At 66.1% G+C, this 56,476-nt stretch carries 46 protein-coding genes, 3 tRNA genes and 1 pseudogene (2 of these 50 running past the window's edge); 25 read left to right on the forward strand and 25 right to left on the reverse strand.

The features are described from left to right. The 4 genes in view from HSX14_RS10140 to HSX14_RS10155 are tightly spaced (at most 33 nt apart) and all read left to right on the forward strand, a layout consistent with a single transcriptional unit that may run on beyond the window. Positions 1–6, forward strand: partial view of a carbohydrate ABC transporter permease gene (locus HSX14_RS10140; protein ID WP_111261315.1) — the 3' portion only. The gene continues 864 nt to the left of window position 1, outside the view; 6 of the gene's 870 nt are visible here — the last part of the coding sequence; its start codon lies beyond the left edge, outside the window; the stop codon is at positions 4–6. An 8-nt stretch (positions 7–14) separates the two neighbouring features. Further along, positions 15–815 (forward strand): carbohydrate ABC transporter permease, encoded by an 801-nt coding sequence (locus HSX14_RS10145; RefSeq protein ID WP_173178818.1) that lies wholly within the window; start codon positions 15–17, stop codon positions 813–815. An 8-nt stretch (positions 816–823) separates the two neighbouring features. Then, positions 824–1,096 (forward strand): DUF2160 domain-containing protein, encoded by a 273-nt coding sequence (locus HSX14_RS10150; protein ID WP_111261317.1) that lies wholly within the window; start codon positions 824–826, stop codon positions 1,094–1,096. 33 nt (positions 1,097–1,129) lie between these two features. Continuing rightward, the gene (locus tag HSX14_RS10155) at positions 1,130–2,866 is read left to right on the forward strand and encodes an ABC transporter substrate-binding protein (protein WP_173178817.1); all 1,737 of its coding nucleotides are present in this window, start codon (positions 1,130–1,132) and stop codon (positions 2,864–2,866) included. Between the two features lie 91 nt (positions 2,867–2,957). On the opposite strand, the gene folD is transcribed toward HSX14_RS10155, so the two are convergent. Further along, positions 2,958–3,812, reverse strand: a complete 855-nt coding sequence (folD, locus tag HSX14_RS10160; RefSeq protein ID WP_111261319.1) for a bifunctional methylenetetrahydrofolate dehydrogenase/methenyltetrahydrofolate cyclohydrolase FolD — start codon at positions 3,810–3,812, stop codon at positions 2,958–2,960. 270 nt (positions 3,813–4,082) lie between these two features. Here folD and HSX14_RS10165 point away from each other — a divergent pair. The 3 genes from HSX14_RS10165 (at position 4,083) to HSX14_RS10175 (ending at position 4,409) form a co-directional block, all read left to right on the forward strand. Further along, positions 4,083–4,159 (forward strand) — tRNA-Arg (locus tag HSX14_RS10165). 35 nt (positions 4,160–4,194) lie between these two features. After that, a tRNA-His gene (locus HSX14_RS10170) sits at positions 4,195–4,270 on the forward strand. 54 nt (positions 4,271–4,324) lie between these two features. After that, positions 4,325–4,409: transfer RNA gene (locus HSX14_RS10175), tRNA-Leu, on the forward strand. A 308-nt stretch (positions 4,410–4,717) separates the two neighbouring features. Here the strand turns inward: HSX14_RS10175 and HSX14_RS10180 are convergent. The 3 genes and pseudogenes from HSX14_RS10180 to HSX14_RS10190 form a co-directional block, all read right to left on the reverse strand. Then, positions 4,718–6,518, reverse strand: a pseudogene (locus HSX14_RS10180) (serine hydrolase domain-containing protein). Between the two features lie 102 nt (positions 6,519–6,620). Beyond that, positions 6,621–7,907: an ATP-binding protein gene (locus HSX14_RS10185; protein WP_173178816.1), complete on the reverse strand. Its 1,287-nt coding sequence runs from the start codon at positions 7,905–7,907 to the stop codon at positions 6,621–6,623. 3 nt (positions 7,908–7,910) lie between these two features. Further along, positions 7,911–8,618, reverse strand: coding sequence for a winged helix-turn-helix domain-containing protein (locus tag HSX14_RS10190; protein WP_173178815.1), 708 nt, complete (start codon positions 8,616–8,618; stop codon positions 7,911–7,913). Positions 8,619–8,878: 260 nt separating this feature from the next. Here HSX14_RS10190 and tig point away from each other — a divergent pair, with 260 nt between their 5' ends. The 6 genes from tig (at position 8,879) to HSX14_RS10220 (ending at position 17,346) form a co-directional block, all read left to right on the forward strand. Continuing rightward, the gene (gene tig, locus HSX14_RS10195) at positions 8,879–10,189 is read left to right on the forward strand and encodes a trigger factor (RefSeq protein ID WP_173178814.1); all 1,311 of its coding nucleotides are present in this window, start codon (positions 8,879–8,881) and stop codon (positions 10,187–10,189) included. Positions 10,190–10,283: 94 nt separating this feature from the next. Continuing rightward, entirely contained in the window at positions 10,284–10,928 is a 645-nt protein-coding gene (gene clpP, locus HSX14_RS10200) for an ATP-dependent Clp endopeptidase proteolytic subunit ClpP (protein ID WP_111261324.1), read from the forward strand. Between the two features lie 110 nt (positions 10,929–11,038). After that, entirely contained in the window at positions 11,039–12,319 is a 1,281-nt protein-coding gene (gene clpX / locus HSX14_RS10205) for an ATP-dependent Clp protease ATP-binding subunit ClpX (protein ID WP_111261325.1), read from the forward strand. 132 nt (positions 12,320–12,451) lie between these two features. Continuing rightward, a complete protein-coding gene (lon, locus tag HSX14_RS10210; protein WP_173178813.1) occupies positions 12,452–14,848 on the forward strand; it encodes an endopeptidase La in 2,397 nt (798 codons plus the stop codon). A 136-nt stretch (positions 14,849–14,984) separates the two neighbouring features. Then, positions 14,985–15,257: a nucleoid-associated protein HU-beta gene (gene hupB, locus HSX14_RS10215; RefSeq protein WP_003087931.1), complete on the forward strand. Its 273-nt coding sequence runs from the start codon at positions 14,985–14,987 to the stop codon at positions 15,255–15,257. A 214-nt stretch (positions 15,258–15,471) separates the two neighbouring features. Further along, positions 15,472–17,346, forward strand: a complete 1,875-nt coding sequence (locus HSX14_RS10220; RefSeq protein ID WP_173178812.1) for a SurA N-terminal domain-containing protein — start codon at positions 15,472–15,474, stop codon at positions 17,344–17,346. A gap of 185 nt (positions 17,347–17,531) precedes the next feature. On the opposite strand, the gene fabI is transcribed toward HSX14_RS10220, so the two are convergent. The 6 genes from fabI to HSX14_RS10250 are packed head-to-tail and all read right to left on the reverse strand — an operon-like array spanning position 17,532 to position 25,756. Next, on the reverse strand, positions 17,532–18,326 hold the full coding sequence (fabI, locus tag HSX14_RS10225) for an enoyl-ACP reductase FabI (protein WP_173178811.1): 795 nt from the start codon (positions 18,324–18,326) through the stop codon (positions 17,532–17,534). 20 nt (positions 18,327–18,346) lie between these two features. Then, positions 18,347–19,954 (reverse strand): ABC transporter ATP-binding protein, encoded by a 1,608-nt coding sequence (locus HSX14_RS10230; protein WP_173178810.1) that lies wholly within the window; start codon positions 19,952–19,954, stop codon positions 18,347–18,349. A gap of 1 nt (position 19,955) precedes the next feature. Continuing rightward, positions 19,956–20,975, reverse strand: coding sequence for an ABC transporter permease (locus HSX14_RS10235; protein WP_173178809.1), 1,020 nt, complete (start codon positions 20,973–20,975; stop codon positions 19,956–19,958). A 1-nt stretch (position 20,976) separates the two neighbouring features. After that, positions 20,977–22,062 carry a microcin C ABC transporter permease YejB gene (locus tag HSX14_RS10240; RefSeq protein ID WP_111261331.1) on the reverse strand — a complete coding sequence of 362 codons (1,086 nt, stop codon included), beginning with the start codon at positions 22,060–22,062 and terminating at the stop codon, positions 20,977–20,979. Next, entirely contained in the window at positions 22,062–23,933 is a 1,872-nt protein-coding gene (locus HSX14_RS10245; RefSeq protein WP_173178808.1) for an extracellular solute-binding protein, read from the reverse strand. The genes HSX14_RS10240 and HSX14_RS10245 overlap by 1 nt, the downstream gene beginning before the upstream one ends. Next, positions 23,930–25,756, reverse strand: coding sequence for an extracellular solute-binding protein (locus tag HSX14_RS10250; protein ID WP_173178807.1), 1,827 nt, complete (start codon positions 25,754–25,756; stop codon positions 23,930–23,932). The genes HSX14_RS10245 and HSX14_RS10250 overlap by 4 nt, the downstream gene beginning before the upstream one ends. Before the next feature lie 257 nt (positions 25,757–26,013). Here HSX14_RS10250 and HSX14_RS10255 point away from each other — a divergent pair, with 257 nt between their 5' ends. After that, positions 26,014–27,438 carry an HDOD domain-containing protein gene (locus HSX14_RS10255; RefSeq protein WP_173178806.1) on the forward strand — a complete coding sequence of 475 codons (1,425 nt, stop codon included), beginning with the start codon at positions 26,014–26,016 and terminating at the stop codon, positions 27,436–27,438. Here HSX14_RS10255 and HSX14_RS10260 read toward each other — a convergent pair. Continuing rightward, positions 27,426–29,024, reverse strand: coding sequence for a LysM peptidoglycan-binding domain-containing protein (locus HSX14_RS10260; protein ID WP_173178805.1), 1,599 nt, complete (start codon positions 29,022–29,024; stop codon positions 27,426–27,428). The genes HSX14_RS10255 and HSX14_RS10260 overlap by 13 nt on opposite strands. Positions 29,025–29,124: 100 nt before the next feature. Continuing rightward, positions 29,125–29,904 (reverse strand): hydroxyacylglutathione hydrolase, encoded by a 780-nt coding sequence (gene gloB / locus HSX14_RS10265; RefSeq protein ID WP_173178804.1) that lies wholly within the window; start codon positions 29,902–29,904, stop codon positions 29,125–29,127. Between the two features lie 60 nt (positions 29,905–29,964). Between gloB and HSX14_RS10270 the strand changes: the two genes are divergently transcribed. From HSX14_RS10270 to nudC, 8 genes are all read left to right on the forward strand, one after another. Next, entirely contained in the window at positions 29,965–30,729 is a 765-nt protein-coding gene (locus HSX14_RS10270; protein ID WP_111261361.1) for a methyltransferase domain-containing protein, read from the forward strand. An 18-nt stretch (positions 30,730–30,747) separates the two neighbouring features. Continuing rightward, on the forward strand, positions 30,748–31,173 hold the full coding sequence (gene rnhA, locus HSX14_RS10275) for a ribonuclease HI (protein ID WP_111261362.1): 426 nt from the start codon (positions 30,748–30,750) through the stop codon (positions 31,171–31,173). A 58-nt stretch (positions 31,174–31,231) separates the two neighbouring features. After that, positions 31,232–31,972: a DNA polymerase III subunit epsilon gene (gene dnaQ, locus HSX14_RS10280; RefSeq protein WP_111261336.1), complete on the forward strand. Its 741-nt coding sequence runs from the start codon at positions 31,232–31,234 to the stop codon at positions 31,970–31,972. A 126-nt stretch (positions 31,973–32,098) separates the two neighbouring features. Further along, complete coding sequence (locus tag HSX14_RS10285) at positions 32,099–34,354, forward strand: Orn/Lys/Arg family decarboxylase (protein WP_173178802.1); 2,256 nt, start codon at positions 32,099–32,101, stop codon at positions 34,352–34,354. A gap of 52 nt (positions 34,355–34,406) precedes the next feature. Beyond that, on the forward strand, positions 34,407–35,732 hold the full coding sequence (locus HSX14_RS10290) for an amino acid permease (protein WP_173178801.1): 1,326 nt from the start codon (positions 34,407–34,409) through the stop codon (positions 35,730–35,732). A gap of 150 nt (positions 35,733–35,882) precedes the next feature. After that, a complete protein-coding gene (locus tag HSX14_RS10295) occupies positions 35,883–36,695 on the forward strand; it encodes a crotonase/enoyl-CoA hydratase family protein (protein ID WP_111261339.1) in 813 nt (270 codons plus the stop codon). Between the two features lie 39 nt (positions 36,696–36,734). Next, positions 36,735–38,414 (forward strand): FimL-related protein, encoded by a 1,680-nt coding sequence (locus HSX14_RS10300; protein ID WP_173178800.1) that lies wholly within the window; start codon positions 36,735–36,737, stop codon positions 38,412–38,414. After that, positions 38,414–39,247: an NAD(+) diphosphatase gene (gene nudC, locus HSX14_RS10305; protein ID WP_173178799.1), complete on the forward strand. Its 834-nt coding sequence runs from the start codon at positions 38,414–38,416 to the stop codon at positions 39,245–39,247. The genes HSX14_RS10300 and nudC overlap by 1 nt, the downstream gene beginning before the upstream one ends. On the opposite strand, the gene HSX14_RS10310 is transcribed toward nudC, so the two are convergent. Beyond that, positions 39,224–40,000 (reverse strand): TSUP family transporter, encoded by a 777-nt coding sequence (locus HSX14_RS10310; RefSeq protein ID WP_173178798.1) that lies wholly within the window; start codon positions 39,998–40,000, stop codon positions 39,224–39,226. The two genes, nudC and HSX14_RS10310, sit on opposite strands and share 24 nt — an antisense overlap. Positions 40,001–40,099: 99 nt before the next feature. Between HSX14_RS10310 and HSX14_RS10315 the strand changes: the two genes are divergently transcribed. Beyond that, complete coding sequence (locus HSX14_RS10315) at positions 40,100–40,750, forward strand: hypothetical protein (protein WP_173178797.1); 651 nt, start codon at positions 40,100–40,102, stop codon at positions 40,748–40,750. 76 nt (positions 40,751–40,826) lie between these two features. On the opposite strand, the gene HSX14_RS10320 is transcribed toward HSX14_RS10315, so the two are convergent. The 4 genes from HSX14_RS10320 to HSX14_RS10335 form a co-directional block, all read right to left on the reverse strand. Beyond that, positions 40,827–41,594 (reverse strand): SDR family oxidoreductase, encoded by a 768-nt coding sequence (locus HSX14_RS10320; RefSeq protein WP_173178796.1) that lies wholly within the window; start codon positions 41,592–41,594, stop codon positions 40,827–40,829. 25 nt (positions 41,595–41,619) lie between these two features. Further along, positions 41,620–42,690: a phosphotransferase family protein gene (locus HSX14_RS10325; protein WP_173178795.1), complete on the reverse strand. Its 1,071-nt coding sequence runs from the start codon at positions 42,688–42,690 to the stop codon at positions 41,620–41,622. A gap of 208 nt (positions 42,691–42,898) precedes the next feature. Beyond that, positions 42,899–43,213, reverse strand: coding sequence for an SCP2 sterol-binding domain-containing protein (locus tag HSX14_RS10330; protein ID WP_021221784.1), 315 nt, complete (start codon positions 43,211–43,213; stop codon positions 42,899–42,901). Positions 43,214–43,272: 59 nt separating this feature from the next. Beyond that, positions 43,273–43,983 (reverse strand): histidine phosphatase family protein, encoded by a 711-nt coding sequence (locus tag HSX14_RS10335; RefSeq protein WP_173178794.1) that lies wholly within the window; start codon positions 43,981–43,983, stop codon positions 43,273–43,275. 209 nt (positions 43,984–44,192) lie between these two features. On the opposite strand from HSX14_RS10335, the gene sohB reads away from it, so the two are divergent. Further along, positions 44,193–45,218 carry a protease SohB gene (gene sohB / locus HSX14_RS10340; protein WP_173178793.1) on the forward strand — a complete coding sequence of 342 codons (1,026 nt, stop codon included), beginning with the start codon at positions 44,193–44,195 and terminating at the stop codon, positions 45,216–45,218. A 37-nt stretch (positions 45,219–45,255) separates the two neighbouring features. Here sohB and HSX14_RS10345 read toward each other — a convergent pair whose 3' ends face one another. Beyond that, on the reverse strand, positions 45,256–45,693 hold the full coding sequence (locus HSX14_RS10345) for a hotdog fold domain-containing protein (protein ID WP_173178792.1): 438 nt from the start codon (positions 45,691–45,693) through the stop codon (positions 45,256–45,258). A gap of 110 nt (positions 45,694–45,803) precedes the next feature. Here HSX14_RS10345 and HSX14_RS10350 point away from each other — a divergent pair, with 110 nt between their 5' ends. After that, positions 45,804–46,382 (forward strand): TetR/AcrR family transcriptional regulator, encoded by a 579-nt coding sequence (locus tag HSX14_RS10350; RefSeq protein ID WP_173178791.1) that lies wholly within the window; start codon positions 45,804–45,806, stop codon positions 46,380–46,382. A 299-nt stretch (positions 46,383–46,681) separates the two neighbouring features. Here HSX14_RS10350 and HSX14_RS10355 read toward each other — a convergent pair whose 3' ends face one another. The 7 genes from HSX14_RS10355 to HSX14_RS10385 form a co-directional block, all read right to left on the reverse strand. Continuing rightward, positions 46,682–47,182, reverse strand: coding sequence for a DUF934 domain-containing protein (locus HSX14_RS10355; RefSeq protein WP_111261350.1), 501 nt, complete (start codon positions 47,180–47,182; stop codon positions 46,682–46,684). Beyond that, a complete protein-coding gene (locus HSX14_RS10360) occupies positions 47,166–48,824 on the reverse strand; it encodes a nitrite/sulfite reductase (RefSeq protein ID WP_173178790.1) in 1,659 nt (552 codons plus the stop codon). Before HSX14_RS10360 ends, HSX14_RS10355 begins: the two co-directional genes overlap by 17 nt. Before the next feature lie 226 nt (positions 48,825–49,050). Further along, positions 49,051–51,066, reverse strand: coding sequence for an SWIM zinc finger family protein (locus HSX14_RS10365; RefSeq protein WP_173178789.1), 2,016 nt, complete (start codon positions 51,064–51,066; stop codon positions 49,051–49,053). Then, positions 51,063–52,187 carry a VWA domain-containing protein gene (locus tag HSX14_RS10370; RefSeq protein ID WP_173178788.1) on the reverse strand — a complete coding sequence of 375 codons (1,125 nt, stop codon included), beginning with the start codon at positions 52,185–52,187 and terminating at the stop codon, positions 51,063–51,065. Before HSX14_RS10370 ends, HSX14_RS10365 begins: the two co-directional genes overlap by 4 nt. Beyond that, positions 52,180–54,648, reverse strand: a complete 2,469-nt coding sequence (locus tag HSX14_RS10375) for a DUF5682 family protein (protein ID WP_197970216.1) — start codon at positions 54,646–54,648, stop codon at positions 52,180–52,182. Before HSX14_RS10375 ends, HSX14_RS10370 begins: the two co-directional genes overlap by 8 nt. Positions 54,649–54,651: 3 nt before the next feature. Next, positions 54,652–55,749 carry an AAA family ATPase gene (locus tag HSX14_RS10380; RefSeq protein ID WP_111261354.1) on the reverse strand — a complete coding sequence of 366 codons (1,098 nt, stop codon included), beginning with the start codon at positions 55,747–55,749 and terminating at the stop codon, positions 54,652–54,654. Next, on the reverse strand, positions 55,743–56,476 hold the final stretch of the coding sequence (locus tag HSX14_RS10385) for a DUF4132 domain-containing protein (protein WP_173178787.1). The gene runs 2,983 nt beyond the window's last position; 734 of the gene's 3,717 nt are visible here — the last part of the coding sequence; its start codon lies beyond the right edge, outside the window; its stop codon occupies positions 55,743–55,745. Before HSX14_RS10385 ends, HSX14_RS10380 begins: the two co-directional genes overlap by 7 nt.

Raw genomic sequence — 56,476 nt, forward strand, 5'->3', positions numbered from 1 at the left:
AGCTGAGGCCGCCCATGACGCCACGCAAAGCCCTGGTGCTGCTCGCCTACATCCTGTTCCTGCTGGTGCCGATCTACTGGCTGCTGAACATGTCGTTCAAGAGCAATACCGAGATACTCGGCGGCCTGACGCTCTGGCCCCACGAGTTCACCCTGCGCAACTACCAGGTGATCTTCACCGACCCGAGCTGGTACGAGGGCTACCTCAACTCGCTCTACTACGTGTGCCTGAACACGGTGATCTCCCTGGCGGTGGCGCTGCCGGCGGCCTACGCCTTCTCGCGCTACCGCTTCCTGGGGGACAAGCACCTGTTCTTCTGGCTGCTGACCAACCGCATGGCGCCGCCGGCGGTGTTCCTGCTGCCGTTCTTCCAGCTGTATTCGTCCATCGGCCTGTTCGACACCCACATCGCCGTGGCCCTGGCCCACTGCCTGTTCAACGTGCCGCTGGCGGTGTGGATCCTCGAGGGCTTCATGTCGGGGGTGCCGAAGGAGATCGACGAGACGGCCTACATCGACGGCTACAGCTTCCCGCGCTTCTTCGCCAAGATCTTCATCCCGCTGATCGGCTCGGGCATCGGCGTGACGGCGTTCTTCTGCTTCATGTTCTCCTGGGTCGAGCTGCTGCTGGCGCGCACCCTGACGTCGGTGAACGCCAAGCCGATCGTGGCGGTGATGACCCGCACCGTGTCCGCCTCGGGGATCGACTGGGGTGTGCTGGCGGCGGCGGGGGTGCTGACCATCCTGCCGGGCGTGCTGGTGATCTGGTTCGTGCGCAACCACGTGGCCAAGGGCTTCGCCCTCGGCCGGGTATGAGGTGATTTATGGAATGGATGGCCTGGACCCTGCCCACCGCGACCTTCTTCGGCAGCATCGCGCTGGTGCTGTTGCTGATGGGTATCTGGGAGCTGCGTTCGCCCTGCGTCGAGCGCAAGGGCTTCCTGCCGATCGTCACGACCCGTGGCGACCGGCTGTTCATCGGGCTGCTCGGGAGCGCCTACCTGCACCTGTTGGTGATAGGCGCGACCAGCTGGAACCTGTGGGTAGCGTCTGCGCTATCCGTCGTGTGGTTGTTGGTCGTGATGCGCTTCGGCTAGTTGCGACCGTTCTGAATCCCAAAGGAGGTGTCTATGTTCGAAAACAATTACAAGACCCGACATAGCATGGCGATGGCGGCCCTGCTGGCGTTGTCCGGACTGAGTGGCGCGGCCTGGGCCGATGCCTACGAGGATGCGGCGAAGAAGTGGATCGACTCGGAGTTCCAGCCCTCGACCCTGAGCAAGGAACAGCAGCTGGCGGAGCTGAAGTGGTTCATCAAGGCCGCCGAGCCGTTCCGCGGCATGGAGATCAACGTCGCCTCGGAGACCATCGCCACCCATGAGTACGAGTCCAAGGTGCTGGCCAAGGCCTTCAGCGAGATCACCGGCATCAAGCTCAAGCACGACCTGATGCAGGAAGGCGACGTGGTGGAGAAGCTGCAGACGCAGATGCAGTCGGGCAAGAACATCTATGACGGCTGGGTCAACGACTCGGACCTGATCGGCACCCACTTCCGCTACGGCAAGGCGGTCTCGATCACCGACATGATGGCCAACGAAGGCAAGGACGTGACCTCGCCGACCCTGGACCTCAACGACTTCATCGGCATCTCCTTCACCACCGGGCCGGACAAGAAGATCTACCAGCTGCCCGACCAGCAGTTCGCCAACCTCTACTGGTTCCGCGCCGACTGGTTCGAGAAGCCGGAACTGAAGGCCAAGTTCAAGGAAATCTACGGCTACGAGCTGGGCGTGCCGGTGAACTGGTCCGCCTACGAGGACATCGCCGAGTTCTTCAGCAAGCACGTGAAGGAGATCGACGGCAAGCGTGTCTACGGCCACATGGACTACGGCAAGAAGGACCCGTCCCTCGGCTGGCGCTTCACCGATGCCTGGTTCTCCATGGCCGGCGGTGGCGACAAGGGCCTGCCCAACGGCCTGCCGGTGGACGAGTGGGGCATCCGCGTCGAGGGCTGCCGCCCGGTGGGTTCCAGCGTCACCCGGGGCGGCGATACCAACGGCCCGGCGGCGGTCTACGCGACCCAGAAGTACGTCGACTGGCTGCACCAGTACGCGCCGCCGGAAGCCCAGGGCATGACCTTCTCCGAGGCCGGCCCGGTGCCTGCGCAGGGCAACATCGCCCAGCAGATCTTCTGGTACACCGCCTTCACCGCCGACATGACCAAGCCCGGCCTGCCGGTGGTCAACGCCGACGGCACGCCGAAGTGGCGCATGGCGCCGTCGCCTAAGGGCCCGTACTGGGAGGAGGGCATGAAGCTGGGCTACCAGGACACCGGTTCCTGGACCTTCCTCAAGTCCACTCCCGAGAAGCAGCGCCTGGCGGCCTGGCTCTATGCGCAGTTCGTCACCGCCAAGACCGTTTCGCTGAAGAAGACCCTGGTGGGGCTGACGCCGATCCGCGAATCGGACATCAACTCCCAGGCGATGACCGACGCGGCACCGAAGCTCGGCGGGCTGGTGGAGTTCTACCGCAGCCCGGCGCGCCTGCAGTGGTCGCCCACCGGCACCAACGTCCCGGACTACCCGCGCCTGGCGCAGCTGTGGTGGCAGTTCATCGCCGAGGCTGCCAGCGGCGACAAGACCCCGCAGGAAGCCCTGGATGGCCTGGCAGCCGCACAGGACACCATGATGGCGCGCATCGAGCGCTCCGGGGTGCAGGGCGAGTGCGGGCCGAAGCTCAACGAGGAGCGTGATGCCCAGTACTGGTTCGACCAGCCCGGCGCGCCGAAGCCGAAGCTGGCCAACGAGAAGCCGAAGGGCGAGACCGTGAGCTACGACGAGCTGGTCAAATCCTGGCAGAAGAAATAAGGCTGGAAGGCAGGCCCCGGATGCCCGGGGCCTCTTCGCTGAAACGAAAAACGGCACCCTCGGGTGCCGTTTTTCATGGTGCTGCCGCTGCTCAGTCGTGCAGGGTTTCCGCCGCGTGGAGGGTGTTCTCCAGCAGGCAGGCGCGAGTCATGGGGCCGACGCCGCCCGGGACCGGGGTGATCCAGCTGGCGCGTTGCAGGGCCGGCTCGTATTCCACATCGCCCACCAGCTTGCCGTCTTCCTGGCGGTTGATGCCGACGTCGATGACGATGGCACCTTCCTTGATCCACTCGCCCTTGACCAAGCCCGGCTTGCCGGCGGCGACCACCACCAGGTCGGCGCGGCCCACGTGGCCGGCCAGGTCCTTGGTGAAGCGGTGGGTGACGGTGACGGTGCAGCCGGCCAGCAGCAGCTCGAGGGCCATGGGGCGGCCGACGATGTTGGAGGCGCCGACGACGACCGCGTCCATGCCGTAGAGATCGGCCCCGGTGCTTTCCAGCAGGGTCATGATCCCCTTCGGCGTGCAGGGGCGCAGCAGCGGCATGCGCTGGGCCAGGCGGCCGATGTTGTAGGGGTGGAAGCCGTCCACGTCCTTGTCCGGGCTGATGCGTTCGAGCAGCAGGGACGCGTCCAGGTGCGCCGGCAGCGGCAGTTGCACGAGGATGCCGTCGATGGTCGGGTCGACGTTGAGGCGGTCGATCAGCGCCAGCAGGTCTTCCTGGCTGGTGCTGGCCGGGAGGTCGTGGGCCTCGGAGATGAAGCCGACTTCCTCGCAGTCCTTGCGCTTGTGCGCGACATAGACCTGAGAGGCCGGATCGCTGCCAACCAGGATGACGGCCAGGCCGGGAATGCGCAGGCCTTGCTGGCGGCGCTCGTCGACGCGCTGTGCTATCTGTTGGCGGAGGCGGGCGGCGATCGTTTTGCCGTCGATCAGTTGTGCGGTCATGTCGCGTGATTAACCATCGGAAGGGGCTAAAAAGGGCGCATATTCTCGCATGGCGTGGCTTTTGGGCAAAGGCGGCTGGTCAGCATTTTCCCGTAACCCCTTTATCTTTCTAAATTTTTTTAAATTTCCTGTTGACGAGGTAGGGGGCCCTCTATAACATGCGCCCCGCTTGTCGAGCACAGCAACTAGCTGGGTAAGACGGCAAACGTAGAAGTCTACAGGCTTCTGCTGAAGCCGAAGCTTTTAGTAATCTGTTCCGCAGATGAATAAGCGCCCGTAGCTCAGCTGGATAGAGCATCCGCCTTCTAAGCGGATGGTCGCAGGTTCGAGTCCTGCCGGGCGTGCCAATTTGGCAAGTTTGGCTCAAGCAAGACGTAATATGGTGGGCGTAGCTCAGTTGGTAGAGCACAGGATTGTGGCTCCTGGTGTCGTGGGTTCGATTCCCATCGTCCACCCCATATTCGAGAAAGCGCCAGGCCTAGTGCCTGGCGTTTTCGTTTCAAGCGTTGCAAGCGGACGTGGTGAAATTGGTAGACACACCAGATTTAGGTTCTGGCGCCGCAAGGTGTGAGAGTTCGAGTCTCTCCGTCCGCACCATGTAAGCAGTCGTAGTCCGGGCTGCGCGAGGCGAGCCTCCAGAGATCCCGGATACGCAATCAGAGAAAGGCAGCTCCCTCGGGGCTGCCTTTTTTCGTTTTCGGGCACGGCTCGTGCGCCAACCGGCCGCAGTGCCGTTCCCTGGGGGCTGTGCTCTACTCGAATCTCGCCGCCCGCCCGGCCGCAAGGCATCGGGCAGGGATGCTGGTCGGGTGGGGCGGTCTGTTCATTCCGCGTTCTCATGGAGCCGTTCCTGGGTGCATCCGCCTGGGCTGTTTTCTCGTGTGCGTAATTTGCAGGCTGGCTGGTCAGGGGTTGGCGTCACTGCGCACGAAGCGGTAGCCCAGGGCTTCGAAGCCGTCCGGGCGCAGGGTGAGGGTGTCGCCGAGGCTGCGGCCGCTCCCGGCGAGGATGGCGTGGGCATTGTCCTGTGGCTGCAGGATGTAGTCGCCGATGGGGTCGCCGTCGGAGCGGCCGCTGGCCAGGAGCAGGCCGTCTTCCAGGCGCAGCCTGAGGCTCAGGGCGCTGTCCTCGCTCGCGTCACCGGCAATGCGATAGTCGCCGGCCAGCTCTGCCCATTCGGGAGGGATGGGGTTGGCGTCTACGCGTTCACCGATGAAGAGCGTCTGCCCGTGTCGACGGCCGACCAGCACCTGGCGCCCTTGCAGTTCCACCACATCCAGCTGCAGTTGGCCCAGCTCGCCCAGGTCCAGTGGCCAGAGGCCGAGGCGTTTCTTGCGGGCCCTCAGCCAGCCGGCTGCGTCCCATAGCAGTTCGACGCGAAGGCCGGGGAGCTCCGCGTACAGGCGTTCGCCCCTGGGGTGGATATGGATCAGGCCGGCGCCTGTGGCGTAGCGTCCGCTCAGGCGTCGGCGATCCTGTGGGCTCGGGCGTTGCAGGACGGCAACGCCGGAAGGCTTCGTCGGGGTGCTTTCGGGGTGGGCTGCCTTGCCATCGCGCGCCTGCAGCATCAGTCGCATCGACAGGCTGGCGAGCTGCGTGGTGACGGCTGCTGCGCTGTCCGAGTTGGCAAGGACGACGACGCCGAGGCGCTGTTCCGGCAGCAGGATCATCTGGGCATTGAAGTCGCCGGTCGAGCCGCTGTGTTCGACGATGCGCAAGCCATGGATGGCCAATTCGCCGCCGCAATCACCGAGGAACCAGCCGAGGCCTACCGAGCAGTCCAGGTCCAGTGCGTTGCCGGCGTTCTGCGGATGCAGCATCTCGCGGATCGAGGCTGGCTGTAGTACTTGTCGGCCTTGGTAGCGGCCATCGGCGAAGATCATCTGCATGAAGTGGCTGAGGTCGACCGGGCTGGCCCAGAGGCTGCCGGCGGAGAGGTCCCTTATGTTGAGGTCCGCCGAGGGCTTGCCTCCTTTATAGCCGCGTGCGCGATAGGGCTGCTGGTCGCTGTTGCCGAGGAAGCCCGCGTGGCGCATGCCCAGCGGTTGCAACAGCGCTGCCTGGGCGCACTGCTCGAAGTCGCAGCCACTGGCGCGTTCGATCGCGGCGCCGGCCAGGGCGTAGCCAGACCGTCTGCGTACCGGGCATATGGCTCAGCCAGGTGCCGCTGGCGAGGGCGGGCAGTTCGCCGAGGGGTAGCGGGTACTCGGCGACCTGGCCTTCGAGGCGGTCGGTCGGCAGGCCCGACTGGTGGCTGAGCAGGCGGCGCAGGGTGATGGCGCGGTCGGCCGCCGCCTGGTCTGTATGGAAGCGCGAGCGCACGTAGAACTCGCGCAGGCTGGATTGCAATGGGGCGTCCAGGTCCAGGGCTCCCCGTTCGCGCAGTTGCATGGCGAGGCTGGCGGTGATCGGCTTTGACAGCGAGCCGACGCGGAAGGCGGTGTACTCGTCGGCGGAGAGGCGTCGCTCGCGGTCCGCGTAACCGAAGCCCCGGGCCCAGATCACCCGCTGGTCGTCCACCAGCGCCAGGGCCAGGCCGGGTATTTCGTGGGCCTGCATCTGCTGGCGGATGTGCTCCTGCAGGAAGACGATCAGTTCGCTGTAGTCGCCCTGGCGGATATCCGGCGTCGGTGTGCTCGGCAGGCCCTGGCAGCCGGCGCTGCCCAGCAGGCAGCCGAGCAATGGCAGGCGCAACGCGTGGAACATGGGGTTCTCCCTGGGTGATCAGGGAGCCGATGCTAGGGGCGGTGGGGCGGGGCTGTCCGCCTGGCTTTGTCTGCAGTCTGTGAAAGATTGTGAAGCGGCGCCTCAGCCCTGGCGGGCCCAGCTGAGGCGGAAGGAGGCGCCGCCCTGCGGTGCGTCCAGCACTTCGGCGTGGCCACCGTGCCATTGCGCGACACAGTGGACGATGGCCAGTCCCAGGCCGAAGCCGCCGGTGCGACGGTCGCGGCTCTCGTCGAGGCGGGAGAAGGGTTCGAAGACCCGCTGGCGGGACTCCTCGGGGATGCCGGGGCCGTCGTCGTTGACCTGGATCTGGTAGCTGTCACCGTCCTGGAGGAGGGCGACGTCCACCCGGCGGTCGGCATGGCGGATGGCATTGCGCAGCAGGTTGATCACTGCGCGGGCCATGAAGCGTGGCTCGATGCGCAGGCTTTCCACCGCGCAGGTGCTGATCTCGCAGCGAACGCCGGCCGCTTCGGCTTCCAGGGCCACATCGGCGACCACGCTTTCCAGCCAGCTGGCGGCGTCGATGTTCTCGCGGTGCGAGCCTACGGCGCTGTGCTCCAGGCGCGCGTAGGTGAGCAGTTCGGAGACCATCCCTTCCAGCTCGCCCAGGTCGGCGCGCATGTCGTCCACCAGGGCCTGGTGGTCGGGGTGGTCGGAGCGGCGGGCCATCTGTTCCAGTTCGAAGCTGAGGCGGGCAATGGGGGTGCGCAGTTCGTGGGAGACGGCGTTGGTCAGTTCGCGCTGGTTGCTGATCAGGCTTTCGATGCGATCGGCCATCTGGTTGAAGTGCTCCGCCAGCTTGCGGCAGTCAGAGCCGCGGAATACCGGCGTGCGGGTGCCGAGGTCGCCGTCGCCGAAGCGCTGGGCAGCCAGGCGCAGGGTCTCCAGGTTGCGCCAGTGCGGGCGGACCCAGAGGAACAGCACCAGGCCCACCAGGAAGCCCAGCAGCAGGTAGGCGCCGATGGTGTAGAGCAGGGTGCCGGCCGGCTCCGCGGGCAGGTCGATCACCAGCAACTGCGGGCCGTCGTCGATGCGGCTTATATAGCGGGTGTAGTTCTCGCGGGTGACCAGCAGGTCGTTGAGGATCAGCTTGCGCTCGCGCTCGTCCAGGGCGAGGTCACTGGCGTCCTTCAGCTCCAGGCGCAGGCCGTAGTGGGGGCGCCAGTCATCCATCTGGCGCGCGCGGCCGGCGGCGTCCAGCTGGCGCAGGCGCTCGGTGAGGGCATAGGCCTGGCCGCGCACCGCTTCGCGGTTGTATTCCTCGAGGCTGGGGGCGAAGAGGGTGGAGATGACGTGGTCGACCACGAAGATGGCGCCGCCGAAGCCCACCGCGAGCAATAGATAGAGGCGCAGGAACAGGCGCAGCATGGTTCAGCTCTCCCAGCCCAGGGGGTTGAACAGGTAGCCCTTGCCCCAGACGGTCTTGATCCGTACCGGTTCGCGAGGGTTGTCCTGCAGCTTGGCGCGCAGCTTGCTGATGCAGACGTCGACGCTGCGGTTGAGGCCGTCGAAGCCGATGCCGCGGGTGCGGTTGAGGATCTCGTCGCGGGAAAGGATCTCGCCAGCCTGGCCGGCCAGCAGCCAGAGCAGTTCGAACTCCATGGTGGTGAGTTCGATGTCCTGGCCGCCCAGTTTAGCACCTCGGCGGCGGCGATCGATGTTCAGGCGGCCGAATTCGAGGCTGTCGCGCTCGCCGCCGGCGGGGGCATGGCGCCGTAGCAGCGCGCGCAGGCGAGCGAGGAGGACGGGCGGCTCGATGGGCTTGATCACGTAGTCGTCGGCGCCGGATTCGAGGCCGAGGATGTGGTCGAGGTCGCTCTCCTTGGCGGTGAGCATCAGGATCGGCGTGTCGGCGATGCGGCGGATCTCGCGGCAGACGTGCAGGCCGCTCTGGCCGGGGAGCATCAGGTCGAGCATCACCGCCTGGGGGCGGAAGTCGACGAAGTTGTCGAGCGCGGTGTCGCCACGGTGCACCTGGCGAACCTCGAAGCCGTGTTCGGAGAGGTACTGGGACATCAGGCGGGCGAGCTTCTGATCGTCCTCGACCAGCATTACCTTGCTGAGGGCGTGGCTTTCCATGGTTGTTTCGTCGGTCGGCGGGAGGCGTCGCGCATTATAAGCACCCACCGCGGTCCTCGCTCCAGTGGTGCGCCAGGCGGCGTGATCCCTGGTCCCGAGGCCTTCGCGGGGAGGCGTGCCGGGGTCAGGGGAATGGCGGGAAAAGCGCTGTTGCATCTGCCGTCGCCGCTGGGGTGACTTCTGCATTTCGCTCCTCTAGAATGCATGCCCTTGATTATGGGGCCGGTCCGGCCGGCTAACGTCTGCAACGAGGAATATCCATGCAAGTTTCTGTTGAAAGCACCTCCGCTCTCGAGCGCCGTATGACTGTTGGCGTTCCGGCTGAGCGGATCGAGACTGAGGTCACCAAGCGTCTTCAGCAGACTGCTCGTCGCGCGAAAGTCGCTGGCTTCCGTCCGGGCAAGGTGCCCATGAGCGTGATCCGTCAGCGTTATGAAGATTCCGCTCGTCAGGAAGTTCTGGGCGATCTGATCCAGTCCTCCTTCTATGAAGCCGTCGTCGAGCAGAAGCTCAACCCGGCTGGCCAGCCTTCCGTCGAGCCGAAAGTGTTCGAGAAGGGCAAGGACCTCGAGTTCATCGCCACCTTCGAAGTGTTCCCCGAGTTCCAGGTTGCCGGTTTCGATTCCATCGCCATCGAGCGCCTGCAGGCCGATGTGGCTGACGCCGATGTCGACAACATGCTGGAAATCCTGCGCAAGCAGAACACCCGCTTCGAAGCCGTCGAGCGCGCCGCCGAGAATGGCGACCAGCTGAACATCGACTTCGTCGGCAAGATCGACGGCGAAGCCTTCGCCGGCGGTTCGGCCAAGGGCACTGCCCTGGTTCTGGGTTCCGGCCGCATGATCCCGGGCTTCGAAGAGGCACTGGTCGGCGTCAAGGCCGGCGAAGAGCGCGTCATCAACCCGACCTTCCCCGAGGACTATCAGAACCTCGATCTGGCCGGCAAGACCGCTGAGTTCACCGTCACCGTGAACAGCGTCTCCGCTCCCCAGCTGCCGGAGCTGAACGACGAGTTCTTCACCCTGTTCGGTATCAAGGAAGGCGGCCTGGAAGGTTTCCGTGCCGAAGTCCGCAAGAACATGGAGCGCGAGCTGCGCCAGGCCATCAAGTCCAAGGTCAAGAACCAGGTGATGGACGGCCTGCTGGCTGCCAACCCGATCGAAGTGCCGAAGGCCCTGATCGGCAACGAAGTGAACCGTCTGCGCGTGCAGGCCGTCCAGCAGTTCGGTGGCAACATCAAGCCCGACCAACTGCCGGTCGAACTGTTCGAAGAGCAAGCCAAGCGCCGCGTCGTGCTGGGCCTGATCGTCGCCGAAGTGGTCAAGCAGTTCGAGCTCAAGCCCGATGACGCCCGCGTTCGCGAGCTGATCGAGGAAATGGCTTCCGCTTACCAGGAGCCCGAGCAAGTCGTGGCCTGGTACTACAAGAACGACCAGCAACTGAACGAAGTGCGTTCTGTTGTGCTGGAAGAACAAGTTGTAGATACTGTCCTGCAGAAGGCCAACGTGACCGACAAAGCGGTCTCCTACGAAGATGCAGTCAAGCCGGTAGAAGCTCCGCAAGCCGCCTGATCGTTTCGCCTCGTTCGAGCACACCATAAGCCAGCCTCCGCGCTGGCTTATGCGTCTTTGAGACATGACATTAGTTAGGGAGTGATCGCTGGACATGTCCCGCAATTCTTATATGCAGCAACAGGTCCCTGATATCCAGGCCGCCGGTGGCCTCGTGCCCATGGTGATCGAGCAGTCCGCCCGTGGCGAACGTGCCTATGACATCTACTCGCGCCTCCTCAAGGAGCGGGTGATCTTCCTGGTTGGCCCGGTCGAGGACTACATGGCCAACCTGGTCGTGGCGCAGCTCCTCTTTCTCGAGGCGGAGAACCCCGACAAGGATATCCACCTCTACATCAACTCCCCGGGCGGTTCGGTGACGGCTGGCATGTCGATCTACGACACCATGCAGTTCATCAAGCCCAACGTTTCCACCACCTGCATCGGCCAGGCCTGCAGCATGGGCGCGCTCCTGCTCGCCGGTGGCGCTGCCGGCAAGCGCTACTGCCTGCCGCATTCGCGGATGATGATCCACCAGCCGCTGGGCGGTTTCCAGGGCCAGGCTTCGGACATCGAGATCCATGCCCGCGAGATCCTGACCATCCGTGAGCGCCTGAACAAGATCCTCGCCGACCACACCGGTCAGCCGATCGACGTCATCGCCCGCGATACCGACCGCGACAACTTCATGAGCGGTGAAGAGGCGGTCAAGTACGGCCTCATCGATCAGGTCCACAGCAAGCGCCAACTGGCGAGCTAAGCGGTTCCGCAATACCGCGGCCGGAACATCTCCGGCCGCTTCGCGGGCTTGAAAATGCCCGCATTTGCCTTCATCTTGTGTTTCATGCCTATCCCGATTGGATTGATCGAATGACTGACACCCGCAATGGCGAGGACAACGGCAAGCTGCTCTATTGCTCCTTCTGCGGCAAAAGCCAGCACGAAGTGCGCAAATTGATTGCCGGCCCCTCGGTCTTTATCTGCGACGAGTGCGTGGACCTGTGCAACGACATCATCCGCGAGGAGGTGCAGGAAGCCCAGGCCGAGAACAGCGCGCACAAGCTGCCCGCGCCCAAGGAAATCCGCACCATCCTCGATCAGTACGTCATTGGTCAGGAACGTGCCAAGAAGGTGCTGGCCGTAGCGGTCTACAACCACTACAAGCGCCTCAACCAGCGTGACAAGAAAGACGATATCGAACTCGGCAAGAGCAACATCCTGCTGATCGGCCCGACCGGCTCGGGCAAGACGCTGCTGGCCGAGACGCTGGCCCGTCTGCTCAATGTTCCCTTCACCATCGCCGATGCCACTACCCTCACCGAGGCGGGCTACGTGGGTGAGGACGTCGAGAACATCATCCAGAAGCTGCTGCAGAAGTGCGATTACGATGTCGAGAAGGCCCAGATGGGCATCGTCTATATCGACGAGATCGACAAGATTTCGCGCAAGTCCGACAACCCGTCCATCACCCGTGACGTGTCGGGCGAGGGCGTGCAGCAGGCGCTGCTGAAGCTCATCGAGGGTACTGTCGCTTCGGTTCCGCCCCAGGGTGGTCGCAAGCATCCGCAGCAGGAGTTCCTGCAGGTCGATACGCGCAATATCCTGTTCATCTGCGGTGGTGCGTTCGCAGGTCTGGAAAAAGTCATCCAGAACCGTTCCGCTCGTGGCGGCATCGGCTTCAATGCCGAGGTCCGCAGTGTCGAGCTGGGCAAGAAGGTCGGCGAAGCCCTGCGTGACGCAGAGCCTGAAGATCTGGTGAAGTTCGGACTTATTCCGGAGTTCGTCGGTCGCCTGCCGGTCATCGCCACGCTGGACGAGCTCGACGAGGCCGCACTGATGCAGATCCTCACCGAGCCTAAGAATGCGCTGACCAAGCAGTACGCCAAGCTCTTCGAGATGGAAGGGGTCGATCTCGAATTCCGTCCCGATGCGCTGAAGGCAGTCGCCCACCGCGCTCTGGAGCGCAAGACCGGTGCCCGCGGCCTCCGCTCCATCCTCGAAGGCATCCTGCTCGATACCATGTACGAAATCCCCTCGCAGACCGAGGTGAGCAAAGTGGTGATCGACGAGAGTGTCATCGAAGGCACTTCCAAGCCCTTGCTGATCTATGAGAACAGCGAGCAGCCGGCCAAGGCCGCGCCTGACGCTTGATGAAACAAAGGGGCCTCCGGGCCCCTTTGCATTTCCTACTACAGCGCTTGTTTTTTCCCGGACCTGCCCCCATCTTAGGTCCCAGGGTTATCCCATCTGTTACCGGCCATTGGCCGCTGTAGAGCTGAAATCATGAAGACAACCGTTGAATTGCCTCTCCTGCCATTGCGTGATGTCGTGGTCTATCCGCACATGGTCATCCCACTCTTCGTGGGCCGTGAAAAATCCATCGAGGCCCTCGAAGCCGCGATGACCGGGGACAAGCAAATTCTTCTGTTGGCGCAGAGGAATCCGGCCGATGACGATCCGGGCGAAGACGCCCTCTACCGGGTCGGCACCGTTGCGACCGTCCTGCAATTGCTGAAACTGCCCGACGGCACCGTCAAGGTGCTGGTCGAGGGCGAGCAACGTGGTTCGATCGAGCGTTTCACCGAAGTCGATGGCCACTGCCGCGCCGAGGTCTCCCTCATCGATGAGGTGGACGCCGGCGAGCGCGAGTCCGAGGTCTTCACCCGCAGCCTGCTGAGCCAGTTCGAGCAGTACGTGCAACTGGGCAAGAAGGTGCCCGCCGAGGTGCTTTCCTCGTTGAACAGCATCGACGAGCCCGGTCGCCTGGTGGACACCATGGCTGCTCACATGGCGCTGAAGATCGAGCAGAAGCAGGAAATCCTCGAAATCACCGAGCTTCCCGAGCGCGTCGAGCACGTGCTGGCGTTGCTGGATGCCGAGATCGACCTGCTGCAGGTCGAGAAGCGTATCCGTGGCCGCGTGAAGAAGCAGATGGAACGCAGCCAGCGCGAGTACTACCTGAATGAGCAAATGAAGGCCATTCAGAAAGAACTGGGTGACATCGATGAAGGCCACAACGAGATCGAGGAGCTCAAGAAGCGCATCGACAACGCAGGCCTGACCAAGGAAGCGTTGGCCAAGGCCAATGCCGAGCTGAACAAGCTGAAGCAGATGTCGCCGATGTCCGCGGAAGCCACCGTAGTGCGTTCCTATATCGATTGGCTGGTCAATGTGCCCTGGAAGGCCGAGAGCAAGGTCCGTCTCGACCTCGCCAAGGCCGAGGATATCCTCGATGCCGATCACTACGGCCTCGAGGAGGTCAAGGATCGTATCCTCGAGTACCTCGCCGTGCAGAAACGCGTGAAGAAGGTCAAGGGCCCGGTGCTTTGCCTGGTCGGCCCGCCCGGCGTCGGCAAGACCTCGCTGGCCGAGTCCATCGCTCGCGCCACCAACCGCAAGTTCGTACGCATGGCCCTCGGTGGCGTGCGCGACGAGGCTGAAATTCGCGGTCACCGTCGGACCTACATCGGTTCCATGCCGGGTCGCCTGATCCAGAAGATGACCAAGGTCGGCGTACGTAACCCGCTGTTCCTGCTAGACGAGATCGACAAGATGGGCAGCGACATGCGTGGCGACCCCGCCTCGGCGCTGCTGGAAGTGCTCGATCCCGAGCAGAACCACAACTTCAACGACCATTACCTGGAAGTCGACTACGACCTTTCCGACGTGATGTTCCTTTGCACAGCAAACTCCATGAACATTCCGGCGCCGCTGCTGGATCGCATGGAGGTGATCCGTCTTCCGGGCTACACCGAGGACGAGAAGGTCAATATCGCCACCAAGTACCTCGCGCCCAAGCAGACCCAGGCCAACGGCCTCAAGAAGGGCGAGCTGGAGTTCGATGAGGCCGCGATTCGCGACATCATCCGTTATTACACCCGTGAGGCGGGTGTGCGCAGCCTCGAGCGGCAACTGGCCAAGGTGTGCCGCAAGGCGGTCAAGGAGCATGCCCGCGAGAAACGCTTCAAGGTGCTGGTAACGGCCGAGTCCCTCGAGCACTTCCTTGGTGTGCGCAAGTTCCGCTATGGCCTTGCCGAGCTGCAGGACCAGATCGGGCAGGTCACCGGCCTGGCCTGGACCCAGGTCGGCGGCGAACTGCTGACCATCGAAGCCGCTGTGGTTCCTGGCAAAGGCCAACTGACCAAAACCGGTTCGCTGGGCGATGTGATGGTTGAATCCATCACGGCTGCCTTGACCGTCGTGCGCAGTCGCGCGAAGAGCCTCGGTATTCCCGCGGACTTCCACGAGAAGCGTGACATCCACATCCACATGCCGGAAGGGGCGACCCCGAAGGATGGTCCGAGCGCGGGTATCGGGATGTGCACCGCGTTGGTTTCGGCCATGACGCAGATTCCTGTGCGGGCCGATGTGGCAATGACCGGGGAGATCACCCTGCGTGGTCAGGTGCTCGCCATCGGGGGTCTGAAAGAGAAATTGCTGGCTGCTCACAGGGGCGGGATCAAGACTGTGATCATCCCCGAAGAGAATGTGCGTGATCTGAAAGAGATTCCCGAAAATATCAAGCAGGACCTGGCCATTAAACCTGTTAAATGGATTGACGAGGTCCTGCAAATTGCGCTGCAATACGCCCCGGAGCCCTTGCCCGATGCGGCTCCCGAGATGGTTGCAAAGGATGACAAGCGCGAGTCTGATTCCAAGGAGCGAATCAGCACGCATTAGCCGGGGGGCTTTCTTGACACATTTTTCTAGCCCTTGTTATAAAGCGGCTCTTATGTGTCGGCAGGCCATCCAGCACCCGCTTTGCTTACACCAAACAACTAAGAAACAAACTCAACAGAAATAAGGGGACTTAAGAGTGAACAAGTCGGAACTGATCGATGCCATCGCCGCATCTGCTGATATCCCGAAAGCTGTCGCTGGCCGTGCGCTGGACGCAGTTATCGAATCCGTCACTGGCGCTCTGAAGGCTGGTGATTCCGTGGTGCTGGTAGGTTTCGGTACTTTCGCTGTGAAAGAGCGCGCTGCTCGCACTGGCCGTAACCCGCAGACTGGCAAGCCGATCAAGATCGCTGCTGCCAAGATCCCTGGCTTCAAAGCTGGTAAAGCTCTGAAAGACGCCGTCAACTAAGCGTCTTTCGGGCTTTGCCCTTCCAGCCGGGGCCTCGCCCTGGCTGGCAGCGGAGCGGTAGACCACGGGGAATACCCCGCGTCCAGGAAGCCCAGCTTCCGACCGCTCCGCCAGTTACGAGAGAAGGCGCATCCTCGGATGCGCCTTTCTTATATCCGGACTCTACCCGCGCTGCGCGGCTGTTTTATTCGGTACAGCCGTTTCTGGGGGACGCATGCTGCAGAACATCAGGGACAATTCACAGGGATGGATTGCCAAGACCATTATCGGCGTCATCATCGCGCTGCTCGCGCTGACGGGTTTCGACGCCATCTTCAATGCCACCAGCAATCGCCAGGATGCCGCCAAGGTCAACGGTGAGGAGATCACCCTCGACCAGTTGAGCCAGGCCGCAGACATGCAGCGCCGCCAGCTGATGCAGCAATTGGGCAAGGACTTCGATGCTTCCCAACTGGACGACAAGCTGCTGCGCGAAGCCGCCCTCAAGGGGCTGATCGAGCGCAAGCTGCTGCTGCAAGGCGCCAAGTCGTCCGGTTTCGCCTTCTCGCAGCCTGCCCTGGATCAACTGATCGTGCAGACCCCCGAATTCCAGGTCGATGGCAAGTTCAATCCGGATCGCTTCGATCAGGTGATCCGCCAGATGAGCTACACCCGCCTGCAGTTCCGCCAGATGCTCGAGCAGGAGATGCTCGTCGGCCAGCTGCGCGCAGGCCTTGCCGGCAGTGGCTTCGTCACTGATGAGGAAATCCGTGCCTTCGCCCGCCTGGAGAAACAGACCCGCGACTTCGCGACCCTGACCTTCAAGGCCGACCCCAAGGCGGTCACGGTCAGCGACGACGAGATCCAGGCCTACTACGACGAGCACAAGGGCCAGTTCATGAGCCCCGAGCAGGTCGTGCTCGAATACGTCGAACTGAAGAAGGAAGCTTTCTTCAGCCAGGTCGAAGTCAGCGAGGACGACCTCAAGGCCCAGTACGACAAGGAGATCGGCAACCTCTCCGAGCAGCGCGACGCGGCCCACATCCTGGTCGAGATCAATGACCAGCAGACCGAAGAGCAGGCCAAGGCCAAGATCGACGAGATCAAGCAGCGCCTGGACAAGGGCGAGGCGTTCGCCGCCCTGGCCAAGGAGTTCTCCCAGGACCCCGGCTCCGCTGCCAATGGTGGTGACCTCGGTTTCGCCGGTCGCGGTGTCTACGAGCCGGCGTTCGAGGACGCGCTCTACGCCCTTAAGAAGGAAGAAGTCTCCGCTCCGGTACGCACGCCCTACGGCCTGCACCTGATCAAGCTGCTGGCGATCCAGGCCCCCGAAGTGCCGAGCTTCGACAGCCTGAAGGAGAAGATGGTCCGCGAGCTGAAGACCCAACAGGTCGAGCAGCGGTTCGTCGAGGCCACCAAGGAACTGGAGGACTCCGCATTCGAGGCGTCCGACCTGGCCCAGCCGGCCCAGGAGCTGAACCTCAAGGTCCAGACCAGCGCGCCCTTCGGTCGTGAAGGTGGCGAAGGCCTGACTGCCAATCGCCAGGTCCTGCAGGCTGCATTCAGCCCCGAGGTCCTTGAAGACGGCGGTAACAGTGGCGCCATCGAGCTTGATCCGGACACCGTGGTCGTCCTGCGTGCCAAGGAGCACCGCAAGCCCACCCAGCTCGAACTGGCTTCCGTCAGCGACAGCATCCGTCAGCACCTGACCCAGGAGAAGGCCAGCGAAGCGGCCAAGGCCAAGGCCGATGAGCTGCTGGCCAGCCTGCGTGAAGGCAAGACCCCGGCTACCCAGGCGCCGCAAGGCCAGACCTGGAACGTGGTCGAGGCCGCCACCCGCAGCCAGGAAGGTGTAGACCCCGCCCTGTTGCAGACCCTGTTCCGCATGGGCAAGCCCGAGTCCGCCGACAAGCCGACCTTCTCCAGCCTGAAGCTGAGCAATGGCGACTACGTGGTGATCCGCCTGAATGGCGTGAGCCAGCCCGAGGACGCGCTATCCGAGCAGGACAAGGCCATGTATGGCCGTTTCCTGGCTTCGCGCAGCGGTCAGCAGGACTTCGCTGCCTACCGTCGCCAGCTGGAAGCGGAAGCCAAGGTCGAGCGTTTCTGATCGACCTGGCGTGATTGAGGAAGGCCGCGGAAGCGGCCTTTTTCATGCCCGGGAGAAGGGGAGGGAGCTGAGCTCTTCCCGGCTGCGGCCCGGGCTGCAGCCGGGCCATAGGCTGCGAAAATGCCGGCTTTCGAGCACCCATGAAAAAGCCCGCCTGATGGCGGGCTTTTTCACGTCCGGGGCGATCAGTCTTCGATCGCGCCCATGGCGGTGGTGTTGAAGCCACCGTCGACGTAGAGGATCTCACCGCTGATGCCCGAGGCCAGGTCGGAGCAGATGAAGGCGCCGGCGTTGCCGACTTCCTCGATGGTCACGTTGCGGCGCAGGGGGGTCTGCTTCTCGTTGGCGGCGAGCATCTTGCGGAAGCTCTTGATGCCGGAAGCGGCCAGGGTGCGGATCGGGCCGGCGGAGATGGCGTTGACGCGGGTGCCTTCCGGGCCGAGGCTGCCGGCCAGGTAGCGGACGCCGGCTTCCAGGCTGGCCTTGGCCATGCCCATCACGTTGTAGTTGGGCATGGTGCGTTCCGCGCCCAGGTAGGACAGGGTCAGCAGGCTGCCATTGCGGCCCTTCATCAGCTCGCGGCCGGCCTTGGCCAGTGCCACGAAGCTGTAGGCGCTGATGTCGTGGGCGATGCGGAAGCCCTCGCGGGTGGTGACCTCGGTGAAGTCACCGTCCAGTTGGTCGCCCGGTGCGAAGCCGACGGAGTGGACGATGCAGTCCAGGCCGTCCCACTTCTTGCCCAGGGCCTCGAATACGGCTGCGATCTCGTCGTCGTTGGCGACGTCGCAGGGGAAGCACAGGTCGGCGTTGGAGCCCCAGCCTGCGGCGAACTCTTCCACACGGCCCTTCAGCTTTTCGTTCTGGTAGGTGAAGGCGAGCTCGGCGCCCTCACGGTGCATGGCAGCAGCGATGCCCGATGCGATGGACAGTTTGCTGGCGACGCCAACGATCAGTACGCGCTTACCGGCGAGAAAACCCATGTGCGTTCTTCCTCTTCTGGTTAATTGGCAGTTTCCGGAGCCAGGAATGCGGCTTCCAGCAACTGCTTCGTATAAGTGTGCTGCGGTGCGGCGAAGACCGTCTCGGCAGGGCCTTGCTCAACCACCTTGCCGTGCTTGACCACCATCAGGTGGTGGCTCAGGGCCCTGACCACCGCCAGGTCGTGGCTGATGAACAGGTAGGTCAGGTTGTACTTGGCCTGCAGCGAGCGCAGTAACTCCACCACTTGGCGCTGCACCGTCCGGTCGAGCGCCGAAGTGGGCTCGTCCAGCAGGATCAGCGCCGGTTTCAGCACCAATGCCCGGGCAATGGCGATCCGTTGCCGTTGCCCGCCGGAAAACTCATGGGGGTAGCGGTTCCGGGTTTCCGGATCCAGCCCCACCTCCAGGAGCGCGTCGATGATGGCCTGTTCCTGCTCCGCCTCGGTGCCCATGCCATGGATCTTCAGGCCTTCCCCGACGATCTGGCCCACGCACATGCGTGGGCTCAAACTGCCGAAGGGGTCCTGGAACACCACCTGCATCTGGCGCCGGAACGGACGCACCTCCTTCTGCGAGAGCCCCTCCAGGGCCTGGCCCTGGAAGCGGATGGCGCCCTGGCTGCCGAGCAGCCGGAGGATCGCCAGGCCCAGCGTGGACTTGCCGGAACCGCTTTCACCCACGATGCCCAGGGTCTGGCCCTGGTGCAGGGTGAAGTCGATACCGTCCACGGCCTTCACATGATCGACCGTGCGGCGCAGCAATCCCTTCTTCACCGGGAACCACACACGCAGGTCGTCCACCTCCAGCAACGGCGGCCCCTGCGGGCTGTCCACCGGCTTGCCCGAGGGCTCGGCGGCGAGCAGTTCCCGGGTGTAGGGATGCTGCGGTGCACGGAACAATTCTTCACACGACGCCTGTTCGACGATGCAACCGCGCTGCATGACACATACGCGATGCGCGATACGTCGCACCAGGTTCAGATCGTGGGTGATCAGCAGCAGCGCCATGCCCAGGCGGGCCTGCAATTCCTTGAGCAACTCGAGGATCTTCAACTGCACGGTGACGTCCAGTGCGGTGGTCGGCTCGTCCGCGATCAGCAGCTCCGGCTCGTTGGCCAGGGCCATGGCGATCATCACCCGCTGGCGCTGGCCGCCGGAAAGCTCGTGCGGGTAGGCCTTCAGCCGCTTGGCCGGCTCGGGGATGCCCACCAGCTCCAGCAGCTCCAGGGTGCGCTGGGTGGCGGCCTTGCCGCTGATGCCCTTGTGCAGGGCCAGCACTTCCTTGATCTGCTTCTCGATGCTGTGCAACGGGTTGAGCGAGGTCATGGGCTCCTGGAAGACCATGGCGATGCGGTTGCCACGAATGCCGCGCAGCTTGGCCTCGGGCAGCTTGAGCAGGTCCTTGCCGGCGTACTGGATGCTCCCGGCCGGGTGGCGGGCGAGCGGGTAGGGCAGCAGGCGCAGGATGGAGTGCGCGGTGACCGACTTGCCCGAGCCGGACTCGCCGACCAGTGCCAGTGTCTCGCCCTTGCGGATGTCGAAGCTCACGCCCTCGATCACCCGCTGGGTGTGTTGCCCGGTGACGAATTCGACCGCGAGGTCGCGGATTTCAATCAGGTTCTCGCTCATCTCACTTCCTCGGGTCGAACGCATCGCGGGCGGCTTCGCCGATGAACACCAGCAGGGTCAGCATGACGCCGAGTACGGCGAAGGCGCTGATGCCCAGCCAGGGCGCCTGCAGGTTGGCCTTTCCCTGGGACACCAGCTCGCCCAGCGAGGGGGCACCGGGTGGCAGGCCGAAGCCGAGGAAGTCCAGGGCGGTGAGGGTGCCGATGGCGCCCGTGAGGATGAAGGGCATGAAGGTCATGGTCGAGACCATGGCGTTGGGCAGGATGTGGCGGAACATGATCGCGCCGTTTTGCATGCCCAGCGCCCGGGCGGCGCGCACGTACTCCAGGTTGCGACCCCGGAGGAACTCCGCGCGCACCACGTCCACCAGGCTCATCCAGGAGAACAGCAGCATGATGCCCAGCAGCCACCAGAAGTTCGGCTGCACGAAGCTGGCGAGGATGATCAGCAGGTAGAGCACCGGCAGGCCCGACCAGATTTCCAGGAAGCGTTGCCCGGCCAGGTCCACCCAACCCCCGTAGAAGCCCTGCAGGGCACCGGCGATGACACCGATGATGGAGCTGAGGATGGTCAGCGTCAGGGCGAACAGCACCGAGATGCGGAAGCCGTAGATGACCCGCGCGAGCACGTCGCGCCCCTGGTCGTCGGTGCCCAGCAGGTTGTCGGCGGAGGGCGGCGCGGGGGCCGGCACCTTGAGGTCGTAGTTGATGGTCTCGTAGCTGAAGGGCACCGGCGGCCAGATCATCCGCCCGTCCTTGGCCGCGATCAGCTCGCGGATGTAGGGCGTCTTGTAGTTGGCCTCCAGGGGGAACTCGCCGCCGAAGGCGGTTTCCGGGTAGCGCTTGAACACCGGGAAGTACCACTGGCCGTCGTAGCGCACGGCCAGCGGCTTGTCGTTGGCGATCAGCTCGGCGCCCAGGCTGGCGATGAACAGCACGAGGAACAGCCAGAGCGACCACCAGCCCCGCTTGTTGGACTTGAAGCGCTCGAAGCGACGTCGATTGATTGGCGAGAGTTGCATGTCAGCCCTCCCGGCTTTCGAAGTCGATGCGCGGATCGACCAGGGTGTAGGTGATGTCGCCGATCAGTTTCACGATCAGTCCCAGCAGGGTGAAGATGAACAGGGTGCCGAACACCACCGGATAGTCGCGGTTCAGCGCCGATTCGAAGCTCAGAAGACCCAGGCCGTCGAGGGAGAAGATCACCTCGATCAGCAGCGAGCCGGTGAAGAACATGCCGATGAAGGCGGCGGGGAAGCCGGCGATGATCAGCAGCATCGCGTTGCGGAACACGTGGCCGTAGAGCACGCGTCGCTCCGACAGGCCCTTGGCGCGGGCGGTGATCACGTACTGCTTGTTGATCTCGTCGAGGAAGCTGTTCTTGGTCAGGAAGGTGAGGGTGGCGAAGTTGCCGATCACCAGCGCCAGTACCGGCAGCGCCAGGTGCCAGAGGTAGTCCAGGATCTTGCCGCCCAGGCTCAGCTCGTCGAAGTTGTTGGAGGTCAGCCCGCGCAGGGGGAACCAGTCGTAGTAGCTGCCACCGGCGAACAGCACGATCAGCAGGATGGCGAAGAGGAAGGCGGGAATGGCGTAGCCGACGATGATCGCGGTGCTGGTCCAGACGTCGAAGGCATTGCCGTGGCGCACCGCCTTGGCGATGCCCAGGGGCACCGACACCAGGTACATGATCAGCGTGCTCCACAGGCCCAGGGAGATCGACACCGGCATCTTCTCGATGATCAGGTCGGTGACCTTGGCATCGCGGAAGAAGCTGTTGCCGAAGTCGAAGTGCAGGTAGTTCTTGATCATCAGCCAGAAGCGTTCATGGGCCGGCTTGTCGAAGCCGTACATCTTCTCGATTTCCTTGATCAGCTCCGGGTCCAGGCCCTGGGCGCCGCGGTAGTTCGAGCCGGCCACCGAAACCTCGGCGCCGCCGCCGGAGATGCGCCCGGTGGCGCCGCCGGCGGCGGCATCGAAGCCTTCGAGCTTGGCGATCATCTGCTCAACGGGGCCGCCGGGGGCGGCCTGGATGATGATGAAGTTGATCAGCAGGATGCCGAACAGGGTGGGGATGATCAGCAGCAGGCGCCGCAGGATGTAGGCGAGCATTACTGCGCTTCCTCGCTCTGTGCGGCGTTGGCCGGGGCGTCTTCGGCATCGGCCTCCTCGGCAGCGGGGGGCTTGGCGCCGGGCTTCTGCCACCAGGTGAGCATGCCGAAGTCATACAGCGGCGTGGTGGCGGGGCGGTCGAACTGGTTCCAGTAGGCCACGCGCCAGGTGTCCACGTAGTAGTTGGGCACCACGTAGTTGCCCCACAGCAGCACCCGGTCCAGGGCGCGGGAATGGTCGATCAGGCTCTGCCGCGAGTCGGCGCGGATCAGCCCTTCGACTAGCTTGTCGATGGCCGGGTCGCGCAGGCCGATGAAGTTGCGGCTGCCCGGGCTGTCGGCGCTGCGCGAGTGCCAGAACTCCATCTGCTCGTTACCCGGCGAGTTGGATTGGCCCCAGGTCCCGGGGATCATGTCGTAGTCGCGCGAGCGCAGGCGGTTCATGTACTGCGAGACGTCGACACGGCGGATGGTCAGGTCGATGCCCAGCTCGGAGAGGTTGCGCTTGAACGGCAGGATCACGCGCTCCAGGTTGGCCTGGGCGATCATGATCTCGAAGGCCAGGGGCTTGCCGTCGGGACCGACCATCTTGTCGTTCTCGATGCGGTAGCCGGCGTCGGTGAGCAGCTTGTAGGCGCGGCGCTTCTGCTCGCGGATGATGCCGCTGCCATCGCTGACCGGTGGCTTGAATTCCTGGGTGAAGACCTCGTCGGGGATCTGCCCGCGCAGCGGTTCCAGGATCTTCAGTTCGGCCTCGTTGGGGAGCCCGGTGGCGGCCATCTCGGAGTTCTCGAAGAAGCTCCGGGTGCGCTTGTAGGAACCGAAGAACAGCTGCTTGTTGGTCCATTCGAAATCGAACAGCGAGGCAATGGCCTCCCGCACCCGGCGATCCTGGAACACCGGCCGGCGGATGTTGAAGGCGAAGCCCTGCATGCCCACCGGGTTGTGGTTGGGAATGGCCTGCTTGATGATCTTGCCGGCGCGCAGGGCGGGGCTGTCGTAGCCGGTGGCCCAGTCCTTGGCGGAGTACTCGAGGTTGAAGTCGAACTGGCCGGCCTTGAAGGCCTCCAGCGCCACCGACATGTCGCGGTAGTAGTCGACGGTGATGACGTCGAAGTTGTAGTAGCCGCGGTTCACCGGCAGGTCCTTGCCCCACCAGTCCTTGACCCGCTCGAAGCGGATCGAGCGTCCGGCGTCCACCTTGGTGATGCGATAGGGGCCACTGCCCAGCGGCGGCTCCAGGGTGTTCCGGGAGAAATCGCGGGTCGCCCACCAATGCTTGGGCAGCACCTGGATCTGCCCGAGGATCAGCGGCAGCTCGCGGTTGCCCGGGTGCTTGAAGTCGAAGCGCACGCGCTGCTTGTCCTCGGCCACCACCTGGGCCACGTCGGAATAGTAGTGGCGGTACATCGGGTCGCCGTGCTCGACCAGGATGTTGAAGGTGAACACCACGTCGTCCGAGGTCACCGGGGTGCCGTCGTTGAAGCGCGCCTTGGGGTTCAGGTAGAAGCGCACGTAGCTGTTGTCCGGAGCCTTCTCGATCTTCTCGGCGAGCAGCCCGTATTCGGTGAAGGGCTCGTCGGGGGAGTGGTAGGTCAGGGTGTCGTGGATCAGCCCCAGCTGGCCCGCCGCCGTGCCCTTGGGGATGAACTCGTTGAGGCTGTCGAAGCCGCCGAAGCCGGAGAGACGCAGGGTGCCGCCCTTGGGGGCATCCGGGTTGACCCAGTCGAAGTGCTTGAAGTCCGCCGGGTACTTGGGCGGCTCGTCGTAGAGCGTGATCGCATGGCGGGGCTCGGCATGGGCGATGCCGGCGAGGGTCAGCAGCAATGCGCCGCAGCCGCTCAGGCAGAGGGAGCGCAGGGTCTTGCTCATCGGGATTTCTCCGTGGGCTTCAGCCACCAGGCGCGCAGGCCCAGGGTATAGGGCGGCGTGGTGACGAAGGCGAACCTGTTGCGGTACGCCAGGCGGTGGTAGTTGATGTACCAGTTGGGAATGCTGTAGTGCTGCCAGAGCAGCGTGCGGTCCAGTGCGCGCCCGGCGGCGACCTGCTCGTCGCGGCTCTGGGCGCCGAGGAGTTTCTCGACCATGGCGTCCACCACCGGGTCGGCGATGCCCGCGTAGTTCTTGCTGCCTTTCACGGAGGCCTGGCTGGAGTGGAAGTAGAGCGACTGCTCCAGTCCGGGGCTGAGGGTCTGGGCCAGGGTCATGAGGATCATGTCGTAGTCGAAATGGTCCAGGCGCTGCTTGTACTGGGCGCGGTCGACGGTACGCAGGGTGACGTCGATGCCGATGCTGGCGAGGTTTTCGCTGTAGGGCTGGAGGATGCGTTCAAGGTTCGGATTGACCAGCAGGATTTCGAAACGCAGCGGTTCGCCACGGCTGTTCACCAGACGCTGGCCGGAGAGCTTCCAGCCGGCGTCGGCCAATAGACCCAGGGCGCGGCGCAGGGTTTCCCTGGGGATGCCGCGGCCATCGGTTTCTGGCACCTTGAAGGGCTCGGTGAACAGCTTGGCCGGCAACTGCTCGCGGTAGGGGGAGAGCAGCAGCCATTCCTGGCCCTCGGGTTTCCCGCCGGCCTCGAACTCGCTGTTGGGGTAGTAGCTGCGGGCCCGCGCATAGGCGTTGTTGAACAGCGCGCGGTTGGTCCACTCGAAGTCGAACATCAGGCCCATGGCTTCGCGCACGCGGCGATCCTGGAAGGTGGCGCGGCGGGTGTTCATGAACAGCGCCTGGGTCTGGGTGGGGATCTGGTGCGGTATCTCGGCGCGGATCACATCCCCGCGGGCGATGGCCGGGAAGCGGTAGCCATTGGCCCAGTTCTTCGCCTGGTGCTCGATGTAGAAATCGAATTCACCCGCCTTGAAGGCCTCGAAGGCCACGTTGCTGTCGCGATAAAACTCCACCTCGACGCGGTCGAAGTTGTACTTGCCCCGGTTCACCGGCAGCTTTTCGCCCCACCAGTCCTTGACCCTTTCGAACACCAGCCCGCGCCCGGGGCGGACCTGGGTGATGCGGTAAGGCCCGCTGCCCAGTGGTGCCTCGAAGCTGGTGGCCTTGAAGTCACGGTTCTTCCAGTAGTGCTGCGGCAGCACCGGCATCTCGCCCAGGCGCAGGATCAGCAGCGGGTTGCCCGCGCGCTTGAGCACGAAGCGGATGCGGTGGCGGTTGAGGATGTCGACCCGCTGCACCTCCTGCAGGCTGGTGCGGTACTGCGGGTGGCCGCTGCTCACCAGGGTGCGGTAGGAGAAGGCGACGTCATAGGCCGTGATCGGCTGGCCGTCGTGGAAGCGCGCTTGCGGGCGCAGGTTGAACACCACCCAGCTGCGGTCCTCGCTGTACTCGACGCTTCTCGCGATCAGCCCGTAGCTGGAGGCGGGCTCGTCGCCGGAAGGGTCATAGGCGCCGGTGCCCGCCATCAGCGGCTCGTTGAGCTCGGTGACGCCGTATTGTAGGAAGTTCGGCGTCGATACCGGGCTGCTGCCCTTGAAGGTGTAGGGGTTGAGCGTGTCGAAGGTGCCAAAGGCCATCACCCTCAGCGTGCCGCCCTTGGGGGCATCGGGGTTGACCCAGTCGAAGTGGGAGAAGCTTTCCGGGTATTTGAGCGTGCCGAACTGGGCATAGCCATGGCTCTCGCTGATGGTCGCGGCCACCGGGCCGCTGGCCAGGCTGATCATCAGGAGCAAGAGGCGGCGCATCAGGCGTGTATCCGGTCCATGGCAGGGTGGTCGTGGGTGGGATCGTGAGCCTGGCTGGGCATGAACACCTCGGACGGGCGTGCCGCCGGCTGCATCTCGGGCCCTCGGCGGGAGCCGTCGGGCGGGCATTTTGTCCGGTACAGTAACAGCTTGTATCCACTGGAAAAAGAGCTGGTTCAGGGCCGGATGGCCAGCATTTTGACTACACTTCCGGAAAACGTGCAGGGGTTCCTATCTTGGGTTCACGTAGCCATGGTTTGCAGTCATGGATCGACAGGCTCAATCAGGCGGATTTGCCCGCTCTCGCCGCGGTGGTGCAGGACTTGCACAAGCTGGCGCAACACGACAAGGCGTCGGTCCAGCAACTGGCCGACGTGCTCCTGCGCGACGCCGCGCTCACCTCGAAGGTGCTGCGGGTCGGCAATAGCGTCTACTACAACCCTTCCCAGGAAACGATCCGCACCATCTCGCGGGCGATCGTGCTGATCGGCTTCGACAACGTGAGGCTGATCGGCCTGTCGCTGTCGCTGATCGACGGCCTGCTCACCCGCGCCCCGCGCGAGCAGCTGCAGGAGTTGCTCGCACGCTCCTTCCATGCCGCCGTGCAGGCCCGCAACATCGCCGGCTACGTGCTCACCCGCGATCAGGAGGAAGTGTTCATCGCCGCCTTGCTCTACCACCTGGGCGAGTTGGCCTTCTGGGGTTGCGGCGGCGAGCAGGCCGACGAGTTGGCCAGCGCCCTGGCCCAGGCGGGCGTCGACGAGGACGAGGCGGTGCGCCAGGTGCTGGGCACCAGCTTCCGCCAGCTCACCGGCGGCCTGGTGAAGAGCTGGAACCTCGGCGAGATCGTCGCCCTGGCCCAGGGCGGCGGCGCGCAGAACGACCCTTCGGTAAAGGCCGTCAGCCTCGGCGTGCGCATCAGCGAGGCGGCTCTCGAAGGCTGGGATTCGGCGTCCATGGGCAAGCTGGTGGAGCAGTTGGCGAGCTTCATCGGCGTCACCCCCGAGGAAGCGATGCAGCAGGTACTGGCCAGCGCCGACGAGGCGGTGAAGGTGGCGGCGACCTTCGGTGCCAGCAAGCTCTGCGCGCTGATCCCCAATACCGATCCCGAGCAGTTGCTGCAACAGCAGGCCCAGCGCAAGGCGCGGCTGCTGCAGCCGGACCTGTTGCTGATGCAGCAGGCGTTGCAGGACCTGGGGATGATGGTTTCGCGTAATGCGGATGTCAGCCTGATCCTCGACACCCTGACCAAGGGCCTGCACCAGGGCGTCGGGCTCGAGCGGGTGATGATCGCCGTGCTTGCCGATCGGCAGACACGCTTCCGCGCCAAGCGCGCGGTGGGCGAGGGCAGTGCCCACTGGCTCAGCGAGTTCGAGCTGCCGGCGGAACTGCCCGAGCAGCCGCACCTGTTCAGCTATGTGCTGCGCAGTCGCGAGGCGTTGTGGATGGGAATCCCGGCGAGCTACAGCCTGAGCGACCTGGTGACCCAGCCCATGCGCCGCTGGTTCGGCCAGGGGATGTTCTTCGTCGCACCGCTGCGGGCGGGCAGCCGCGAGATCGGGGTGATCTACGCCGACTGCCGGCTATCGGGAAGGGCGCTCAAGCATGAGCAGTTCATCGCCTTCCAGCGCTTCGCCCAGTTGGCCGGGCGATGCCTGGAGGCGCTGACTCAGGGGAGGTAGAGCGTGAGGGTCTGGCCGGGCTTGAGGGCGTGGCCGCTGCGCGGGTTCCAGCGCTGCAGGTGCTTCATCTCGACGTTGAAGCGCTTGGCGATCACGTAGAGCGAATCGCCTTCCTTGACCTTGTAGTAGGTCACCGCATCGCGGCCGGGCTTGTCGATCGAGGCGACCATGCGCGCTGTGCTCTTCGCCGCGGTTGACTGGCCGGGGGCTTGCAGCGCCAGGCTCTGGCCAACCTTCAAGGCGTGGCCGGAAAGACGGTTCCAGCGCTTGAGATCAGCCACGTCGACCCTGGTCTGCTTGGCGATCTGCCAGAGGTTGTCGCCATTCTTCACCTTGTAGGTACGCGGCGCGCTGCTCGGGCGCTCCTCGGCACGGGCCAGGTTCTGGAACAGCGGCTGGCTCGGCTTGGCGCCCGGCTCCACCGGGATACTCAGGGCCTGGCCCACGCGCAGGTGGTTGCCGGAAAGACCATTGATTTCCTTCAGGGTGTTAACCGTCACGTGGTAGCGGTTGGCGATGCCATGCAGGCTGTCGCCGTTGCGCACCTTGTACTCCTGCCACTCCACCAGGTCCTGCGGCTTCATCATCGACAGGTTGGCGGCCAGCAGCTCGGCCTTCTCGGTCGGCACCAGCAGCTGTTGCGGGCCGTCCACGGTGATGCGTTTCTTGAAGGCGGGATTGAGCTGGTAGAGCTCGTCCTCATCCACTTCGGCCATGGCGGCCACGCGGGACAGGTCCATGCGCTGCTTGAGCTCGACCACTTCGAAGTAGGGCTCGTTGGCGATGGGGCTGAGGTTCACGCCGTAGGCTTCGGGCGCCAGTACCACCTGGGACAGGGCCAGCAGCTTGGGCACGTAGTCACGGGTTTCCTGGGGCAGCGGCAGGTTCCAGTAGTCGGTCGGCAGCCCCAGCTTCTGGTTGCGTTCGATGGCCCGGCTCACGGTACCTTCGCCGGCGTTGTAGGCGGCCAGTGCCAGCAGCCAGTCGCCGTTGAACATCTCGTGCAGGCGGCCGAGGTAGTCCATGGCCGCATTGGTGGAGGCGGTGATGTCACGGCGGCCGTCGTACCAGTTGGTCTGGCGCAGGTTGAAGTGACGGCCGGTGGAGGGGATGAACTGCCACAGCCCCACCGCATCGGAGCGGGAATAGGCGAAGGGGTTGTAGGCGCTCTCGATCACCGGCAGCAGGGCCAGTTCCAGCGGCATCTTGCGCTCTTCGAGGCGCTCGACGATGTAGTGGATGTACAGGCTGCCGCGCTGGCTGGCGTTCTCGACGAAGGAGGGATTGCTGACGAACCACAGGCGCTGTTGCTCGATGCGCGGGTTGACGCCGATCTCGTCCTGCAGAGCGAAGCCCTTGCGCATGCGCACCCAGATGTCCTGGGGTTCGCGCTCGACGGGCACCTCGTCCAGCCACTGGTTCTGCTGCTGCATGCCGACGGCGAGGTCGGTGTCCTGGCCCGCGTCCTCGGGCTTGTGGGCGGCGCTCTGGCATCCAGCCAGCGCGGCGGCGCACACCAGCACGAGCGCCCGGGAGGCTCGAACCAATGCGTCTAGATCAAGGGTTTGGTACGACTTGGACGGCATCGGTCAGGGTGCTTTTCCGGGCAAAAAGATCGGGCGATTCTAGAAACCGACCCGGGGGTGGTCAAGTTTTCACCAGCTCAACTGTGACCTGAGAGGGGTTTCAGAAGCCGTCTTTCCATGCCCGGATGACGGCGAAGACCTGTGCGGGTGCGGGATTGTGGGTCCCGGTCCGCTTGTCGGCTATTTCTTTTACGGATGTTTCATTCACCCGCAGGAAGGGGTTGGTCAGGCGTTCCAGGCCGATGGTCGTGGGCAGGCTGACGCCGTCCTGCTCGCGCAGCCGGGTGACCTCCTCGAAACGTCGCGCCACATCGGTATTGCCGGGCTCCACCGCGCGGGCGAAACGCAGGTTGCTCAGGGTGTATTCGTGGGCGCAGTACACCAGGGTTTCCGCCGGCAGCGCGGCGAGGCGGGCGAGGGCATCCTGCATGCCCTCCGGGTTGCCCTCGAACATGCGCCCGCAGCCTGCGGCGAACAGGGTGTCGCCGCTGAACAGCAGCGGCCGCGTGGCATCCGCGTGGAAGAAGGCGATGTGGCCGAGGGTGTGGCCGGGCACGTGGATGACGCGGAACGAAAGACCCAGCACCTGCACCAGGTCACCTTCGCCCAGGGCCTCGTCGCGACCGGGGATGCGCTCGTTGGCCGGGCCGAGCACGCGGGCGCCGGTGGCCGCCTTGATGCGCTCGACGCCGCCGACGTGGTCGGCATGGTGGTGGGTGATGAGGATGTCCGACAGGGTCCAGCCGGGGTGGGCCGCGAGCCAGGCCAGCACCGGTGTCGCGTCACCCGGGTCGACCACCGCGCAGCGGCGTTCCGTCGCATCCTGCAACAGCCAGATGTAGTTGTCGGAGAAGGCACGCAGGGGGTCGATCTGTATCATGATCCGGTCGCCAATCAGTGAGCAAAGGAGCATCTTAGGGCTCCCATGCAGGAGATTTCCATGACCGAGAAAGCCTTCGCCCAGGCCGACCCCGCCTGGATCGAGCTGATCGACGATGCCCGCACCTGGTTCGAAGGCCCGCTCGGCGGCCTGATGCTGTTCGAGGAGCAGCGCCTGCTGGAGGACGAACTGGCACGCTATTTCGGTGGCTACCTGGTGCACTACGGCCCGCGCGCCGAGCTGCCGCCGGGGGCGAAGCAGATCCAGCGCAGTGTGCACCTCGGGGCGCCGCTCTCGGGGGTCGAGATCGTCTGCGAGGAAAATGCCTGGCCGCTCAGTGAGCACGCCGCCGACGTGGTGGTGCTGCAGCACGGGCTGGATTTCTGCCTGTCGCCCCATGGCCTGCTGCGTGAAGCCGCGCGCAGCGTGCGGCCCGGCGGGCACCTGCTGATCGTCGGGGTCAACCCATGGAGCCCCTGGGGGCTGCGCCACTACTTCGCCGGGGACGCCCTGGGCAAGGCCCGCTGCATCTCGCCGACGCGGGTCGCGGACTGGCTCAACCTGCTGGGCTTCGCGCTGGAGAAACGCCGCTTCGGGTGCTATCGTCCGCCGCTCGCTTCGGCGGCCTGGCAAGCACGCCTGGCCCGGTTGGAGCGCTGGGGAGGCGCCGGGCAGTGGTTCGGCGCCGGCTTCTATCTATTGGTGGCGCGCAAGCTGGTGGTCGGCCTGCGCCCATTGCGTCCGGCACGCCGCGAGCCCATGGGCAAGCTGGTGCCGATGCCGGTGGCCAAGGTCAGCCGGCGCGATTCGAAACACGAGGCATAAGTGACCGATCAAGTCGAGATGTACACCGACGGCGCCTGCAAGGGTAACCCCGGTCCCGGTGGCTGGGGCGTATTGCTCGTCTACAAGGGCGTCGAGCGCGAGCTCTGGGGTGGCGAGCGCGACACCACCAACAACCGCATGGAGCTGATGGCCGCCATCAGTGGCCTGGCCGAGCTCAAGCGTCCGTGCAAGGTGCGCCTGGTGACCGACTCCGAATACGTGATGCGCGGCATTCGCGAGTGGATGCCGAACTGGAAGAAGCGGGGCTGGAAGACCGCGGCCAAGCAGCCGGTGAAGAACGCCGACCTGTGGCAACTGCTCGACGAGCAGGTGAACCGCCACGAGGTGGAGTGGCAATGGGTGCGCGGCCATACCGGCCACCCGGGCAACGAGCGCGCCGACCAGTTGGCCAACCGGGGTGTCAGCGAGCTGAACGCCCGCTAGAATGCCGCCTGCGGCTTCCCCTCCTTATATACAGAGCCATTCATTCACGGGCCCGAACATGCGTTATGTAGTACTGGATACCGAAACCACCGGCATGCCGGTGACCGATGGTCACCGCATCATCGAGATCGGCTGCGTCGAGCTGGAGGGTCGCCGCCTGACGGGGCGCCACTTCCACTATTACCTGCAGCCCGATCGCGAGGTGGACGAGGGTGCCATCGCGGTCCACGGCATCACCAACGAGTTCCTGGTGGGCAAGCCGCGCTTCAAGGACATCGCCGACGAGTTCTTCGAGTTCATCAAGGGCGCCGAGCTGATCATCCACAACGCGGCGTTCGACATCGGCTTCATCAACAACGAATTCGCCCTGCTGGGCCAGAGCGACCGCTCCGACATCGCCGAACACTGTGGCGTGCTCGACACCCTGCTGATGGCTCGCGGTCGCCACCCCGGCCAGCGCAACAGCCTGGACGCCCTGTGCAAGCGCTACGACGTCGACAACTCCGGCCGCGACCTGCACGGCGCACTGCTCGACGCCGAGATCCTCGCCGACGTCTACCTGGCGATGACCGGTGGCCAGACCAATCTGTCCCTGGCGGGCGAGAGCGGCGAGGACAGCGGCAACGGTCCGCAGGCCAGCCCCATCCGCCGCATCACCGGTCGCGCGCCGGGCCGCGTGATCCTCGCCAGCGAGGCCGAAGTCCAGGCCCACATGGCACGCATGGCGGTGATCGAGAAGTCCTCCGGCGCCCCCGCGCTCTGGGTGCAGATGGAGCAACCGGCGGCTCCGGAAGCCTGAGTCGGCCGAGTTCCAGAGGCGCGACCTTTTCTTACAGGCTGAGGCAGCCGGGGTTCCGTCGACTCCGGCAAGCTTCTACCCTGAGGGCACAGGCGGGACGACCCCCGCCGCCCTCGGGAAGCCTGCATGTACAAAGACCTGAAGTTCCCCATCCTCATCGTTCATCGCGACATCAAGGCCGACACGGTCGCCGGTGATCGCGTGCGCGGCATCGCCCGCGAGCTGGAGCAGGACGGCTTCGCCATCCTCTCCACCGCCAGTTCCGCCGAAGGGCGCATCGTCGCCTCCACCCACCATGGCCTGGCCTGCATCCTCGTCGCCGCCGAAGGCGCGGGGGAGAACCAGCGGCTGCTGCAGGACGTGGTCGAGCTGATCCGCGTGGCCCGGGTGCGCGCACCGCAACTGCCGATCTTCGCCCTGGGCGAGCAGGTCACCATCGAGAATGCCCCGGCCGAAGCCATGGCCGACCTCAACCAGTTGCGGGGCCTGCTCTACCTCTTCGAAGACACCGTGCCCTTCCTCGCCCGGCAGGTCGCCCGCGCCGCACGCAACTACCTCGAAGGCCTGCTGCCGCCGTTCTTCCGTGCCCTGGTGGAGCACACCGCGCAATCCAACTATTCCTGGCACACGCCCGGCCACGGTGGTGGCGTCGCCTACCGCAAGAGCCCGGTGGGGCAGGCGTTCCACCAGTTCTTCGGCGAGAACACCCTGCGTTCGGATCTCTCCGTCTCGGTGCCCGAACTGGGGTCGCTGCTGGACCACACCGGCCCGCTCGCCGAGGCCGAGGCCCGCGCCGCGCGCAACTTCGGCGCCGACCACACCTTCTTCGTGATCAACGGCACCTCGACGGCGAACAAGATCGTCTGGCACTCCATGGTCGCCCGCGACGACCTGGTGCTGGTGGACCGCAACTGCCACAAGTCCATCCTCCACTCGATCATCATGACCGGCGCCATCCCGCTGTACCTCTGCCCGGAGCGCAACGAGCTGGGCATCATCGGGCCCATCCCGCTCAGCGAGTTCAGCCGCGAATCCATCCAGGCCAAGATCGACGCCAGCCCCCTGGCCCGGGGTCGGGCGCCGAAGGTGAAGCTGGCGGTGGTGACCAACTCCACCTACGACGGCCTCTGCTACAACGCCGAACTGATCAAGCAGGCGCTGGGCGATGTAGTCGAGGTGCTGCATTTCGACGAGGCCTGGTACGCCTACGCGGCCTTCCACGAGTTCTACGACGGGCGCTACGGCATGGGCACCCGGCGCACCGACGACGGCCCGCTGGTGTTCACCACCCATTCCACCCACAAGCTGCTGGCGGCCTTCAGCCAGGCCTCGATGATCCACGTGCAGGACGGCGGCAGTCGCCAGCTGGACCGTGACCGCTTCAACGAGGCGTTCATGATGCACATCTCCACCTCGCCCCAGTACGGCATCATCGCCTCGCTCGACGTGGCCTCGGCGATGATGGAAGGCCCCGCCGGGCGCTCGCTGATCCAGGAGACCTTCGACGAAGCGGTGAGCTTCCGCCGCGCCCTGGCCAACGTCTGGCAGACCCTCGATGCCCAGGACTGGTGGTTCGATATCTGGGAACCGCCGCAGGTGGAGGGCGCCGAGTCGGTGGCGACCCGCGACTGGTTGCTGCAGCCGGGCGCCGACTGGCACGGCTTCGGCGACGTGGCCGACGACTACGTGCTGCTCGACCCGATCAAGGTCACCCTGGTCACCCCCGGCCTCAGCGCCGACGGCAAGCTGGGCGAGCAGGGGATTCCCGCCGCCGTGGTGGGCAAGTTCCTCTGGGAGCGCGGGCTGGTGGTGGAGAAGACCGGGCTCTACTCCTTCCTCGTGCTGTTCTCCATGGGCATCACCAAGGGCAAATGGAGCACGCTGCTCACCGAGCTGCTGGAGTTCAAGCGCTCCTACGACGCCAACGCCCCGCTGACCAGCGCGCTGCCCTCGGTGGCCCGTGCCGGCGGTGCCCGCTACCAGGGGCTGGGGCTGCGCGACCTGTGCGACGAACTGCACGCCTGCTACCGCGACAACGCTACCGCCCGCGCCATGCGACGCATGTACACCGCGCTGCCGGAGCTGGCGATCAAGCCCTCGGAGGCCTACGACAAGCTGGTGCGCGGCGAGGTCGAGGCGGTGCCCATCGAGCAGCTCCAGGGGCGCATCGCCGCGGTCATGCTGGTGCCGTACCCGCCGGGCATCCCGCTGATCATGCCGGGCGAGCGTTTCACCGCGCAGACCCGCTCGATCATCGACTACCTGGCCTTCGCCCGGACCTTCGACAACTGCTTCCCCGGCTTCGATTCCGATGTCCACGGCCTGCAGCACGACGACAGCCCCACGGGGCGCTGCTATACCGTTGACTGCATTAGGGAATGACGAGCCTGGGGGCGCGATGAGCGAGGAAAGACCGGCGAGCCGGGCAGGCACCATGGGATTCTGGACCTGCACCGCGCTGGTGGTGGGCAACATGATCGGCTCCGGGGTCTTCCTGCTGCCTTCCAGCCTCGCGGCCTATGGCGGCCTGAGCCTGTTCGGCTGGCTCATCTCCAGCACCGGGGCGGTGATCCTGGCGCTGACCTTCGCCCGCCTGGCCCGGCTCAACCCCGGTGCCGGCGGGCCCTACGCCTATACCCGCGACGGCTTCGGCTCCTTCGCCGGTTACCTTTGCGCCTGGACCTACTGGAAAGCCGCCTGGATCGGCAATGCGGCCATCTCGGTGACCCTGGTGGGCTACCTGCAAGTGTTCTTCCCGGCCCTGCGCGACCCGCTGCTGACGGTCGCCACCGCCATCGGCGCCATCTGGCTCTGCACCCTGATCAACCTGCGCGGCATCGGTGCCTTCGGCCTGGCGCAGAACATCCTCACCGCCCTCAAGCTGATCCCCTTGCTGCTGGTGGGCGTGCTCGGCTGGTTCTCCTTCCACCCCGAGTACCTGCGCATCCCCGATGTCAGCGAACTGCCGCCCGGTTCCGGCGGCTACGCCAAGGCCATCGCCACCACGGCGGCGCTGACGCTCTGGTCCTTCATCGGCCTGGAGTCCGCCACCGTGCCGGCCGATCACGTGCGCGACCCCAAGCGCACCATCCCCCGCGCCACCGTGTTCGGCACGCTGGTGGCGGCGGCGGTCTACATCCTCTCCATCACCGCCGTGCAGGGCGTGCTGCCACCCGAGGTCCTGGTGCGCTCCACGGCGCCCTTCGCCGATGCGGCGCGGGTGCTGATCGGCGACTGGGGCTACCACCTGGTGGCGGCCGGCGCGGTCATCGCCTGCCTCGGCGCGCTCAACGGCTGGGTGCTGCTGCAGGGGCAGATCCCCATGGCCACCGCGCGCGACGGCCTCTTGCCCGAGTCCCTGGCCAGGACCAACAAGCACGACGTGCCGGCCAACGGCCTGCTGATCTCCGGCGTGCTGGTCACCGCCCTGGTGCTGGTGGACAGGCAGGGCGAACTGGTGGACGTGTTCAACGTGATCATCCTGCTCGGCACCATGACCGGCGTCGTGCCCTACGCCTTCTGCACCGCCGCGCTGCTGCAGCAACTGGCGGTGCAGCCGGGGGATTTCTCCGCCAGCGAGCGGGGCCGCCTGGTGGCCATCGGCGTGCTCGGTTTCGCCTACTCGATCTGGGCGCTCTACGGCACGGGCGAGCAGGCGATCTTCTGGGGGTTCCTCGTGCTCATGGCCGGCATCCCGCTCTACACCTGGCGCCAGTGGCGCAACCGGGTGCACGAGGAGGCCCTGGGCTCGCGCCCTTGAGCCCCGTTGCAAGCGGCTTCTAACTGCCATGGCGTGTCCTGCATCACAGAGGTCGCCTTCGACTTTCATCGAACGCTTGATATAGTTGCCGGATTCAAAAAACCTGAAATTTCTGACAGGCCAGCACCAGAACTGGCGAGGATGACTGCCGTGTCCGACTACAAAGCCTTTCGCGTAGAACTGGCAGACAAGATTGCCCACGTCGAAATAAACCGCCCCGAGAAAATCAACGCCATGAACGCGGATTTCTGGGTCGAGATCATCGACATCTTCCGTTGGGCGAGCGAGAACGACGAGGTCCGCGTGGTGGTCCTCTCCGGAGCCGGCAAGCACTTCTCCTCGGGCATCGACCTGATGCTGCTGGCGTCGGTCGGCGCCCAGCTGGGCAAGGACGTGGGCCGCAACGCCCTGGCGCTGCGCCGCAAGATCCTCGAACTGCAGGCCTCCTTCAATGCGGTGGACACCTGCAGCAAACCGGTACTCGCCGCCATCCAGGGCTACTGCCTGGGCGGCGCCATCGACCTGATTTCCGCCTGCGACATGCGCTACTCCACCACCGATGCCCAGTTCTCCATCAAGGAGATCGACATCGGCATGGCCGCCGACGTCGGCACCCTGCAGCGCCTGCCGCGCCTCATCGGCGACGGCATGATGCGCGAACTGGCCTACACCGGGCGCACCATCGACGGCGAGGAGGCTCGCTCCATCGGCCTGGTCAACCGCACCTACGCCGACCGCGACGCGCTGCTGGAAGGGGTGTTCGCCCTGGCCCGCGAGATCGCCGCCAAGTCCCCGGTCGCCGTGCGTGGCACCAAGGAAATGATTCGCTACATGCGTGACCACCGTGTCGACGACGGCCTCGAATACATCGCCACCTGGAATGCGGCGATGCTGCAGTCCGCCGACCTGCGTGTGGCCATGGCCGCCCATATGAACAAACAGAAGCCGGAATTCGCCGACTGATGCTGTACGAGAACTCCGCGCGGGAGGCGCGCTAGACCCATGGTCACTGGAGCCACTTCCCTGAGCCTGGTGCGCGACGAGCTGTTCGCCACCATTGAACAGGCCGAACAGAGCCTCGAGCAGTTCATCGTCGAACGGCAGAACGGCAGCCTGCTGCAACAGGCCGTGGAAAGCCTGCAGCAGGTGCGCGGCACCCTGAATCTCATCGAACTCACCGGCGCCGAACTGCTGGCCCAGGAAGTCCTGGACCAGGCGACCGACATCCCCGCCGGCGTCGGCGAGGAGCGTGACACCCAGCTGGCAGCCCTGAGCAACGCGCTCTATGTCCTGCGCCGTTATCTGGAGAACGTCGACGCCCATCGCCAGGAAATGCCCGAGCTGCTCCTGCCGGCGATCAACGAACTGCGCCAGGCTGCCGGCCAGCCGGCGTTGCCGGAAAGCTTCTTCTTCAGTGTGCGCCTGGACCAGGCGCGCGTTCCCGCCGCCGCCAACCTGCCCGAGACCGGTGCCCAGGACCTCCTGGCCCGCCGCCTGCGGCAGATGTACCAGGTGGGCCTGCTGGGCTTCATCCGCGAGCAGAACCCCCAGGCCAGCCTGAAGCTGATGGGCCGCGCCCTCGGCCGTCTCGACAGCCTCTACGCCATCGACCCGCGCGCACGCCTGTGCTGGATCGGCGCCGCTGCCGTCGAGGCCGTCCTGGACGGCCAGCTGCTGCCGCGCAAGGCTCGCAAGCAGCTGTTCTCGCGCATCGACCGCGAGCTGAAGCAACTGCTGGCGAACGAGCTCTACGAGGCGCCCCGCAGCCTGCAGAAAGAGCTGCTCTACCTCGTGGCCCTGGCCGATACCCAGGGACCCCGTGCGAGCGAGCTGCGCACCGTCTTCGGCATGACCGCGCTGCCCTTCACCGACCACCTGCTGGAAGAGGAATACCAGCGCCTGGCCGGCCCGGGGCAGGCGGTGATGCGTTCCCTGTCCTCGGCCATCCGCGAGGAGCTGGCCAGCGTCAAGGATGTGCTCGACCTGATCGAGCGCGGCACCGCCCAGGCGGACAGCTTCGGCAGCCTGCACGCGCTGCTGGGCAAGCTGGCCAAGACCCTCGGCATGGTCGGCCAGACCTCCGCCGCCAATGCGCTGCACGCCCAGTTGCCGGTGGTGGCGGGCTGGAGCGAGGCGACCCCGGCCGCGCCCGAGTCCCTGCACAAGCTGGCGGACGCGGTGCTCTACGTGGAAAGCATGGTCGCCGACCTGGAGCGTGGCGAGCGCCGCGAAAGCCGCCAGGCCGCCGCCCAGGCGATGACCGAGTCCGAATCCTTCGCCCAGCACCAGCTGACCGAGGCGCGCATCGTGGTCATCGACGAGGCCCAGGCGGGCCTGGCCATGGCCAAGCGTGCGATCACCGCGTACCTCGAGTCCAACGGCGACAAGCTGCACCTGGCCAACGTGCCCCTGACCCTGCAGGCGGTGCGTGGCGGCCTCTGGTTCCTCGGCCAGGAGCGTGCGGCCCTGCTGGTGGGCGCCTGTGGCGATTTCATCCAGAAAGACATGATCGAGGCGCCGCAGATGCCGTCCGAACAACTGCTGGAAACCCTGGCCGATGCGCTGACCAGCCTCGAGTACTACCTCGAGGGCGGCGGCGTGCTGCGCCCCGACGCCCAGCCGAGCGTGCTCGACCTGGCCGCCGAGAGCGTGCGCGCCCTGGGCCTGTCGGTGGCCGCCTGATGGCTGGCGAACGCTGGCAGCCCGGCCTGCTCGATGCCGGCCGCACCGGTGGCTGGGCCCTGGCCCACTGCCGCCAGCAGTTCCTCGCTGATGGCAATGGCGTGCTGTTCCCCCGGGAATGGCTGAAGCGCCAGGAACTGCCGATCCTCTCTGAACACGGTATCGGCCATTTCGATGGCGACGAGATCTACCTGCTTGAGCTCTCGAGCACCGCCGATGTACCCGGCAGCGCCTGGGTCGGCCTGCGCCAGTTGATGATGCAGGGCGATCCGGACACCTTCCGCATGCTCGGCTTCGCCACCCAGATCGGCACCTGGGCCGACCACCACCGCTTCTGCGGGAGCTGCGGCGCGCGCATGAGCCAGGTGAGCGGCGAGCGTGCCATGTACTGCCAGAGCTGCGGCGTGCACCATTACCCGCGCCTCTCGCCGAGCATGATCGTGCTGGTGACCCGCGGTGACGAGCTGCTGCTGGCGCGTTCGCCGCGCTTCGTCAGCGGCGTCTACAGCACCCTGGCCGGCTTCGTCGAGCCGGGCGAGTCGGTGGAGCAGTGCGTGGCGCGCGAGGTGCGCGAGGAAGTCGGCGTGGAGATCGCCACGCCGCAGTACATCGGCAGCCAGAACTGGCCCTTCCCGCATTCGCTGATGCTCGGCTTCCACGCCGAGTACGTCAGTGGCGATATCGTCCCGCAGCCCGGCGAGATCGAGGATGCCCAGTGGTTCTCCATCCATGACCTGCCGCCGTTGCCGGCCAGCAAGTCCATCGCGCGCTACCTGATCGACCTCTACCTGGCGCGCCGCCTGGGCCACTCAGAACCAGTGCTGCCAGGCTAGCCGCGCAGTCAGCGCCAACACCACGCAGATGAATACCGGGCGGATGAACTTCGCCCCGCCGCTGATGGCCGTGCGTGCGCCGAGGAAGGCGCCCGCCATCAGGGCGATGCCCATGCAGATGCCCAGCAGCCAGGCCACCTGGCCACCGACCACGAACACCGCGAGTGCCACGCCGTTGCTGACGAAGTTCATGGTGCGGGCCACGCCGCTGGCGCGCACCAGGTCGAGGGGGTAGAGCAGCAGGCTGCTGACGGTCCAGAAGGCGCCCGTGCCGGGGCCGGCGACGCCATCGTAGAAGCCGAGGCCCAGGCCCTGGGGCCACTGGCGACGGCGGGGGATCGGAGCGTCCGTGGCGTGCTGGGCGTCCGGCACCTTGCCGAACAGCAGGTACAGGCCGCAACCGAACACCACGGCGGGGAGCATCTGGTTCAGCCAGTGGGCCGGCAGCCAATGGGCGATGACGGCGCCGATGGCAGCGCCCAGGGCCGTGGCGATCAGCGCCCCGCGCCATTTGGCCGGCTCGAACAGCTTGCGCCGGTAGAAGGTGTAGCTGGCGGTGGCCGAGCCGAAGGTGGCGCACAGCTTGTTCGTGCCCAGCACCAGGTGCGGCGGCAGGCCGGCAGTGAGCAGGGCGGGGATGGTCAGCAGGCCCCCACCACCGGCGATGGCATCGATGAAACCGGCGAGAAAGGCGACCGCCGCCAGCACCAGAAGGGTGACGGGGTCGACGGCTAAGTCGAGAGGGAAGGGCATAAATGCTCGATCTGTGTCCGATTGCGCAGCGCGGCAACTGGTCGCTGCGCCGGGAGGTCCGCATAATGCCGGCTATTTTGCACAGAAGGAAAGGGTTCCATGCAGTACGACGGCCTGGCCTGGGGCATTGCCCTGCTGGCTCTACTCGCGGCGGTGGTCGCCGCGCGCATCCTCTTCGATCGCAGCTGGTTCCTCGGCTGGCTGCGCGGCACCGTCGGGCTGGCATTCCTCGCCCTGGCGCTGCTGGTGGGCACCGTGGCCTGGGACCTGACGCGCTACGAGCCGTTGCATGCCGACAAGCCCATCGTCACCCTCAGCTTCAAGGCCCTCGGCCCGCAACGCTACGAGGTGACCCTGCTGGAGGGGGGCAACGAGCGCAGCGTGCTGCTGGACGGTGACCTGTGGCAGCTGGACGCGCGCCTGCTGCGCCTGAAGGGCCTGGCCGAGCTGATCGGGCTGCAGCCGGGCTACCGCCTAGAGAAACTCTCCGGCCGCTTCCTCGCCATCGAGGAACAGCAACTGGCTCAGCACCCCGAGGCGGAGCTGGCCGTCAGCCCCTATGGCATCGACCTGTGGCGCTGGCTGCGGCTGAACCAGCGCGACCTGTTCCTCTTCGATCCGCAGGCGCAGCGGGTGACCTACCTGCCGATGGCCGATGGCGCGGTCTACTCCGTCGCCCTTTCGCCCACCGGCCTGCTGGCCCAGCCGCTCAACCCGGTCGCCACCCAGGCGCTCAAGGACTGGCGCTGATCGCCCCGCACCACCCGTATCGATGCACAAACGAAAAGGGAGCCCGAAGGCTCCCTTTTTCATGGGCGGGGTTTCCTCAGGAGAGGAAGCCGCCGTCCACGTTCAGTGCCACGCCGGTGGTGTAGCTGGAGGCGTCGCTGGCGAGGTACAGCACGGTACCGGCCATCTCGCTCGGGTCGGCCACGCGTTTGAGCGGGATGCGCTGCAGGGCGACGTTGAGGATGGCGTCGTTCTTGGTCAGGGCCGAGGCGAACTTGGTGTCGGTCAGGCCCGGCAGCAGGGCGTTGCAGCGGATGCCGAACTGCGCGCATTCCTTGGCGAAGACCTTGGTCATGCTGATGACGGCGGCCTTGGTCACCGAGTAGATGCCCTGGAACTCGCCCGGGGAGACGCCGTTGATGGACGCGACGTTGATGATGCTGCCACCCCCGTTCTGCTTCATCAGCTTGCCGCCTTCGATGGACATGAAGTAGTAGCCGCGGATGTTGACGTCGACGGTCTTCTGGAAGGCCGACAGGTCGGTGTCCAGCACGTTGCAGAACTGCGGGTTGGTGGCGGCGTTGTTGACCAGGATGTCGAGGCGGCCGAACTGTTCGCGGATCTGCGCGAAGACGCTCTGGATCTGTTCCATCTCGCCGATGTGGCAGGCGATGGCGGTGGCCTTGCCACCCTCCGCGATGATGGCGTCGGCGACGGCCTGGCAGCCGTCGATCTTGCGGCTGGAGACGATCACGTGGGCGCCCTGCTGGGCCAGCAGCTTGGCGATGGCCTCGCCGATGCCGCGGCTGGCGCCGGATACGAAGGCGATCTTGCCGTCGAGGTCGAACAGGTGGGTCTTGGACATGGGGTTCCCCTTGTTGTGAGCCGTGTTACAGCCGTGATTTGCCGATGACCTGCAGGCTCATCTGCTCCAGCAGCTTGTTCATGTGGATGAACTGTGCGAAGCGCTTGTCCTGGGTCTGGCCGTGGAAGAAGCGGTAGTAGATCTGCTGCACGATGCCGGCCAGGCGGAACAGGCCGTAGGTGTAGTAGAAGTCGAGGTTGCTGATCGGCGGCAGGCCGGCGCGCTCGGCGTAGTAGTCGGCGAACGCCTGGCGGGTCAGCATGCCGGGCAGGTGGCTCGGCTGGCGGCGCATCAGCTGCACCGGTGCCGGGTCGGCGGCCTCGATCCAGTAGGCGAGGGTGTTGCCCAGGTCCATCAGCGGGTCGCCGATGGTGGTCAGCTCCCAGTCGAGCACACCGATGATGCTCATCGGGTTGGCCGGGTCGAGGATCACGTTGTCGAAGCGGTAGTCGTTGTGCACGATCGCCGGCTTGTGGTGGTCGGCCGGCATCTTGTCGCGCAGCCAGGCCTTGACCGGCTCCCAGGTGGGCGCGTCGGGCGTCAGGGCCTTCTCGTAGCGGTCGCTCCAGCCACCGATCTGGCGCTGCACGTAGCCTTCCGGCTTGCCCAGGTCGCCCAGGCCGCAGGCGTTGTAGTCGACGTTGTGCAGCTCGACGAACTTGTCGATGAAGTTCTTGCACAGCTCGCGGGTCTTGGCTTCGTCGAGGTTCAGCTCGGCCGGCACGTCGGCCCGCAGGATCACGCCCTTGACCCGGTCCATCACATAGAACTCGGCGCCGATCACCGACTCGTCGGTGCAGTGCACGTAGGCTTTCGGGCAGTAGGGGAAGCCGTCGTTGAGCTGGTTGAGGATGCGGAATTCGCGGCCCATGTCGTGCGCGGACTTGGCCTTGTGGCCGAAGGGCGGCCGGCGCAGGACGAACTCGCGCTCCGGGTACTCCAGCAGGTAGGTCAGGTTCGAGGCGCCGCCGGGGAACTGGCTGATGCGCGGCGTGCCGGTCAGGCCGGGGATATTGGCCTTGAGGTAAGGATCGATGGCTGCGGCGTCGAGCTCTTCGCCTTCGCGGATGCGGGTGGACTGATCAGTAAGCGTCATGCTTATCCCTTCTACTTATGATGAGGGCCCGAGATTATTCGCTAATCTAATGCCGCCCCGAGGGCGTCACAAGCGCGAAGGGCCGTTATAGGCAGGCGTGTTGCAGCACAATCAAACTGCCTGATTAGCCCGGATTCACCTGCGCCGGGCGAAAAAAAACCGGAGCCCTGGGACTCCGGTTTCCTTTGTTCCTGGCCAGCTCGAAAGCTTAGACCGGGAAGAGCTCGCCGAGCTTCATGGCGAGCATCATGTCGCCTTCGGCGCGCAGCTTGCCGCCCATGAAGGCCTGCATGCCGTCGGTTTCACCGGTCATGATGCCGACCAGGGTCTCGGTGCTCATGATCAGGGTGACGTTCGGGTTCGGGGCGTCGCCTTGCTGTACGTCGCAGGTGCCGTCCTTGACGACCAGGTAGTGGTTGTCGCCATCTTCGATGTTGAACTGGAATACCAGGTCCAGGCCAGCGGCGGCACCGGCGTTGAACTTGGACTGCATGTTTTTGACGATGTCAGCAACTGTGGTCATGGTTCTATCCTTTATTTTTCAGGTTTTTCTAGCGGCCCGAGAGCCGCAGTGGGCCGGGCTCATCGGTAGGTGATGAATTCCGGCGCCCTCAACAGTTCCAGATGCACATGACTGTTGAAGGAAGCTAGCGCCACTTCGCTGCCACGGAACTTGAGGCGCGAGAGCGAAGTATTGACGATCTGCCAGTTGAGTTCGAATGCGCGGTCCGCCGGCACGCCGGCCACATGATGGAGCAGGGCGGTGATGGTACCGCCGGAGGTGAAGACCGCGATGTTCTGTTTGCTTTCGGCGTGTTGCAGCACTCGTTCCAGCCCGCCCGCGACCTGGTCGTGGAAGGCCTGCCAGCTCTGCAGCTCGGCGTTGTCGTAGTCGCCCGCCACCCAGCGCAGCACCAGCTTGGAGAACAGGCGCTGGAACTCGGCGCGGTTCTGCGGGGCGTTGCGCATGATGTGCAGGGCTTCGGGCTCCTGCTCCAGCAGGCTGGGCAGCAGCGCACGGATCACGGCGTCCGCGTCGAATTCGTTGAAGGCCGGGTCGGTGTCCACGGCGGGGGCGGCGAGGCCGGCGGCACGCAGGCGCGAGAGCGCGGCTTCGGCGGTGTGCTGCTGGCGCTGCAGGCTGCCGGCGACGCAACGGTCGAGGTTCAGTCCGAGGCCGGCGAGATGGTCGCCGAGGACTTCGGCCTGGCGAACTCCGACGGCGGAGAGCACGTCGTAGTTATCGGCGCCGAATGAAGCCTGGCCATGTCGGATCAGGTAGATGCTGCCCACGTACGCTGCCGTCCCGGGACGTTGAAAGTTTCGCGAGGTTATGGGGAAGCTCTGGGGCTGTCAACGAAAAAACATACGCTTGTTTGAATGCATTCCCGCTATTTATTAAGCGGTTTTTCCGTCTCTGGTGGATGACCGATTGGGGCGGGTATGCTTGGCCGGTTTCGCGCCTGCCACAGCGGGCGTCAGTCGATCCCAAAGGGGGTGTTGTGGAGTTCTTAGCCGATTACGCGAGCTTTCTCGCCAAGACGATAACGCTGGTGGTGGCCATCCTGGTCGTCCTGGTGGCGATAGCCGCCGTGCGCGGGAGAGGGCGTCGCGGGGGCGGTGGCCAGCTGGCGGTGACCAAGCTCAACGATTTCTATAAAGGCCTGCGCGAGCGCCTGGAGCACTCGCTGCTGGACAAGGACCGCATCAAGGCCCAGCGCAAGGAAGAGGCCAAGGCCGCCAAGGCGGCGAAGAAGGCCGGCGAGCAGAAGCCGCGGGTCTTCGTCCTCGACTTCGATGGCGATATCAAGGCTTCGGCCGCCGAGCAGATGCGCCACGAGATCACCGCGCTGCTGACCCTGGCCACCCCCGCTGACGAAGTGGTGCTGCGCCTGGAAAGCGGCGGCGGCATGGTGCACAGCTACGGCCTGGCCTCCTCGCAGCTGGCGCGCATCCGCCAGGCGGGCATCCCGCTGACCGTGTGCGTCGACAAGGTCGCTGCCAGCGGCGGCTACATGATGGCCTGCATCGGCGACAAGGTGCTCTCCGCGCCCTTCGCCATCCTCGGCTCCATCGGCGTGGTGGCGCAGCTGCCCAACGTGCACCGCCTGCTGAAGAAGCACGACGTCGACTTCGAGGTGCTCACCGCCGGCGAGTACAAGCGCACCCTCACCGTGTTCGGCGAGAACACCGAGAAGGGCCGGGAGAAATTCCAGGAAGACCTGGAAACCACCCACGAGCTGTTCAAGAACTTCGTCGCCCGCTACCGCCCGCAACTGGCCATCGACGAAGTGGCCACCGGCGAGGTCTGGCTGGGCATGGCCGCACTGGAAAAGCGCCTGGTGGATGAGCTCAAGACCAGCGACGAGTACCTGGCCGAGCGCGCCCGCGAGGCCGACCTGTTCCTGCTCAACTTCATCGAGAAGAAGAGCCTGCAGGAGCGCTTCGGCCTGGCCGCCAGCGCAGCCGTCGACCGGGTGTTGCTGAACGGGTGGGGTCGCCTCAGCCAGCAGCGCTTCTGGCAGTGAATGAAAGAGGCCCGGAGCGATCCGGGCCTCTGCGCTTTCACGCCTTGCTCAGGTACATGGTGATCTCGGCGCGCAGCACGGCGGTGTCGCCGACATAGGCCATCACCGGCACCTTGACGTCGCCCAGCACCGACCAGTCCACCGCGCTGCCATCGGCCACGGCGCGCACATCGCCATTGGCCTTGGCCAGGTATTCCACCGTCATGCCGCGAGGAATCCAGCGGGTGCCGGCAGGGATGGAGGCGTCGGTCATGGTGCCGGCCACCAGTTCGGCGGCGTTGCACAGGGCGATGGCGTGCACGGTGCCGATGTGATTGAGCACCTCGCGACGCTTGGGAAAGGTGATTTCGGCGTAGCCCGCGCGCAGCTCGACGAACTGCGGGGCGATGCTGGCGAAGTAGGGGGCGACCTGGCCGATCATCGCGCTGAACTGCGCTGCACCGGCCTGCTGGAACATCTGCAACATCTGGCTCATGGGTTCCGATTCTCTCGTGAGTGGATTGAAGATGAGCGCGCGCCGCAGCAGTATACGAATATTAGAAAAGAATTCTAGAATTATATTCTAGTCATTTCACCGGGAGTTCCATGGCTCGTTCCTCGCGCAAAGACGACATCCTCCAGGCCGCCCTCCGGTGCTTCACCGAGGAAGGCGTGGACGCCACCACCATCGAGATGATCCGCGACCGCTCCGGCGCCAGCATCGGTAGCCTCTACCACCACTTCGGCAACAAGGAGCGCATCATCGGCGCGCTCTACCTCGCCGGGGTCGGCCAGTACGCCGCGCTGCTGCAGGAAGGGCTCGCCAAGGCCGCCGATGCCGAGGCCTGCGTGAAGCTGCTGGTCACCGCCTATATCGACTGGGTGGTGGCCAACCCCGATTGGGCGCGCTTCGTCCTGCACAGCCGCTCGCGGGTGGAGGCGGGGGAGGTGGGCGACCAGTTGCGCGAAGCCAACCGCGAACACCACGCGCGCATCCTCGCGGCGTTGCAGGCGTACCGTGAAGCCGGCGCGCTACGGGCCCTGCCGGAAGATTGCTTCGCCTCTGTGGTGATCGGCCCCACCCACGACTTCGCCCGCAACTGGCTGGCCGGCCGCACCCGCACGAGCCTCGCCGACTGCCGCGACCTGCTGGCCCAGGTGGCCTGGGAAAGCGTGCGCGCCTGAAAGAGCGTTCGGTGATCCGTAGGTTGGGCTGAGGTACGAAGCCCAACATCGCGAGGCCGGGAATCGCTCCGTTGGGCCTCGCTGCGCTCGGCGCCAACCTACGAAACTGCACCCAACTCGAACCCCGATGTCGACCGGGGTGGATGACGCTCTTTTCATCCACCAAGCGATGCCTGGACTGGCACATGATCCGCCCCGTGAAACGGCGTGCGTCCCGGGCTGAAGCCCAAGGCTACGTTGGCCGGTTCGTGCCCAAGAAAAAGCCCCGCAGGTGCGGGGCTTTTTCAGGGTGGCGCGGCTCAGGCCGAGCGGCGGCGGAACAGCGGCAGGGGCTGGTCGCTGGACGCCTGGTAGACCTCGGAGTAGTCCTCGAAGGCCTTGAGCGCGTCGTAGGGGTCCTTGTCCGCGCGCAGGGCGAAGGCATCGAAGCCGCAGCGCTTGAGGGCGAACAGCTGGTCGCGCAGCACGTCGCCGATGGCGCGTACTTCACCCTTGTAGCCATAGCGCTCGCGCAGCAGGTAGGCGGTGGAGGAATGGCGACCGTCGGTGAAGGCCGGGAAGTTCAGGGCGATGACCTTGAAATTGTCCAGTTGGTCGGCGATCTCCTCGATCTCCTCGTCCGCGTCCAGCCAGACGCCGAGGCCACCGTCGCGGGCCTTCAGCGCATGGGCGTGATCACGCCACAGGGACAGCGGCACGATCAGGTCGTCGCAGTTGGACAGGCCGTCGAGGGTCGCGTCCTTGTCCAGCAGGTGCCAGGTCTCGTCGATGACCTGGTTGTTCTTAATGATTCGCTGCATAAACGCGCTCCTTGAAGGGGTCGATGCCGATGCGGCGATAGGTGTCGAGGAACTGTTCTTCCTCGGTGCGCTTCTCCACGTAGACGTCGATTATCTTCTCGATCACGTCGGGCATGGCTTCCTGGGCGAAGGACGGGCCGAGGATCTGCGCCAGGCTGGTGTCGCGGCCGGCGCTGCCGCCGAGGGACACCTGGTAGAACTCCTGGCCCTTCTTGTCCACGCCGAGGATGCCAATGTGGCCCACGTGGTGGTGGCCGCAGGCGTTCATGCAGCCGGAGATGTTCAGGTCCAGGTTGCCGATGTCGAACAGGTAGTCCAGGTCATCGAAGCGACGCTGGATGGCTTCGGCCACCGGGATCGACTTGGCGTTGGCCAGGGAGCAGAAGTCGCCGCCCGGGCAGCAGATGATGTCGGTCAGCAGGCCGACGTTCGGCGTGGCGAAGCCCTGCTCGCGCAGCTCGTTCCAGAGGGTGAACAGCTGGGCCTGCTCGACGTCGGCGAGGATGATGTTCTGGTTGTGGCTGTTGCGCACTTCACCGAAGGCGTAGCGGTCGGCCAGGTCGGCGACGGCATCCAGCTGCTTGTCGGTGATGTCGCCGGGGGCGACGCCGGTGGGCTTGAGCGACAGGGTCACGGCGGCGTAGCCGGGGCGCTTGTGGGCGATCACGTTGCGCTGGCGCCAGCGGGCGAAGCCCGGGTGCTCGGCGTCGAGCTGGGCGAGGGCGGCGCTCTGGTCGTCCAGGGCCTTGTAGGCCGGGTCGACGAAGTGCCTGGACACGCGCTCGACTTCCGCCTCGGTCAGGGTGGTCGGGCCGTCCTTCAGATGCGCCCACTCGGCGTTGACGCGCTCGGCGAACACCTCGGGGGTCAGCGCCTTGACCAGGATCTTGATGCGCGCCTTGTACTTGTTGTCCCGGCGGCCGTAGCGGTTGTACACGCGCAGGATGGCGTCCAGGTAGCTCAGCAGGTGCTGCCAGGGCAGGAATTCGTTGATGAAGCTGCCGACGATCGGGGTACGGCCCAGGCCGCCGCCGACGGAGACGCGGAAGCCCAGCTCGCCGGCTTCGTTCTTCACCGCTTCCAGGCCGATGTCATGCACTTCGATGGCGGCGCGGTCGCTCACGGCGCCGTTGACGGCGATCTTGAACTTGCGCGGCAGGTGCGAGAACTCGGGGTGGAAGGTGGACCACTGGCGGATGATCTCGCACCAGGGGCGCGGGTCCACCAGCTCGTCATGGGCGACGCCGGCGAACTGGTCGGTGGTGGTGTTGCGGATGCAGTTGCCGCTGGTCTGGATCGCGTGCATCTGCACGGTGGCCAGCTCGGCGAGGATTTCCGGCACGTCTTCCAGCTCCGGCCAGTTGAACTGGACGTTCTGGCGGGTGCTGATGTGGGCGTAGCCCTTGTCGTAGTCGCGAGCGATCTGCGCCAGCTTGCGTACCTGGGTGGAGGAGAGCAGGCCATAAGGCACCGCCACGCGCAGCATCGGCGCGTAGCGCTGGATATACAGGCCGTTCTGCAGGCGCAGGGGGCGGAACTCCTCGCCTGAGAGTTCCCCGGCCAGGTAGCGGCGGGTCTGATCGCGGAACTGCTTGACGCGGTCCTCGACGATCCGTTGATCGTACTCGTCGTATACGTACATGAAATGTCCTGTTGTCAGGCTGCTTACAGCTTTTCTGCGCGCACGGCCGCGCACTCCTGTCGGAGCCGGGGGAAGATACCAGTTCAGGTTTATGCGCAAAAGTGATGTTTGAGTATATGTAAAGAACTGGAATGCATAAGCGAGGCACCGAGCATAACCACGCTGCGCGCCCGCTGGGACCCAGGCGGGAATGGTTCTCGACTGGTGGTTCCAGCCGTCGCCGGCCCTAGCCCAGGGCCAGCAGCCGGACCATCAGATGGCTGCTGGCCAGCAGCGCGTGCGGGTGCACTTCGGCGGGCTCGCGCAATCCCCGCAGGTGCTGGGCGAGCAGGTCGACACCCGCGGCGCGGGCCAGTGTTTCCTGCTGCTGGAGCACCTCGCGCTGGTGCCGGGACAGCTGCTGGCGCCCGCAACTGGCGAGGGACTCCAGCACGTCCAGCGCCGGCTCCACCAGGCGCGTGGCCAGGCTGGGCGCTTGCGGAGCGATGGCGGTGGGGCGCTGGCGGTCGAGCAGGCGCTGGATGCGCTCGAACAGCCGCCGGTTGAGGCTGAGGCCACCCCGGATCACCGATTCGAAATCCAGTGACAGGCAGCGCAATTCACCGTTGTCGGCGATCAGCAGGGCCAGGGGCTCCAGGGTGCGGCGCCGGCCATCCACCCAGGGGCGCACCAGCACCGCGCGGATGTCGTCGCGGGCCTTCTGGGCGCGCTCCAGGTTGTCCAGGCGATCGCGACGCTCCGCCGTGCAGGGCAGCTCCAGGGTGATGGCCTCGCCCTGGTCGTCCTCCAGCGTCCAGCAAAGCGCCTGGCGCACCTCGTCGAGCACCGCCTCGTGGCAGCGGGTCGGGCGCAGCAGCAGGCTGGTCGGGGCCTCGGCGCTGAGCGCGGCGCTGTCCTCCAGATGTTCGCGCAGCGTGCTCCAGCGCCCGATGCCCAGGGTGCCGAGGCGCGGGTCGTGACCCGCCCAGTGCGGCTGGGCTTCGCTGCGGGTATCGCCATGGCTGGCCAGGCGGCCGTCATCGGCCTGGCGGGGCGAGAGGAGGCGCAGCGGCGACCGGCACAGCAGCTGCGGCGTGGATTTCCACAACGCCTGCTGGCTCCAGGCCGATTCGCGGCGAAAGCCCGGGTCGCTGTTGTCCGGGCGTGCCAGGCTGGCTTCGCGCACTTCACCTTCCTCCAGGTCCCAGAACGCCAGGGTCAGGCCGCGCGCGCCGCCGGGCGTGGTCCACCAATGCCCGCCCAGGGGCAGCAGGTCGAGCGTGGCGCCCGCCTGGTAATCGCGACGCAGACGGCCACGCAGCGCGGGCAGGCGTTGGGAATCGGCCTGTTGCAGGGCGGTTGCCAGGGCGTGTACCTGGGCCATCTGCACCAGGACCTCGCGTTCGCCAATGTGGTCATCGCGGTCGGCAAGGCGGCCGATCTGCCCGCCCAGGGTGCGCAGTTGGGCGGCGAGACGCGGCAGCCCCTCGGTACGGGCGGACAGGTTGAGCATGCGCAACTGCACGGCGCTGGCCTGGCTGGCGTGGGACAGCCCCTGGCGCAGCAGTTCCTGCAGCAGCGCATGGAGGCTGGTGAGCAGGTCGCGCTCCGCCGGGCTCAGTTGCACGGGGTCGGGCGCTGGCGCGTCGCTGTCGGCCGGCCAGTCCCAGGGCTGGCCCTGTCCCTGGAACAGCAGCGCCAGTGCAGCCAGGTGCAGGGCCTTGCGTTCGTTTTCCCGGCCCTCCGAAAGCATGCCGTCGAAGCCGCCTCCGGCGAGGTAAATGACCTCGCAGGCCAGCGCCGGCAGGTGGATGACCAGGCGCCGGCCGTGGCTCTGGTGGCGGGCCTCGCCCAGCTCCCCCAGCCATTGCCGGGCCTTGCGCGTGGCCGCCTTGCCGGCCTGCTTCTGCAGCTGTTGCGGCTCCAGCGCCAGAGCCTCGCGCAGCGCGATGTCGGCATCTTCTGCCGGCGCTTCTTCGCCGGCGGGTGCCGTGGGGTGTTCACGCAGCCAGATCACGGCCGCGAGGATGTGCTTGCAGCAGCCGTTGGCGGGGCAGGTGCAGCGCACCGCGTCGATGCCGGTGGCATCCAGGCGCACCTGTTGGCCATCGGCTTCCACCAGGCCGCCCCGCTCGTCGTTCTCCAGCCAGCGCAGCTTGCCGGCCTCCACGTCCTTGGTGGCGCGGCGCAGCAGGCCGGCGTTGGCCAGCACCTCCAGCGCGGCATCGTCGTAGCTGCGGTAGCGGTCCTGCCAGGCGCTCATTGCATCACCTCGGCCAACCACTGGGCGAAGTGCTCCGGGGTCAGCGCGGCGATCTGCATGCCGCGGTCGGCGAGGCGCTGCCCCATGGCCGGGTCGTAGACCGGCTGGGCGCCGTCATCCAGGGCGGCGAGGCCCAGCAGCCTGACCCGCGCTTCGTTGAGGCGTGCCACGCAGGCCAGCAGCGGGCCCACGGCGGCGCCTTCCTCGAAGTCGCTGATCAGGGTGAGCACGGTGCGCTGCGGGTTCTCCACCAGTTGCTCGCAGTAGCGCATGGCCTTGCCGATATCGGTGCCGCCGCCCAGTTGCACGGTCAGCAGCACTTCCACCGGGTCGTGGGCCAGGTGGCTGAGGTCCACGACCTGGGTGTCGAACAGCACCAGGCGCACGCGCACGCTGGGCAGGCTGGCGAGAATGCTGGCGCAGATGGCGCTGTACATCACCGAGTCGAGCATCGAGGCGCTCTGGTCGACGCAGAGGATGATGTCCCAGGGCAGTTGCCGGCGTACGCGGGCGTTGAAGCGCGGCGATTCGATCAGCAGGCGTTTGCGCTGCGGGTCGTAGTGCTTGAGGTTGGCGGCGATGGTGGCGCGCCAGTCGAAGTTCTGCGCGTTCTTCACCAGCGAGCGGCGGAAGCGGTTGCGTCGCCCGTGCAGGGCGTTGGTGAAGCGGTTGCGCAGGCGCTGGAGGATCTCCTCCACCACGCGGGTGATCAGCTGGCGTACGGCATCGCGGGTTTCCGCGCCCAGGCGCCCGCGCACGCCGAGCAGGGCCTTGGCCAGCGCCGGGCTGGGTTCGAGGGTGGCCAGGCTGGCGGGATCGGTGAGCAGCGCGCTGATTTCGTAGCGCTCGATGGCCTGCACCTGCAGGCGCTCGAACGTCGAACGGGGGAACAGCGTGCGCGCCTGTTCCAGCCAGTTCAGGGCGGTCAGCTGGCTGTCGTCCAGCGAGCCGCCGCGCCCGCCCTGGACGTGGCCGCGGCGCTGGTATTCGCGGTTGTAGAGGTAATCGAGGGTCTTCTCCAGGCGCGCATCGGCGGCGTCGAACTTCGCTTCATGCAGCGCGCGGTCGGCGTAGCGGCCGAGGATCAGGCGCCAGCGCCGCGCCGCTTCGAGGTCACTCATGGTGAGGCTCCTGGGCCCAGGCCAGCAGCCCGTCGCGCTCCAGCGAGCGCTTGAGCGCCAGCTGCAGGGCGGCGCCGGCGAGCAGGTCGTGGCTGTCGAGTTCGTGGTGGGCGCTGTCGAGTGCGGCCCCGGTGATGCCGTTCAGCTGCGCCAGGTGGTCGGCCAGGCGCCCGGTTTCGCGGGGCTTGAGGCGGGTGAAGGCGAGGCGCAGGTCCGGCAGGTGACGGACGAAGGTGGCCTCGTCCCAGTCCGCCACCAGGGCGTTGAGCCGGTGGGCCAGGTCATCCACCCGCAGGATCAGTTCCGGTGCGGCCTGCAGCAGCCCGTTCAGGTAGCGCACCGCGCCTTCGCTGTCGGCGCCGGTGCCGAAGCGCCGTTGCAGGGCTTCGGCCAGTTGCTCCTCGCTGCTGCGCCCGTCGATGAACCGCAGCGCGTCGAGCGCCCCGGCGATGCCGGCGGGGGCCACCGCCTGCAGGCGGTCGAGCGTCTCGTGGAGCGCTGCCTCGTGCAGGGCCAGGCCGGCCTGGCTGCCGCCCAGGTGGAGGAACTCGCGCAGCCCGAGCAGGGCGTCGGTGGCGGCGCTTTCGCGTTCGGCTTCACAGGTGGCGAGGCCGGGTAGCAGGAACAGGGCGGCGGGGAGGATGCGTTGCAGCAGCGCCGGGAGTTGCGGGTACTCGTCCAGGCCGAGCAGTTCGCGGCCGCGCCAGAGGTGCAGCAGGCGCTGGCCGCAGGTCACCACGGAGGCCAGCTCCGGGTCTTCGTCCAGGTGCTCGGCCAGGCGGTCGAACAGCCGTGGCAGTTGCTCGCCGAGGCCGATCGACCCGGCTCGGGCGAGCAGTTGCGCAGCGCGGCTGGCACTGCGGCCCTGGCCGCTGGCCTGCAGCGCCTGCTCTTCATCCAGCAGGCGGCGGATGGCGACTTCACGCAGGCTGCTGCCCAGTTCGGAGCGTTCGATCAGGCGGGCCTCGACCACCGGTGACCAGGCGTAGTCCCACTCCTCGAAGAGCAGGTCCAGCCCGGTGCCGTTGACGAAGTCCGGGCCGCCCTGGTGGCGGGCGAAGCCGCTGTCCAGGTAGGCCATCAGGTGCAGGAAGCGGCTTCGCGCGCGGTGCCGGGGCTTGCGGTAGAGGTCCAGCCGGGCGCGGCGCTGGAGGCTGTCGCTGAGGTCGAGGTGGTGGCCCAGGGCCAGGCGCCGGGCTTCTTCCACCAACGGGGGGGCCAGGCTCGACGGGGGGATGTCGCCGAGGCGGTTGCCGCCCAGCTGGTTCTTCACGGCGTCGAGGAAGGCGGCCTGGCCGTCGTCCAGGCTGCCCTTGACGAAGCAGGAATGGATGGCGTCGAGCAGGTCGTAGCGCCCCGGCCCGGGGTGCTGGCGCAGGGCGGCGAGGCCGGCGGCCTGTTGCGCGGCCTGGCTGATGCTGGCGAAGGACAGGGCGTCGGCCAACCGCCGCTCGCGGGTTTCGGCGGCGATGGCGCCGAGGATGCGCGCGGCGATGCGTTGGCGCGCCAGGGCGTCGGCCGGGTCTTCCAGCAATGCCTCCCAGACCCGCTGGTGGTAGGCCGGCGAGGGCATGCCCGAGGCGTAGCCGTTGAGGGCGTCGAGGCGGTCGAAGCTGTAGCGGATCAGCCAGGCCTGGCTCTCGCCGTCGGCGGCGGGTGTCGGCGCCGGCGGGCTGTCGCTGGCCAGGGCCTCGACCAGGGCCAGGGTGTGGAAACCGCCGGTGACCACCAGCAGGGGGCCGTCGCAACGCGCCCGCCAGTCGCGGATGCAGGCGAGCATGTGCGCCTCGCGGGGCAGGGAACCCTCGGCGGCGAGCACGTCGTCCTCGTAGTCGAGGCGCGCCATGGAGCACCAGGCGAAGGCATCGCCGAACAGCCTGCGCCAGTCCTGCAGGGCACCGTGGCTGCGCAGCTCGAACAGGTGCTCCCAGAGCTCGTCGTGGTCACGGCAATGGGCTTCGCGGGCCAGCGCCGCGAGGTAGGCGCTGTGGGCCAGGTAGCGCTCGGCCATCAGGCTGCGGCTCTGCTGCGGGTCTTCCTCCACGGCCACCTGGCGGGCCCAGGGCAGGTCGATGAAGGCCAGCCGTGCGCCGAGGCGATGACCTTCGCGCAGGGCCTGCCATTCCGGCGAGTAGTCGCAGAAGGGGAAGAACGCCGAGCGCGGCGGCGCGTCCGCCGTGGCGCCGCTGCGGTGCTGGGAGAGGATCGCCAGGGGCGGGCGGCTGCGCGGGTCGAGCAGGTCGGGGATCAGGGCGTCGAAGTCGGCCGGCCCTTCGATCAGCACCGCCGCCGGGCGCAGTTCGTCCAGCTGCGCGCGCAGGGCGTAGGCACAGGCCGGGCTGTGGTGGCGCAGCGGTGCGAAGTGCACGCCGGCCGCGGCCAGCGCCTGGCGGTTGCGCTCGGCGGCCTGCAGCCGCGCGGGCAGGCGCGGATCGGCGGCGGGGCTCGATTCGGGCGGCATGGGTCAGTCCAACAGGCCCTTGCTGGCGTCGAAGAAGTGCTTCCACTGGCCGTCACGGCGGGCGCGTTCGCGCACCACGCTGTCCAGGTAATGGCGCAGGCGCTTGGCGTCGTCGCGGTTGTCCTTGAACACCACGCCGAGCAGCTGCCGCGCCAGCTCGGCCGGGCCCAGGCGGCCGTCGCCGAGGTAGCGGGCCTCCAGCGCGGCGGCGTAGGCCACGCTGACCGCCTCGGCGGTGGACATGACCGCGTCCGGGGCCTTGATCGCGGTGCCCTCGCGGGTGGTGCCGCCGCGCAGCTCCTGGAACACGGTGACCAGCAGGCCGATGACGTCGCGCTCGACCACCACCTTGCCGGCCTCCTCGCCCAGCTCCCGCAGCAGCTGGCGCATCACCAGCTCCACCTCGAACTCGCCGTCGGCGATGGGGCGCACCGTCTCGAAGTTGAAGCGGCGCTTGAGGGCGGCGGACATCTCGTGCACGCCCCGGTCGCGCAGGTTGGCGGTGGCGATCAGGTTGAAGCCGGGGCGGGCGTGCAACCGCCCGGTCTCGCCCAGCTCGGGGATCATCATCTGCTTTTCCGAGAGCAGGGAGATCAGCACGTCCTGGATCTCCGGCGGGCAGCGGGTGATCTCCTCGAAGCGCACCAGCTTGCCCTGGCTCATCCCCTGGTGCAGCGGCGAGCCCACCAGGGCGCGCGGGGTCGGGCCCTCGGCCAGCAGCAGGGCGTAGTTCCAGGAGTACTTGATGTGGTCTTCGGTGGTGCCGGCGGTGCCCTGGATGGTGAGCATCGAGTCACCGCTGATGGCGGCGGCGAGCAGCTCGGAGAGCATCGACTTGGCCGTGCCCGGTTCGCCCACCAGCATCAGGCCCTGGCGGCCGAGCAGGGTGACGATGGCGCGGTCCACCAGGGCATCGTCGCCGTAGAACTTGCGGCTGACGCCGAGCGCCTCGTCCCCGAGGATGAAGCGTCGCACCGAGCGCGGCGAGCGCAGCCAGCCGGGCGGCAGGTCGGCGCCGGCCTGCTGGTCGGCCTGGGCCAGGCGTTGCAGTTCCTCGGCGAAATGCTGTTCCGCAGCCTGGCGGAGAACGGTGCTTACCATGGGGTCTTCTTCTCCCACTGGGGATCGAAGCCGACGCAGGCATCGGCGGCGGCGCGGTAGTCGGCATAGGTTTCGGCGAGCAGGACCGGCGGGATGTCGGCCAGCGGCAGGCTGTCGCCACCGGACCAGCGACGGCCCATCTTCTCGAAGGAGAGCCGGGTCAGCGCGGCGGGGACGTTCTCCTCCGGCAGGCAGTTGCCGGTGAAACCGATGTTCACGCGCAGGCCCAGGCTGTTGAATTCCTTGAAGTAGTGGTCGAAGAAGCCTCCGTCCTCGGCGGCCGCGCGCTGGTAGCCGAGCTTGGTCAGCGTGCCGCGCAGGGTGAAGGTGTCGCTCAGCCAGCCCAGGCGGTCGCCGATGGCGTTGCCGCTCTCCTGGTCGGCGACGGCTTCGGCGCTGATCTCCGGCAGCTGGCGCGACATCTGCGCGAACAGCGGCTTGACCTTGTAGTCCTTGAAGTGGCGGACCCAGGCCTTGGCCGTCTCGGCGTCCACCAGGGCGGCGTGGGCGAGGCGCACGAGGCTGCCGTCGGCCAGCTCCACCTCGTCATCGTCGAGGTCGATCAGGCTGCCGTCCTCGGTGGGGCGGAACAGGCGCGTCGCACCCTCGGCGCCCACTTCGGCCCAGACCAGGCGCTGCAGCAGGTGGCGCATGATCGGGTGCTGCTGCAGGTACTCGCGCCATTCCGCCACGGGCCACAGGCGTGCCGCGCACATGGCTTCGTAGA

Source organism: Pseudomonas tohonis, from assembly GCF_012767755.2.
Taxonomy (GTDB): Bacteria; Pseudomonadota; Gammaproteobacteria; order Pseudomonadales; family Pseudomonadaceae; genus Metapseudomonas; species Metapseudomonas tohonis.

Coding starts and splice junctions, on each gene's coding strand:
- HSX14_RS10355 (WP_111261350.1), bottom strand. CDS start 47,182: ATGCAGCGAATCATTAAGAACAACCAGGTCATCGACGAGACCTGGCAC.
- HSX14_RS10345 (WP_173178792.1), bottom strand. CDS start 45,693: ATGAGCCAGATGTTGCAGATGTTCCAGCAGGCCGGTGCAGCGCAGTTC.
- lon (WP_173178813.1), top strand. CDS start 12,452: ATGAAGACAACCGTTGAATTGCCTCTCCTGCCATTGCGTGATGTCGTG.
- folD (WP_111261319.1), bottom strand. CDS start 3,812: ATGACCGCACAACTGATCGACGGCAAAACGATCGCCGCCCGCCTCCGC.
- HSX14_RS10190 (WP_173178815.1), bottom strand. CDS start 8,618: ATGGAAAGCCACGCCCTCAGCAAGGTAATGCTGGTCGAGGACGATCAG.
- tig (WP_173178814.1), top strand. CDS start 8,879: ATGCAAGTTTCTGTTGAAAGCACCTCCGCTCTCGAGCGCCGTATGACT.
- HSX14_RS10185 (WP_173178816.1), bottom strand. CDS start 7,907: ATGCTGCGCCTGTTCCTGCGCCTCTATCTATTGCTCGCGGTGGGCTTC.
- HSX14_RS10240 (WP_111261331.1), bottom strand. CDS start 22,062: ATGCTCGCCTACATCCTGCGGCGCCTGCTGCTGATCATCCCCACCCTG.
- HSX14_RS10310 (WP_173178798.1), bottom strand. CDS start 40,000: ATGCCCTTCCCTCTCGACTTAGCCGTCGACCCCGTCACCCTTCTGGTG.
- HSX14_RS10220 (WP_173178812.1), top strand. CDS start 15,472: ATGCTGCAGAACATCAGGGACAATTCACAGGGATGGATTGCCAAGACC.
- HSX14_RS10270 (WP_111261361.1), top strand. CDS start 29,965: ATGACCGAGAAAGCCTTCGCCCAGGCCGACCCCGCCTGGATCGAGCTG.
- clpP (WP_111261324.1), top strand. CDS start 10,284: ATGTCCCGCAATTCTTATATGCAGCAACAGGTCCCTGATATCCAGGCC.
- HSX14_RS10260 (WP_173178805.1), bottom strand. CDS start 29,024: ATGCCGTCCAAGTCGTACCAAACCCTTGATCTAGACGCATTGGTTCGA.
- HSX14_RS10365 (WP_173178789.1), bottom strand. CDS start 51,066: ATGAGCGCCTGGCAGGACCGCTACCGCAGCTACGACGATGCCGCGCTG.
- HSX14_RS10290 (WP_173178801.1), top strand. CDS start 34,407: ATGGGATTCTGGACCTGCACCGCGCTGGTGGTGGGCAACATGATCGGC.
- HSX14_RS10230 (WP_173178810.1), bottom strand. CDS start 19,954: ATGAGCGAGAACCTGATTGAAATCCGCGACCTCGCGGTCGAATTCGTC.
- HSX14_RS10235 (WP_173178809.1), bottom strand. CDS start 20,975: ATGCAACTCTCGCCAATCAATCGACGTCGCTTCGAGCGCTTCAAGTCC.
- HSX14_RS10155 (WP_173178817.1), top strand. CDS start 1,130: ATGTTCGAAAACAATTACAAGACCCGACATAGCATGGCGATGGCGGCC.
- gloB (WP_173178804.1), bottom strand. CDS start 29,904: ATGATACAGATCGACCCCCTGCGTGCCTTCTCCGACAACTACATCTGG.
- HSX14_RS10320 (WP_173178796.1), bottom strand. CDS start 41,594: ATGTCCAAGACCCACCTGTTCGACCTCGACGGCAAGATCGCCTTCGTA.
- HSX14_RS10145 (WP_173178818.1), top strand. CDS start 15: ATGACGCCACGCAAAGCCCTGGTGCTGCTCGCCTACATCCTGTTCCTG.
- fabI (WP_173178811.1), bottom strand. CDS start 18,326: ATGGGTTTTCTCGCCGGTAAGCGCGTACTGATCGTTGGCGTCGCCAGC.
- dnaQ (WP_111261336.1), top strand. CDS start 31,232: ATGCGTTATGTAGTACTGGATACCGAAACCACCGGCATGCCGGTGACC.
- HSX14_RS10285 (WP_173178802.1), top strand. CDS start 32,099: ATGTACAAAGACCTGAAGTTCCCCATCCTCATCGTTCATCGCGACATC.
- HSX14_RS10250 (WP_173178807.1), bottom strand. CDS start 25,756: ATGCGCCGCCTCTTGCTCCTGATGATCAGCCTGGCCAGCGGCCCGGTG.
- HSX14_RS10150 (WP_111261317.1), top strand. CDS start 824: ATGGAATGGATGGCCTGGACCCTGCCCACCGCGACCTTCTTCGGCAGC.
- clpX (WP_111261325.1), top strand. CDS start 11,039: ATGACTGACACCCGCAATGGCGAGGACAACGGCAAGCTGCTCTATTGC.
- HSX14_RS10300 (WP_173178800.1), top strand. CDS start 36,735: ATGGTCACTGGAGCCACTTCCCTGAGCCTGGTGCGCGACGAGCTGTTC.
- HSX14_RS10380 (WP_111261354.1), bottom strand. CDS start 55,749: ATGGTAAGCACCGTTCTCCGCCAGGCTGCGGAACAGCATTTCGCCGAG.
- rnhA (WP_111261362.1), top strand. CDS start 30,748: ATGTACACCGACGGCGCCTGCAAGGGTAACCCCGGTCCCGGTGGCTGG.
- nudC (WP_173178799.1), top strand. CDS start 38,414: ATGGCTGGCGAACGCTGGCAGCCCGGCCTGCTCGATGCCGGCCGCACC.
- HSX14_RS10245 (WP_173178808.1), bottom strand. CDS start 23,933: ATGAGCAAGACCCTGCGCTCCCTCTGCCTGAGCGGCTGCGGCGCATTG.
- HSX14_RS10315 (WP_173178797.1), top strand. CDS start 40,100: ATGCAGTACGACGGCCTGGCCTGGGGCATTGCCCTGCTGGCTCTACTC.
- HSX14_RS10330 (WP_021221784.1), bottom strand. CDS start 43,213: ATGACCACAGTTGCTGACATCGTCAAAAACATGCAGTCCAAGTTCAAC.
- HSX14_RS10325 (WP_173178795.1), bottom strand. CDS start 42,690: ATGACGCTTACTGATCAGTCCACCCGCATCCGCGAAGGCGAAGAGCTC.
- HSX14_RS10375 (WP_197970216.1), bottom strand. CDS start 54,648: ATGCCGCCCGAATCGAGCCCCGCCGCCGATCCGCGCCTGCCCGCGCGG.
- HSX14_RS10370 (WP_173178788.1), bottom strand. CDS start 52,187: ATGAGTGACCTCGAAGCGGCGCGGCGCTGGCGCCTGATCCTCGGCCGC.
- HSX14_RS10360 (WP_173178790.1), bottom strand. CDS start 48,824: ATGTACGTATACGACGAGTACGATCAACGGATCGTCGAGGACCGCGTC.
- HSX14_RS10350 (WP_173178791.1), top strand. CDS start 45,804: ATGGCTCGTTCCTCGCGCAAAGACGACATCCTCCAGGCCGCCCTCCGG.